General features: G+C 70.6%; 41 protein-coding genes and 4 pseudogenes (1 of these 45 cut by a window edge). 27 read left to right on the forward strand and 18 right to left on the reverse strand.

Annotated elements, in window-relative coordinates:
* On the forward strand, positions 1 to 274 hold the final stretch of the coding sequence (locus tag JHN63_RS01390) for an SDR family NAD(P)-dependent oxidoreductase (RefSeq protein WP_200676772.1). The gene continues 482 nt to the left of window position 1, outside the view; 274 of the gene's 756 nt are visible here — the last part of the coding sequence; the start codon falls outside the window, past its left edge; its stop codon occupies positions 272 to 274.
* Between the two features lie 5 nt (positions 275 to 279).
* Here the strand turns inward: JHN63_RS01390 and JHN63_RS01395 are convergent, their stop codons facing one another.
* Complete coding sequence (locus tag JHN63_RS01395) at positions 280 to 1,476, reverse strand: CaiB/BaiF CoA-transferase family protein (protein ID WP_200676773.1); 1,197 nt, start codon at positions 1,474 to 1,476, stop codon at positions 280 to 282.
* A 146-nt stretch (positions 1,477 to 1,622) separates the two neighbouring features.
* Here JHN63_RS01395 and JHN63_RS01400 point away from each other — a divergent pair, with 146 nt between their 5' ends.
* From JHN63_RS01400 to JHN63_RS01425, 6 genes are read left to right on the forward strand one after another with little or no spacing between them, the layout of a single operon-like run.
* Entirely contained in the window at positions 1,623 to 2,132 is a 510-nt protein-coding gene (locus tag JHN63_RS01400) for a PaaI family thioesterase (protein ID WP_200676774.1), read from the forward strand.
* 4 nt (positions 2,133 to 2,136) lie between these two features.
* Positions 2,137 to 2,982 carry an enoyl-CoA hydratase-related protein gene (locus tag JHN63_RS01405; RefSeq protein WP_200676775.1) on the forward strand — a complete coding sequence of 282 codons (846 nt, stop codon included), beginning with the start codon at positions 2,137 to 2,139 and terminating at the stop codon, positions 2,980 to 2,982.
* A gap of 15 nt (positions 2,983 to 2,997) precedes the next feature.
* On the forward strand, positions 2,998 to 3,450 hold the full coding sequence (locus JHN63_RS01410; protein ID WP_200676776.1) for a MaoC family dehydratase N-terminal domain-containing protein: 453 nt from the start codon (positions 2,998 to 3,000) through the stop codon (positions 3,448 to 3,450).
* Positions 3,447 to 3,869, forward strand: a complete 423-nt coding sequence (locus JHN63_RS01415) for a MaoC/PaaZ C-terminal domain-containing protein (protein WP_200676777.1) — start codon at positions 3,447 to 3,449, stop codon at positions 3,867 to 3,869. Before JHN63_RS01410 ends, JHN63_RS01415 begins: the two co-directional genes overlap by 4 nt.
* A gap of 4 nt (positions 3,870 to 3,873) precedes the next feature.
* Positions 3,874 to 5,325 (forward strand): class I adenylate-forming enzyme family protein, encoded by a 1,452-nt coding sequence (locus JHN63_RS01420; RefSeq protein ID WP_200676778.1) that lies wholly within the window; start codon positions 3,874 to 3,876, stop codon positions 5,323 to 5,325.
* Positions 5,318 to 6,439, forward strand: coding sequence for a serine hydrolase (locus tag JHN63_RS01425; protein WP_200676779.1), 1,122 nt, complete (start codon positions 5,318 to 5,320; stop codon positions 6,437 to 6,439). The genes JHN63_RS01420 and JHN63_RS01425 overlap by 8 nt, the downstream gene beginning before the upstream one ends.
* A gap of 72 nt (positions 6,440 to 6,511) precedes the next feature.
* Here the strand turns inward: JHN63_RS01425 and JHN63_RS01430 are convergent, their stop codons facing one another.
* The gene (locus JHN63_RS01430) at positions 6,512 to 7,693 is read right to left on the reverse strand and encodes an amidohydrolase family protein (protein ID WP_200676780.1); all 1,182 of its coding nucleotides are present in this window, start codon (positions 7,691 to 7,693) and stop codon (positions 6,512 to 6,514) included.
* 114 nt (positions 7,694 to 7,807) lie between these two features.
* Positions 7,808 to 8,608 (reverse strand): FadR/GntR family transcriptional regulator, encoded by an 801-nt coding sequence (locus JHN63_RS01435; protein ID WP_200676781.1) that lies wholly within the window; start codon positions 8,606 to 8,608, stop codon positions 7,808 to 7,810.
* A gap of 167 nt (positions 8,609 to 8,775) precedes the next feature.
* Between JHN63_RS01435 and JHN63_RS01440 the strand changes: the two genes are divergently transcribed.
* Positions 8,776 to 9,603: an enoyl-CoA hydratase-related protein gene (locus JHN63_RS01440; protein WP_200676782.1), complete on the forward strand. Its 828-nt coding sequence runs from the start codon at positions 8,776 to 8,778 to the stop codon at positions 9,601 to 9,603.
* The gene (locus JHN63_RS01445; protein ID WP_200676783.1) at positions 9,600 to 10,175 is read left to right on the forward strand and encodes a DUF2889 domain-containing protein; all 576 of its coding nucleotides are present in this window, start codon (positions 9,600 to 9,602) and stop codon (positions 10,173 to 10,175) included. Before JHN63_RS01440 ends, JHN63_RS01445 begins: the two co-directional genes overlap by 4 nt.
* A gap of 564 nt (positions 10,176 to 10,739) precedes the next feature.
* On the opposite strand, the gene JHN63_RS01450 is transcribed toward JHN63_RS01445, so the two are convergent.
* Positions 10,740 to 11,966 (reverse strand): acyl-CoA dehydrogenase family protein, encoded by a 1,227-nt coding sequence (locus JHN63_RS01450; protein WP_200676784.1) that lies wholly within the window; start codon positions 11,964 to 11,966, stop codon positions 10,740 to 10,742.
* A gap of 113 nt (positions 11,967 to 12,079) precedes the next feature.
* On the opposite strand from JHN63_RS01450, the gene fabG reads away from it, so the two are divergent.
* From fabG to JHN63_RS01475, 5 genes are read left to right on the forward strand one after another with little or no spacing between them, the layout of a single operon-like run.
* Positions 12,080 to 12,826, forward strand: coding sequence for a 3-oxoacyl-ACP reductase FabG (fabG, locus tag JHN63_RS01455; RefSeq protein ID WP_200676785.1), 747 nt, complete (start codon positions 12,080 to 12,082; stop codon positions 12,824 to 12,826).
* Between the two features lie 21 nt (positions 12,827 to 12,847).
* Positions 12,848 to 14,095 carry an acetyl-CoA C-acetyltransferase gene (locus JHN63_RS01460; RefSeq protein WP_200676786.1) on the forward strand — a complete coding sequence of 416 codons (1,248 nt, stop codon included), beginning with the start codon at positions 12,848 to 12,850 and terminating at the stop codon, positions 14,093 to 14,095.
* The gene (locus tag JHN63_RS01465; RefSeq protein WP_200676787.1) at positions 14,095 to 15,534 is read left to right on the forward strand and encodes an OB-fold domain-containing protein; all 1,440 of its coding nucleotides are present in this window, start codon (positions 14,095 to 14,097) and stop codon (positions 15,532 to 15,534) included. The genes JHN63_RS01460 and JHN63_RS01465 overlap by 1 nt, the downstream gene beginning before the upstream one ends.
* On the forward strand, positions 15,531 to 16,739 hold the full coding sequence (locus JHN63_RS01470; protein WP_200676788.1) for an acetyl-CoA acetyltransferase: 1,209 nt from the start codon (positions 15,531 to 15,533) through the stop codon (positions 16,737 to 16,739). Before JHN63_RS01465 ends, JHN63_RS01470 begins: the two co-directional genes overlap by 4 nt.
* 16 nt (positions 16,740 to 16,755) lie before the next feature.
* Complete coding sequence (locus JHN63_RS01475) at positions 16,756 to 17,550, forward strand: SDR family NAD(P)-dependent oxidoreductase (protein ID WP_200676789.1); 795 nt, start codon at positions 16,756 to 16,758, stop codon at positions 17,548 to 17,550.
* Between the two features lie 123 nt (positions 17,551 to 17,673).
* Here JHN63_RS01475 and JHN63_RS01480 read toward each other — a convergent pair whose 3' ends face one another.
* On the reverse strand, positions 17,674 to 20,370 hold the full coding sequence (locus JHN63_RS01480) for an ATP-binding cassette domain-containing protein (protein WP_200676790.1): 2,697 nt from the start codon (positions 20,368 to 20,370) through the stop codon (positions 17,674 to 17,676).
* 144 nt (positions 20,371 to 20,514) lie between these two features.
* Between JHN63_RS01480 and JHN63_RS01485 the strand changes: the two genes are divergently transcribed.
* The 3 genes from JHN63_RS01485 (at position 20,515) to JHN63_RS01495 (ending at position 23,892) form a co-directional block, all read left to right on the forward strand.
* The gene (locus tag JHN63_RS01485) at positions 20,515 to 21,750 is read left to right on the forward strand and encodes an ABC transporter substrate-binding protein (protein ID WP_200676791.1); all 1,236 of its coding nucleotides are present in this window, start codon (positions 20,515 to 20,517) and stop codon (positions 21,748 to 21,750) included.
* A 71-nt stretch (positions 21,751 to 21,821) separates the two neighbouring features.
* Complete coding sequence (locus tag JHN63_RS01490; RefSeq protein WP_200676792.1) at positions 21,822 to 22,526, forward strand: ABC transporter ATP-binding protein; 705 nt, start codon at positions 21,822 to 21,824, stop codon at positions 22,524 to 22,526.
* Positions 22,527 to 22,548: 22 nt separating this feature from the next.
* Positions 22,549 to 23,892, forward strand: coding sequence for a hypothetical protein (locus tag JHN63_RS01495; protein ID WP_200676793.1), 1,344 nt, complete (start codon positions 22,549 to 22,551; stop codon positions 23,890 to 23,892).
* Between the two features lie 29 nt (positions 23,893 to 23,921).
* Here JHN63_RS01495 and JHN63_RS01500 read toward each other — a convergent pair.
* Positions 23,922 to 25,115, reverse strand: a pseudogene (locus tag JHN63_RS01500) (RNA-guided endonuclease InsQ/TnpB family protein).
* A gap of 128 nt (positions 25,116 to 25,243) precedes the next feature.
* Between JHN63_RS01500 and JHN63_RS01505 the strand changes: the two are divergent.
* Complete coding sequence (locus JHN63_RS01505; RefSeq protein WP_200676794.1) at positions 25,244 to 26,644, forward strand: acyl-CoA reductase; 1,401 nt, start codon at positions 25,244 to 25,246, stop codon at positions 26,642 to 26,644.
* On the opposite strand, the gene JHN63_RS01510 is transcribed toward JHN63_RS01505, so the two are convergent.
* Both JHN63_RS01510 and JHN63_RS01515 read right to left on the reverse strand, forming a co-directional pair.
* Entirely contained in the window at positions 26,619 to 27,062 is a 444-nt protein-coding gene (locus tag JHN63_RS01510; RefSeq protein WP_200676795.1) for an SRPBCC family protein, read from the reverse strand. The two genes, JHN63_RS01505 and JHN63_RS01510, sit on opposite strands and share 26 nt — an antisense overlap.
* Positions 27,063 to 27,094: 32 nt before the next feature.
* A pseudogene (locus tag JHN63_RS01515) lies at positions 27,095 to 28,085 on the reverse strand (aldo/keto reductase).
* A gap of 143 nt (positions 28,086 to 28,228) precedes the next feature.
* Between JHN63_RS01515 and JHN63_RS01520 the strand changes: the two are divergent.
* Positions 28,229 to 28,336, forward strand: a pseudogene (locus JHN63_RS01520) (LysR family transcriptional regulator); the annotation flags it as partial.
* A 337-nt stretch (positions 28,337 to 28,673) separates the two neighbouring features.
* A complete protein-coding gene (locus JHN63_RS01525; RefSeq protein WP_307781783.1) occupies positions 28,674 to 29,132 on the forward strand; it encodes a DUF6479 family protein in 459 nt (152 codons plus the stop codon).
* Positions 29,133 to 29,198: 66 nt separating this feature from the next.
* On the opposite strand, the gene JHN63_RS01530 is transcribed toward JHN63_RS01525, so the two are convergent.
* The 9 genes and pseudogenes from JHN63_RS01530 to JHN63_RS01570 all read right to left on the reverse strand — a co-directional run bounded on the left by JHN63_RS01530 (position 29,199) and on the right by JHN63_RS01570 (position 35,315).
* Entirely contained in the window at positions 29,199 to 30,185 is a 987-nt protein-coding gene (locus JHN63_RS01530; RefSeq protein WP_234475762.1) for a YihY/virulence factor BrkB family protein, read from the reverse strand.
* 65 nt (positions 30,186 to 30,250) lie between these two features.
* A pseudogene (locus JHN63_RS01535) lies at positions 30,251 to 31,997 on the reverse strand (complex I subunit 5 family protein).
* Positions 31,997 to 32,347 (reverse strand): NADH-quinone oxidoreductase subunit K, encoded by a 351-nt coding sequence (locus tag JHN63_RS01540; RefSeq protein ID WP_200676797.1) that lies wholly within the window; start codon positions 32,345 to 32,347, stop codon positions 31,997 to 31,999. The pseudogene JHN63_RS01535 and the gene JHN63_RS01540 overlap by 1 nt, the downstream one beginning before the upstream one ends.
* Positions 32,347 to 33,084: an MnhB domain-containing protein gene (locus JHN63_RS01545; protein ID WP_200676798.1), complete on the reverse strand. Its 738-nt coding sequence runs from the start codon at positions 33,082 to 33,084 to the stop codon at positions 32,347 to 32,349. The genes JHN63_RS01540 and JHN63_RS01545 overlap by 1 nt, the downstream gene beginning before the upstream one ends.
* Positions 33,081 to 33,320 (reverse strand): Na(+)/H(+) antiporter subunit B, encoded by a 240-nt coding sequence (locus JHN63_RS01550; RefSeq protein ID WP_374222879.1) that lies wholly within the window; start codon positions 33,318 to 33,320, stop codon positions 33,081 to 33,083. Before JHN63_RS01550 ends, JHN63_RS01545 begins: the two co-directional genes overlap by 4 nt.
* Before the next feature lie 13 nt (positions 33,321 to 33,333).
* Positions 33,334 to 33,786: a monovalent cation/H+ antiporter complex subunit F gene (locus tag JHN63_RS01555; protein WP_200676800.1), complete on the reverse strand. Its 453-nt coding sequence runs from the start codon at positions 33,784 to 33,786 to the stop codon at positions 33,334 to 33,336.
* Positions 33,783 to 33,965 (reverse strand): hypothetical protein, encoded by a 183-nt coding sequence (locus tag JHN63_RS01560; protein WP_200676801.1) that lies wholly within the window; start codon positions 33,963 to 33,965, stop codon positions 33,783 to 33,785. Before JHN63_RS01560 ends, JHN63_RS01555 begins: the two co-directional genes overlap by 4 nt.
* Before the next feature lie 159 nt (positions 33,966 to 34,124).
* Complete coding sequence (locus JHN63_RS01565) at positions 34,125 to 34,919, reverse strand: RNA polymerase sigma factor SigF (protein WP_200676802.1); 795 nt, start codon at positions 34,917 to 34,919, stop codon at positions 34,125 to 34,127.
* A gap of 144 nt (positions 34,920 to 35,063) precedes the next feature.
* A complete protein-coding gene (locus JHN63_RS01570) occupies positions 35,064 to 35,315 on the reverse strand; it encodes a hypothetical protein (protein ID WP_200676815.1) in 252 nt (83 codons plus the stop codon).
* Between the two features lie 195 nt (positions 35,316 to 35,510).
* Here JHN63_RS01570 and JHN63_RS01575 point away from each other — a divergent pair, with 195 nt between their 5' ends.
* The 7 genes from JHN63_RS01575 (at position 35,511) to JHN63_RS01605 (ending at position 45,686) form a co-directional block, all read left to right on the forward strand.
* Positions 35,511 to 36,170 carry a diguanylate cyclase gene (locus tag JHN63_RS01575; protein ID WP_200676813.1) on the forward strand — a complete coding sequence of 220 codons (660 nt, stop codon included), beginning with the start codon at positions 35,511 to 35,513 and terminating at the stop codon, positions 36,168 to 36,170.
* A 2-nt stretch (positions 36,171 to 36,172) separates the two neighbouring features.
* Positions 36,173 to 36,721 carry a type 1 glutamine amidotransferase domain-containing protein gene (locus JHN63_RS01580; protein WP_200676814.1) on the forward strand — a complete coding sequence of 183 codons (549 nt, stop codon included), beginning with the start codon at positions 36,173 to 36,175 and terminating at the stop codon, positions 36,719 to 36,721.
* Between the two features lie 100 nt (positions 36,722 to 36,821).
* A complete protein-coding gene (locus JHN63_RS01585) occupies positions 36,822 to 39,896 on the forward strand; it encodes an FAD-binding and (Fe-S)-binding domain-containing protein (RefSeq protein WP_200676803.1) in 3,075 nt (1,024 codons plus the stop codon).
* Positions 39,897 to 39,907: 11 nt separating this feature from the next.
* Entirely contained in the window at positions 39,908 to 41,719 is a 1,812-nt protein-coding gene (locus JHN63_RS01590; RefSeq protein WP_374222880.1) for a thiamine pyrophosphate-requiring protein, read from the forward strand.
* Positions 41,719 to 42,846 carry an enolase C-terminal domain-like protein gene (locus tag JHN63_RS01595; protein ID WP_200676805.1) on the forward strand — a complete coding sequence of 376 codons (1,128 nt, stop codon included), beginning with the start codon at positions 41,719 to 41,721 and terminating at the stop codon, positions 42,844 to 42,846. Before JHN63_RS01590 ends, JHN63_RS01595 begins: the two co-directional genes overlap by 1 nt.
* Before the next feature lie 12 nt (positions 42,847 to 42,858).
* On the forward strand, positions 42,859 to 44,649 hold the full coding sequence (locus tag JHN63_RS01600) for a glycoside hydrolase family 15 protein (protein ID WP_200676806.1): 1,791 nt from the start codon (positions 42,859 to 42,861) through the stop codon (positions 44,647 to 44,649).
* 23 nt (positions 44,650 to 44,672) lie between these two features.
* Complete coding sequence (locus tag JHN63_RS01605; protein ID WP_200676807.1) at positions 44,673 to 45,686, forward strand: SDR family oxidoreductase; 1,014 nt, start codon at positions 44,673 to 44,675, stop codon at positions 45,684 to 45,686.
* Positions 45,687 to 45,690: 4 nt separating this feature from the next.
* Here the strand turns inward: JHN63_RS01605 and JHN63_RS01610 are convergent, their stop codons facing one another.
* Complete coding sequence (locus JHN63_RS01610; protein WP_200676808.1) at positions 45,691 to 46,179, reverse strand: flavin reductase family protein; 489 nt, start codon at positions 46,177 to 46,179, stop codon at positions 45,691 to 45,693.
* Positions 46,180 to 46,549: the final 370 nt, after the last annotated feature.

Below are 46,549 nucleotides of genomic sequence, written 5' to 3' on the forward strand. Positions count from 1 at the left end.
CCGCGGTCTGAGTCGGGTCGCCGCGCGGGAGTGGGGGCCGTACGGGATCCGGGTGAACGTCGTCTGCCCGGCCGCGCTCAGTCCGGCGGCGGAGGACTATCTGGCCGCGCATCCGCGGAAGGCGGAGGAACTGGCGCGGGAGATCCCGCTCGGCCGGCTCGGTGACCCGGAGGCGGACATCGGCCGGGCGGTGGCCGCGCTGGTCAGCGACGACATGGCGTATCTGACCGGCGCGACACTGATGTTGGAGGGCGGCCGCACCCTCATCGGGTGACGTCGCTACACGACGCCCCGCGCGCGCAGTCCAGCGAGCTGATCCTCCGTCACCTCCGCCAGCCTGCCCAGGACTTCGGCCGTGTGTTCGCCCAGCGCGGGCGGCGGGGCGTAACCCTCCACTGGGGTCGCCGACAGCCGTATCGGATTCGCGAGCAGCGGCAGTCGGCCCGACACCGGGTCGTCGATCTCGACCAGCATCTCCCGGTGTCGGATCTGGGGGTCGGCGAAGACCTCGGGCATTTCGTTGAACGGGCCCGCCGGCACGTCGTGTTCGTCCAGAAGGGCGAGCCACTCGTCCCGGGTCCGGGTCCGCATGATGCCTTCGAGCACCGGCAGGATCTCCTCCCGGTGGGTGATCCGGGCGGAGGTCGTGGCGAAGCGCGGGTCCTGGAGCAGGTCGGTGCGGTCGGCCGCCGCGCAGAACGCGGCGAACTGCTTGTCGTTGCCCGCGACGAGGAAGAGCGGCCTGTCCGCGCACTGGAAGGCCTGGGACGGGATCCCGCCGTAGCCGCCGTTGCCGCGGCGGCGCGGAACCTCCCCGGAGACCAGGTAGTTCATCGCGAAGTGCGACAGCGAGGCCAGCCCGCAGTCCAGCAGGGAGAGGTCGACGAACTGGCCCTCGCCGGTGGCGTCCCGGTGCCGCAGCGCCGCCAGGACGGCCGTCGAGGCGTACAGGCCGGTGAGGATGTCGACCATGCTGACGCCGACCTTCATCGGCTCGTCGGGGTGGCCGGAGACGCTCATCATCCCGGACATGGCCTGGAAGATGCCGTCGTAGCCGGGGCGCTGGGCGTACGGGCCGGTCTGGCCGAAGCCGGTGACCGACAGGTAGACCAGACGCGGGTTGAGCGCCAGCAGACTCTCGTGGTCGAGGCCGTACTTCGCCAGCGTCCCCGCGCGGAAGTTCTCCACCAGGACGTCCGAGCGGGCGGCGAGGGCGCGGATCAGCTCCTGCCCCTCGGCGGTCGCGTGGTTGACGGTCACGGACTGCTTGTTGCGGTTGCAGGAGAGGTAGAAGGCCGCGGCATCCGTTCCGGGGGCGAAGGGCGGACCGTACGTCCGTGAGTCGTCGCCGACGCCGGGCCGCTCGACCTTGATGACCTCCGCGCCGAGGTCGGCCAGCATCTGGGTGGCCAGCGGTGCCGCGAGGATGCGGGACAGGTCGAGGACGCGGATCCCGGCCAGGGCGGTCGACGGCATCGGGGTCTCCCTCTGTTCACAGGCATCGAATGAGTTATATAAATAATACATCTGGCGTGCCGGCTGCGCCTCGGATGATTGCTTCAACTATCCAATTCATGTAACTATATGGATCGGCTGACCGGCCGAGACCGGAGGGCGTGCGGATGACCGTCGCGGCGAGACCCCTCACCGACCAGGAACAGCGCGAACGCCGCGAGTGGTTCCGGGCCCGCTGGGAGCGCGGCGTCGCGTTCAACCGCCTCTGTCGGCTGCGAATGGTCCGCTGGGACCCCGACGGCGTCGAGGTCGTCCTTCCCTACGCCGAGCAACTCACCGCCCACGAAGGCGTCTTCCACGGCGGAGTGCTCTCCGCGCTGATCGACACCGCGGGCGCGGGAGCCGTGATCGCCGGGCACGACTTCCAGAAGGGGAGTCTGCTCAGCACCGTCTCGATGTCGGTGCAGTACCTCGCACCCGCCCGGGGCTCGGAGGCCGTCGCGTACGCGCGCTGCGTCCGCCGGGGTCGCAGGCTGCACTTCGCCGACGTCGACGTGATGACCGACGGGGTCGTCTGCGCCCGGGGACAGGTCGTGGTGACCATCTCCGGCGAGCGCCCGGGTGTCGGCGAACCCATCAACCCCATCGACGCCATCGAACCGCTGACCGAGGAGTGACGCGATGTCCGACGAACCCGACCGGGACCTGGTGCTGTACGAGGTCGACGAGGACGGCGTCGCCACCGTCACCCTCAACCGGCCCGAGCGCAAGAACGCGTGGAGCCTCCCCATGGAGCGCCGCTTCTTCGCCCTCCTGGACGAGGCCGCCGCCGACCCCGCCGTCCGCGTCGTGATCGTCACCGGTGCCGGCCGGGCGTTCTGCCCCGGCATGGACGTCCAGCGCCTGGAGCAGAACGCGCAGCCCGGCCAGTCCCTCAACCTCCAGGCCCGCGTGCCGATGTACAGCAGGCGAAGCATCCCGAAGCCGCTCATCGCGGCCGTCAACGGCGCGTGCGCGGGCATCGGACTGGTCCAGGCACTGATCTGCGACGTCCGCTTCGCCGCCCGCGGCGCGCGCTTCACCACCGCCTTCACCCGCCGCGGGCTCGCCGGCGAGTACAACCTCCCCTACGTGCTGCCGCGCGTCATCGGCCTGGAGAACGCCCTCGACCTCCTCCTGTCCGGCCGCGTCTTCGACGCCGACGAGGCGAAGCAACTCGGCCTCGTCAGCCGGGTCGTGGAGCCGGAGGACCTGCTCGACGAGGCCCGCGCCTACGCCCGCGACATCGCCCGCAACTGTTCACCGCGCGCCATGGCCGTCGTACGCCATCAGGTGTATGGCGACCTCGACCGGCCGTTCACCGAGGCGCTCGCCCGCTCGTACTCCGCGATGGAGTTCTTCGCGGGCTCGCCGGACTTCCGCGAAGGAGTGGCCAGCTTCGTGGAGAAACGGGAGCCCAAGTTCGAGGGGCTGCCCCCGGACTTCGACCCGGACGAGGCCACCCGCGACGCGTTCCTGCCGTACTGACCGAGGAGTTGGAAGATGACAGGGCAGCCCTTCCCGGTCGAGGCCGGGCACATCCTGATGTTCGCCCGGGCCATCGGCGACGAGAACCCGGCCTACGCCGGCGGGAGCGCGCTCGCGCCGCCCACCTTCACCATGGCGAGCGCCCAGCACGACCCCGACTACCGGCTGCGGCCCAAGCCGGGCGAGGAGTGGTTCGGGTCCGGTGCCGGGCCCGGCGTGATGCCCGAAGGCGGTGGCGGTCTGCACGCCGAGCAGCACTTCGAGTACCACCGGCCGGTGCGCGCGGGCGAGACCCTGTACGCGACCACCGTCACCGGCCGCAGCTGGGAGAAGGAGGGCCGTAGCGGCCGACTGCTCTTCAGCGAGCGGATCACCGAGTACCGGGACGCCGCCGGTGAACCCGTCGTCAGCGCCCGCACCGTGGCCGTCGTGCCCGAGGGCCCCGCAACCCGTAAGGACGCCCGATGAGCCTGAACGCGGACGACGTCAAGGTCGGCGAGACACGCGAGAGCGTGCTGGTCGACGACCTCAAGCGCACCCGGATCGTCCAGTACGCGGGCGCGTCCGGCGACTTCAACCCGCTGCACACCGACGAGCGGTTCGCCACCGAGGTCGCGGGCTACCCCGGCGTCTTCGCCCACGGCATGCTCACGATGGGCATGACCGGACGGGTCCTGACCGACTGGGTCGGCGTCGAGTCGCTGCTGACCTTCGGGGTGCGCTTCAAGGCCCAGGTGTGGCCCGGTGACACCCTGACCGCGACGGCGACCGTCGAGTCCGTCGAGGACACGCTGGACGGACCGGTCGCCCACTTCTCGCTGCGGACCGTCACCCAGGACGGCGCCGAGGTGGTCACCGGCACCGCTTCGGCCCTGCTGGAGCCCTGAACCGGTGGGCGCCGAGGCGGAGTTCACCTGGACGGCGACGGTGGTCGCCGCCTACGACCACTCCCGTCCCGCCGTCCGCTTCGGGGACCTCACCTGGACCGGACGCGAACTCCTCGACCGGGCGGCCGGCGCCGCCGACTGGCTCGACACCCTCGGCCTCGAACCCGGCGCCCCGGTACCCGCCCTGGCCGCCACCTCCGCCGACGCCCTCGCGCTGGTGATCGGCGGCGCCGGGTCCGGCCACCCGCTCGCCCCGCTCGGCGTCCGGATGACCCCGTACGAGACCGCTGCCGTGGTCGAGGCGACCGGGGCCCAACTCCTCGTCGTACAGCCGGAGTTCGCCCGACTCGGCGAAGAGGTCGCCCGGCTGTCCGGCCGCCGGGCCGTCGTCGTCCCCGAACTGCGCCCGAGCGAAAGGCAGTTGACCGCCGAACCGGACGACCTCGCCGCCGTCCTGCACACCTCCGGCACGACAGGCCTCCCCAAACCGGTCCGCATGACCCAACGCCGCCTGGCCGCCCGCGCCCGCGTCAACGGCCGTCTGTGCACGCTCGATCCCGACAGCTTCTACGGGGGCAGCGCCCCCTTCCACCACATCGCGGGCCTCGGCAACCTCGCCGTCGCCCTCGCCGCGGGCGCGCTGATCACCGGCCTGCCCCGCTTCACCGTCGAGGGCTGGGCCCAGTTGCGCGAACTCGGCGCCACCCACACCAGCATGGTCCCGGCGATGCTGGAGACCCTGCTGGCGGCCGGCCAGGCACACCACGGGACACTGCGGGTCCTCCAGTACGGTGGCGCCCCGATCCGCCCCGGCACCCTGCGGCGGACGTACGAGGCGATGCCCGGCGTCCGCATGCTCAACATGTTCGGGCAGACCGAGGGCTCGCCCATCAGCGTGCTCACCCCCGAGGAGCACCGGGAAGCGGTCGCCGGACGCTCCGAACTGCTGCGGTCCGTGGGACGGCCCGCCCCCGGGGTCGAACTGCGGGTGCGGGACGCGGGACCCGACGGCATCGGCGAGATCCACGCCCGCGCCGACCACTTCTTCCGGATCGACACCGAGGGCTGGCTGCACAGCGGCGACCTGGGCCGGGTGGCACCGGACGGCTATCTCTACCTGTACGGCCGCGGCAGCGACATGATCATCCGCGGTGGCGAGAACGTCCACCCGCTGGAGGTCGAGACCGTCCTGGCCGCACACCTCGGCGTCGCGGACGTGGCGGTCACGGGCGCCCCCGACGAACGGCTCGGCCAGACCGTGGTCGCCTTCGTCGTGCCGGCCGACCCCGACGCCCCACCGGATCCGGCCTCGCTCAGGGCACACGTGCGCGGCCGGCTGTCCGGATTCAAGGTCCCCGTCCGCTGGTGGGTCGTGGACGACCTGCCGCGCAACGCCAACGGCAAGGTCGTACGGCGTCTGCTGCGCGAGCCCGGCCAAGGAGGAGCACATGACTGACCACCCGGTCGTCGCCCCGGAGAGCGTGGGCGTGGACCCGCACCGGCTGGACGTCCTGCTGCGCCGGATCCGGCTGGAGGTCGAGCACGGGCCGCTGCCGTCCGCGCAGGTCGCCGTCGCCCGGGGCGGTCACCTGGTGGCGTTCGAGACCTGGGGGGACGCGGGCCCGGACACGCGATACGTCCTCCAGTCCGTCGGGCGGTCGATCGTCGCCGGCGTCGTGTGGAAGCTGCTCGGCGAGGGTCTGCTGCGTCTGGACGAGCAAGTCGCCGCGATCATCCCGGAGTTCGCACCGAACGGGAAGGAGACGGTGACGGTCGAGCAGGTGCTCACGCACACTGCCGGCTTCCCCTTCGCACCCCTCGGGTATCCGAAGATGCTGGACCGCGAGCAGCGGCTCGCCGCCTTCGGCCGCTGGCGGCTCGACACCCCGCCCGGCACCCGCTTCCAGTTCCATCTCACCGCCGCCGCCTGGCTGATCGCCGAGATCGTCGAGCGGCGCACGGGGCTGTCCTTCGCCGACCACCTCCACGAGCGGATCACCCGGCCGCTGGGCCTGTCCTCGATCGAACTCGGCGTCCCCGTCGAGCGCCAACAGGGCACCGTCGCACCGATGATCGCCACCGACCGCACCGACGACGCCCAGGAACCCGACCCCTGGGGACCCTGGTACCTCTCCGACCCCCGCGTCCTGGCGGCCGGCGAGCCCAGCCACGCCCTGGTCGCCACGGCCGCCGATGTCGCCCTGTACTTCCAGGCACTGGAGCACTCGGGCCTGTGGAAGCCGGAGGCGGTGGCGGAGGGCACGCGGATCCGCTTCACCCAACTCCCGTACGGGGAGCAGATCTACGGGGGCGGCGGCAGCCGACGTACCAGCATGGGCCTGTTCGTGACGGTGGCCGGTCCGGACGCCGGCAGCCAACTGCCGTCCACCGGCTCGCCGTCACTCTTCGGCAGCGCGGGAGCCGCCTACCAACTCGGCTTCATGGACCCGGAGTCCGGCCTGTCCTTCGCCTGCCTGAGCAACGGCTATCCGCTCTCCGGCTACGACCACTCCCGGCGGGGCACGGCGCTGCTCACGAATATCGCGAACCTGGCGGCGGACCTCGTCTGACCCACCGGCCGAAAGGGAACGGGCCCGGTACCGAAAACGGTACCGGGCCCGCCCTGTCGGAGCGTCACGCAGTCAACGGCTGATCAGCTGCTGCGCGTTGTTGTACATGATGTCGTCCTGGACCGACTCGTCGAGTTCCGCGAGGAGCTTGCGGTAGTCGGCGGGGTTCGCGATGCCCTCCGCGTGCGGGAAGTCCGAGCCCATCACGATCGACTCGTGATAGCCGAGACGCTTGACCAGGCTCGGGATGTCGTCCTCCGGATAGGGCACCACACGGATGTGCTTGCGGAACACCTGACTGGGGCGCTCCGCCAACTGCCCGCCGATCCAGGGGCCGTTGCGGCCCATGCCACGGCTCTTGTCCATGTGCCGGACGAAGTGCGGCACCCACTCGGCGCCGAACTCGGAGACCAGGACGTTGATGTCGGGGAAGCGCTCGAAGAGGTTGTCGAAGATCAGCGCGGACAGCGTCTCCTCGATGGGGCGCTGGCCGTAGGTGTTCATCCACTGCCACGCGGACATCCGGAAGTGGATCGGGCTCGCGTCGTGGCCCCAGGCCGGGGCGACATGCGAGTTGTAGTAGAACTCGCTGATGTGGTAACACACGCTGGCCTTGGCCTCGTTGACCAGTTTCCAGAACGGGTCGAAGTAGGGGTCGCCCGGTGAGCGGCCGTACTGAGGACCGGTCGGCAGCATGATGAACCGGGCGCCCCGCTCCAGGACGTACTCCAACTCCTTGACCGCGCTGTCCAGGTCGCGGAGGGACAGCAGCGCGGGGGAGTAGATGCGGTCCTGGTGGTTGAAGCCCCACACCTCGTTCATATAGCGGTTGAACGAGTGGTAGTTGGCGTAGAGCGGCTCGACGCCCTGTACGTACTCCTCGGCGACCAGTGCCCACCCGCCGGGGTAGATGATCGTCTGGTCCAGGCCCTGCTCGTCCATGACGCGCAGCCGGGCCTCGCGGTTCTGGTACGACTCGTGCATCGGCTCGAACTGGTACGTCTCGTCGGGGTTGCCCGAGGCCATCGCCTTGAGCATCTCCTTGAGCGAGCCGGGCCGGTAGACCTGCCCGAACTCCGGCTCCAGGCAGACCACGATCCGGTCGCCGGCGAGAATGACCTCGCGGCCGTCCGGGAGTGTCACCGGGGCGACCGCCTGGCCGAGGAACTCCTTCGGGAGGTAGCGGGTGAAGGAGTCCCGCTCCTCGTACATGTGCTGGTCGCAGTCGAAGATTCGCTTGCGCTGTTCGGCCATGGCCGTCGCCTCCGGACCCCAGATCTATTCAGTACGCCTCCTATAATTATCTAACTATTTCAGAGACGCAAGGGGTGAAGGTGAGAACGGCTCGGCGAACCGCCGGCGGTCCGGTCAGTCGATGAGTTCGAGCACCGTCTTCGGGCCGGCGCCGTTCACCACGTCGTCCGCGCCGCTGATGTGGCGCTGCCACAGCTTCTCGGCCTCGTCCGCCTTGCCGGACTCGATCAGACCGACCAGCCGCACATGGGCCCGGTGCCCCTTGAGAGCCTGCGCCTTCTGGGTCTCGGCGTCGGTGGCGGCCGCGGTGTACGAGGCGTTGGCCCGGTCGATGATGTTGCGCAGCATGCCGCACAGGAGGATCAGCGTCTGGTTGCCGGTGAGTTCGACGAGCAGGGCGTGGAAGGTGTCCTGGGCCTCGACCAGGCCCAGCGGGTCCTCCAGTACGGTCTTCTCGGCCGCCACCGCGTCGCGCAGCCGCTTGATGTCGTCCGCCGTGTGCTTGGCGGCCAGTTGGCGCACGCACGGCGGCTCGATGAGGGCCGCGGCGCGGTAGACGTCGCCCAGGGTGGCGCCGCGGTACTCCAGGATCAGACCGGCGAAGCGGGCGGCCACATCGGAGTCCGGGGCGCTCACGCGGGCGCCGCCGTGCGCACCGCGGCGCACCGTGATCAGCGACTCCGACTCCAGGACGCGGAACGCCTCGCGCAGCGTCGGCCGGGAGATGCCGAACTGCTCCATCAGCCCCGACTCCGGCGGCAGGGCGTCGTCGGGCTTCAGCTCGCCCCGTACGATCTGGCGGCGCAGATGGGCGGCGACCAGCTCGGCGGTCTTCGGGACGCGCACCTGGCGGCCCACGCGGGCGCGCGAGGGGACGGGCACGATCGGCGTTTCTGCGCGGGCTGCCTCGGCCACGGTGGGCTCCTCATATAGCAAAATGAATCGTCTTAGTGCATCGAGGGTACCAGGTCAAGGGTTGGGTGATCTTCTCCTGACGGGACCTGATCTGGCGCCCGGGATGCTGTTGGGTATATAGATGATTCGTCTAGCTATAAAGCCAACTGGCTCTGGGAGTGACCGCGATGACCGAGCAGGCGACCCCGGTGATCCTCAGCGAGCTGACCGACGACGGGGTCATGCTGCTCACCCTGAACCGGCCCGAGCGCCACAACGCCTGGACGCTGGAGATGGAGCTGCTCTACAACGAGCTGTTCGACCGTGCCGAGGCGGATCCGGCGGTACGCGCCGTGGTGCTCACCGGCGCGGGCCGCAGCTTCTGCCCGGGCATGGACATCGGTGTGCTGGACGACGCCTCCTCGGGCGCGCGCCCGTGGCCCACCGACCGGCTGCCGCCGCGCACCCGGCCCATGTCGTTCCCCAAGCCGCTGGTGGCGGCCGTCAACGGCGCCTGCGCCGGCATCGGCTTCAACCAGGCGCTCATGTGCGACGTGCGGTTCGCCGTGCCGGGCGCCAAGTTCGCCGCCGCCTTCAGCGCGCGCGGCCTGGTGGCCGAGGACGGTGTCTCGTGGCTCCTGCCCCGGCTCGTCGGCTACGGCAACGCGAGCGACCTGCTGCTGTCCTCCCGCCGGATCACCGGAACGGAGGCGCGGGCGATGGGCCTGGTCAACCGTCTGGCCGAGCCCGAGGAACTGCTCCCGGCGGCGCTCGCCTACGCCACGGAACTGGCCCGCTCGGCCAGCCCGTACGCGATGTCTCTCATCAAACGGCAGCTCGTTGACGACCAGGCGAGGAGCTTCACCGAGAGCCGTGACAGCGCGGCGGCGCTGCTGGCCACGGCGAAACGCGCGCCGGACTACCGCGAGGGTGTGCGCAGCTTCATCGAACGCCGGACGCCGGAGTTCGCCGGGCTGGGGGAGAACGCGCCGGAACCGGCGGAGGCCTCGTCGTGAGCCGCGCCCAACTCCCGCTGCACCGACGCACGATCACCGTGACGGCCTACCAGGAGCCGGGCGGCGACGAGATCTCGGTCGAGGCGGAGCTGCGCGACGAGCGGCCGTGGGCCGAGCCGACGGCGGCCGACGTCCACCGGATGGTGCTGGCGGTGCGCGTCCGCCTCGCGGACATGACCGTCGTGGCCGCCGGCGCGGACATGCTGACGTTCCCGCACGCCGAGTGCCCCTTCATCACCCCGGTCTTCGACGGCCTGATCGGCCTCGGCGTCGCCGCCGGATACAACCGGGCGATCCAGGAGCGCTTCCGCGGTGTCTCCGGCTGCTCCCACCTCTACGAACTGACCCGGGTCCTCGGCCCCGCGGTGGTTCAGGCGGCCATGTCGGCCAACGCACGACGCCGTGACGCGGGCGAACCCGCGAACGGCCCACGCGCCACGGCCGGCGTGCTGAACAGCTGCCACATCTGGGCACCGGACGGCGTGGGCCTGCGCAAACTCGACGCGGGCTGGAACCCTGGGACCGGACCGCGCCCGGTCCCCGAACTGGGGACGTTCGAGACACGCGAGTGAGTCGGAGGGGGTGAGGGTTGGGCGCGTGAGGGCGGGGCCGGGACGGACTGCGCGGATGCGGAATCCGCCCGGCCGGATCGTCTCGCTGTCCGGATTCTGGGCTTGGGATCTTCGAGATGCGGGAGTGGGCCCGCGGGGTTGAGGGTCGGGCACGTGAGGGCGGGGTCGGGGTGGACCGTGACGATGCGGACTCTGTCCGGCCTGGCCCGTCTCGCTGTCCGGTCCTCGGACTCGGGACGTTCGAGACAGGGGAGTGAGTCCACGGGGCTGAGCGTCGACTGCGGGGCCGGGGCAGTCGACGTCGACCGCGTGGATACGGAATCCGCCCGGCCGGGCTCGTCTCCCTCGGGGGGGGGGCCGGTCCACGGCACGTTCGGCTGCATCGGGTCGTCGCGAGAGCGTTGCCCTCGGCCAGTGGATGCCCGACCCGACGACAAGGTTCGCGGCGCGGACCGCTCCACGGCATCGGCGTCATCGATCTCGTGACGCGGCCCGCAGGGAGCGGAGTCGGCCGACACGGCGGCAGCCTGACGCACCGCGTCCCGGGCCGCCGCCGAACCGGCCCTACCCGGCCGTCGTCCTCGGCTCGCGTGGCAGTCCCAGTACCTTCTCCGCGAGGATGTTCCGCTGTACCTGGGAGGTGCCCGCGTAGATGGTGCCGGAGCGGGCGATCAGGTACGTCGTGGACCAGGACGCGGAGGAGTTCGCGGCGCCGGGGTCGTCCGTGCGGTAGGTGCGCAACGGCGGTCGGCCCACCGGCACTTGAGCGTGCAGGCCCATGATGTCCATCGCGAGGTCGGTGACCTTGGTGTGGTACTCGCTCCAGTAGAGCTTGGCGATCGACGACTCGGGGCCCGGCTCCGCGCCCTTGAGCCAGCCGGTGAGAACGCGGTAGCCGAGATAGCGCATGATCTCGACCTTGGACCAGCACCAGGCGATCCGCTGCCGGATGACCGGGTCCTGGTCCCTGCCGTACAGGCGGGCCAGTTCCACCAGGCGTTCCACCTCGGCCCGGAACAGGATGGGGTTGGTGGCCGCCTCCTCCCCGCGCTCCACGCCCAGCAGGCTCTGGGCGACCGTCCAGCCGTTGTCGACGCCGCCGACGACGAGATCGGCGCGGGTCCTGGCGCCGTTGAAGAAGACCTCGTTGAAGTGGAGTTGGCCGCTCATCATGCGGAACGGGCGGACCTCGACGCCGGGTTGGTCCAGCGGGACGAGGAGGAAGGAGATACCGCGGTGCTTGGAGGCCTCGCGGTTCGTCCGGGCCAGCACGAAGATCCAGTCGCTGTGGTGGGCGCCGGACGTCCACACCTTCTGGCCGTCGATCACCCACTCCTCGCCCTCACGGACCGCGCGCGTCGTCAGCGAGGCGAGGTCCGAGCCCGCGTCGGGCTCCGAGTAACCCTGGCACCAGGTGTCCTCGCCGCTGAGGATGCGCGGCAGGAAGTGACTCCGCTGCTCGTCCGTGCCCCAGCGCAGCAGCGTGTTCGCCAGCATCTTCACGCCGAAGGTGTCCTGCGGCAGCCCGAACGGGACGCCGGCCAGGGCCAGTTCCTCCATCAGGACCACCTGGTGGAGCTTGGACAGGCCCCGCCCGCCGTACTGCTCCGGCCAGGTGAGGGAGAGATAGCGGTGCTCGGCGAGCAGGCGCCGCCAGTCCCGGGCGAAGGCCCAGGCGGCCTCCTCGTCGAGGGCGCCGATGCCCTTCCAGTCCGCGGGCAGTGCCTCGGCGAGGAACCCCTTGACCTCGGTGCGGAACGTCTCGGTCTCCGCGGGATAGCTGATGTCCACCCGTGTGCTCTCCTCGCCCGGCCTCGCTCGCCCAGCCGATCGCTGTATTGATTGTTTCAGCATAATAGGTTATCTATTTGAGAGGAATAGCGTCGAGGCGGGAGCGTGCTGACATGGGACTGCTGGACGGCCGGAACGCCGTGATCACCGGCGGCGCACAGGGCATCGGCTTCGAGATCGCCGGTGTGCTCGGCGCCGCGGGCGCGTCCGTCGTCCTCGGTGACATCAACGAGGTCGCCGCCGCGGAAGCCGCCGAGCGCCTCGCCAAGAACGGGGTCGCCGCCACCTCGCTGCGCTGCGACGTCACCGACGAGGACGAGGTCGCCGCCCTGGTCGCCCACTGCACCACCACCTTCGGCCCGGTCGGCGTCATGGTCAACAACGCCGGGATCACCCGGGACGCGACCCTGCGCAAGATGGCCCTGTCCGACTTCCGCGCGGTCGTCGACGTCCACCTGACCGGCGCCTGGAACGGCACCCGGTACGCCGCCGAGGCGATGCGCGCGCACGGACTCGGCGGCAGCATCGTCAACATCTCCTCCATCGCCGGCAAGGTCGGCAACTTCGGCCAGACGAACTACAGCGCCGCCAAGGCCGGACTCGTCGGCCTCACCAAGGCCTCCTCCAAGGAACTCGCCAGGGCGGGCATCCGCGTCAACGCCGTACAGCCGGGCCTGATCCGCACCGCCATGACCGAGGCGATGCCGCCCGCCGCCTGGGACGCCAAGCTCGCCGAGATCCCCCTGGGCCGCGCGGGCGAGCCCGCCGAGGTCGCCCAGACCGTCCTCTTCCTCGCCTCCGACATGGCGAGCTACGTCACCGGAGCCGTCCTGGAAGTGACCGGCGGCCGGTACATGTGACCCTCGAGAAAGGCATGGCTGATGCCCGCCCTCCTGCGTGACGCGGTGATCTGCGAACCCGTGCGTACCCCCGTCGGCGGCTACGGAGGCGTCTTCCGCGACGTACCCGCGACCGAACTCGCCGCCGCCGTCGTACGCGCCGTACTGGACCGCACCGGCATCCCGCCCGCCGCCGTCGACGACGTCCTCCTCGGCCAGTGCTACCCCAACGGCGAGGCGCCGGCCATCGGCCGCGTCGCCGCGCTGGACGCCGGTCTGCCGGTGGAGGTGCCGGGACTGCAGATCGACCGCCGCTGCGGCTCGGGACTCCAGGCGATCATCACGGCCGCGATGCAGGTGCAGACCGGCGCGAGCGATCTCGTGCTGGCCGGGGGCGTCGAGTCCATGAGCCAGGCCGAGTTCTACACCACGGGCGTCCGCTTCGGCGTGCGCGGCGCGGGCACCACCCTGCACGACCGGCTGGCCCGCGGTCGGGTCACCTCCGGAGGCGTCAACCACCCTGTTCCCGGCGGCATGTTGGAGACCGCCGAGAACCTGCGACGCGAGTACGCGATCCCCCGCGAGGAGCAGGACCGACTCGCCCTGCGCTCCCACGAGAAGGCGATCGCCGCCCAACGGGAGGGCCGCTTCACCGACGAGATCGTGCCCGTCACCGTACGGACCCGGAAGGGCGAGACCGTCGTCGACATCGACGAACACCCGCGCCCCGACTCGACGTTGGAGAAACTCGCGAGCCTGCGTCCCGTACTCGGACGGCAGGATCCCGACGCGACCGTCACCGCGGGCAACGCCAGCGGACAGAACGACGGCGCCGCCCTGTGCGTCGTCACCCACCCCGAGCGCGCCGCCGAACTCGGCCTGCGCCCCCTGGCCCGCCTCGTCTCCTGGGCCGTCGTGGGCGTGCCCCCGGAGACGATGGGCATCGGCCCGGTACCCGCCACGGCCAAGGCACTTGACCGCGCGGGGCTCAAGCTCGCCGACATCGACCTGATCGAACTCAACGAGGCCTTCGCCGCGCAGGTGCTCGCCTGCACCCGCGAATGGGCCCTGACCGAGGCCGACTTCGAGCGGTTCAACGTCAACGGCTCCGGGATCTCGCTCGGCCACCCCGTCGGCGCCACCGGTGGTCGCATCCTCGCCACCCTGCTCCGCGAACTCGACCGCCGCCAGGCCCGGTTCGGCCTGGAGACCATGTGCCTCGGCGGCGGCCAGGGCCTCGCCGCCGTCTTCGAACGGACCCCCGCAACCGACGCCAATGGAGGACGCTGATGCCCGGACTGATCGCATACGGCGCCTACGTGCCGTACCACCGCCTCGCCCGGGCCGACATCGCCGCCACCCTCGGGACCGGCGCGGCCCGGGGCACGCGCTCGGTGGCCGGATACGACGAGGACACCACCTCGATGGCCGTCGAGGCGGCCCGGTCGGCCCTGGCCAGGGACGGACTGCGCACCCGCATCGGCCAGTTGTTCCTCGCCACCGCCGCGCCCGCCTACCTGGACAAGACGAACGCGACCGCCGTGCACGCCGCGCTCGGCCTCGACCCGCACGTCCTCGCCGCCGACATGGCGGGCTCCGTCCGCTCCGGCCTCGGCGCACTGGTCACCGCCGCCCGCTCCCCGGTCCCGACCCTCGCCGTCCTGTCCGACCTGCGCACCGGCCTGCCCGGCGGCGGCGAGGAGAGCGCGGGCGGCGACGGCGCGGCGGCGTTCGCCTTCGGCGGCCACCGCAACGGAGCGCCCGTGCTCGCGGAGCTGCTCGCCCACGACACGGTCAGCGACGAGATCCTCGACCGCTGGCGACTGCCCGGCGCGTCCGCCTCCCGCGTCTGGGAGGAGCGCTTCGCCGAGGAGATCTACGTGTCCCTCGCCGACAAGGCGCTGACCGCCGCCCTCGACCAGGCGGGCCTGGACCGCGGCGCCGTGGACCACCTCATCGTCTCCGGCCTGCACGCGCGCGCGTGCGCGACGGTCCGTCGTACCACGGGCGTACGTCCCGAGGCCGCGACCGCCGACCTCACCGCGCAGATCGGCAACGCCGGTACCGCCCAGCCCGGACTGCTCCTCGCCGACGTCCTCGACCGCGCCGAACCCGGCCGGATCATCGCCCTCGTCGTGCTCGGCGACGGTGCCGGAGTCCTGCTGCTGCGCACCACCGACGCGCTCCCCGCACACCGCGCCGCCCGTTCGGTCGCCGCGCAGATCGCCGCGGGCAGCGCCCCCATGCCGTATGCCACGTATCTCTCGTGGCGCGGTCTCCTCGACCGTGAACCGCCCCGCAGGCCGGACCCCGAGCCGCCCTACGCCCCGCCCGCGCACCGCCGCAACAGCTGGAAGTACGGCTTCGTCGCCTCCCGTTGCGAGAAGTGCGGGACCCGGCATCTGCCACCGGACCGGGTGTGCGTGTCCTGCCGGAGCGTCGACGCGATGACCGCCGAGCCGATGGAACACGTGCCGGGCACCGTCGCCACCTTCACGGTGGACCGGCTGGCCCACACACCGAGCCCGCCGATGCTCGTCGTGGTCGTCGACTACGACGGAGGCGGCCGTTTCCGCTGCCAGCTCACCGACGCCACCGAGGCCGACGCCGTCATCGGCGCCCGGGTCGAGATGACCTTCCGGCGCACGGTCACCGCCGCGGGCGTCCACAACTACTTCTGGAAGGCCCGGCCGCTGCGCACGGGCGAGACCGAGGGGACAGCCGTATGAGCTCGCACGGAATCCGGGACCGGGTCGCGATCGTCGGCATGGGCTGCACGCCCTTCGGTGAGCACTGGACACGCTCGGCCGACGACCTGCTGGTCGACGCCGTGGGCGAGGCGGTCACCTCGGCCGGCATCACCCTCGACGACATCGACGCGTTCTGGCTCGGCACCCAGGCGTCCGGAGTCTCCGGACTGACCCTCAGCCGCCCCCTGCACCTGCCGTACAAGCCGGTCACCCGCCTGGAGAACATGTGCGCGACCGGCTCGGAGGCGCTGCGCAACGCCTGTTACGCGGTGGCGTCCGGCGCGTACGACGTGGCGATGGCCGTCGGTGTGGAGAAGCTCAAGGACTCCGGCATGTCCGGGCTCTCGGGCACCTCGATGCCGGGTGCGGGCGACGACAGCCGAGGCGAGATCACCGCCCCGGCGAACTTCTCCCTGCTCGCCCCCGCCTACGCCGCCAAGTACGGCCTGGAACAGGACGAGTTGAAGGATGTCATCACCCGCATCGCCTGGAAGAACCACGTCAACGGCGCCCGCAACCCCCGCGCCCAGTTCCGCAAGGAGGTGCCGCTGGAGCGTATCCGGTCGGCGCCGATCGTCGCGGGCATGCTCGGCGTGTTCGACTGCTCGGGGGTCTCCGACGGATCGGCGGCGGCGATCGTCGTACGCGCCGAGGACGCCTACCGGTACACCGACAAGCCGATCTTCGTGAAGGCGCTGTCCTTCGTCGCGGGCCCGGCGGACGGACTCCTCGACCCGGACTACGACTTCACCACCTTCCCCGAAGTCGTCGTCTCCGCCCAGGAGGCCTACCGGCAGGCGGGCATCACCGACCCGCGCGCCGAACTCGCCCTCGCCGAGGTCCACGACTGCTTCACACCAACGGAGTTGGTGCTCATGGAGGACCTGGGCTTCTCCGCGCGCGGACAGGCTTGGAAGGACGTCACCAGCGGCGCGTTCGACCTCGACGGCGCGTTGCCGGTCAACCCGGACGGCGGCCTGAAGGCCTTCGGCCACCCCATCGGCGCCTCCGGGCTGCGGATGATGTTCGAGGCCTGGCTCCAACTGCGCGGTGAGGCACCGCCCGAGCGGACGGTCGGGTCCGTGGCCGAGGGCCGCACCCTCGCCCTGACCCACAACCTCGGCGGCGGACCCGGCGAGTGCGTCTCGTTCGTGTCGGTCGTAGGCAGCGAACTCACCGACTGAGAAAGGTGGTTGAGTCATGGGACGACTCGACGGCAAGATCGCGATCGTGACCGGGGCCGCGTCCGGCATCGGCGCCGCCACCGCCCGCCGCCTGGCGGCCGAGGGCGCCCACACGGTCGTGGCGGATCTGAACCTCGACGGCGCCAAGGCGGTCACGGAGGAGATCCGGGCCGCCGGCGGATCCGCCACGGCGGTCCCCGTCGACCTGGGCGACATCGACTCCGTACGGGCCATGGTGGCCACGGCAGTCGACACCTACGGCGGCCTCGACGTCCTGCACAACAACGCGGCGGCCACTCACCTGGCCGCCCGCAAGGACCTCGCCGTCCTGGAAGCGGACCCCGCGGTCTGGGACGACACCATGCGGATCAACCTGCGCGGCACCATGGTCGCGATCCAGGCCGCCGTGCCGCACATGATCGCGCGCGGCGCCGGCTCGATCATCAACACCTCGTCCGGCTCCGGCCTCGCGGGCGACCTGCGCAACCCCGCGTACGGCGCCTCCAAGGCCGCCCTCATCAACCTCACGCAGTACGTCGCCACGCAGTACGGCAAGCAGGGCGTGCGCTGCAACGCCATCGCCCCGGGGTTCATCGTCACATCGGCGAGCGCCGGTTCGGCGCACGGGGCGATCCGGGAGAAGATGCTCCGCCATCACCTCACCCCGCGCCTGGGGCAGCCGGAGGACGTCGCTTCGGCGGTCGTCTTCCTCGCCTCCGACGAGTCCGCCTTCATCACCGGACACACCCTGCGGGTGGACGGCGGACTCCTCTCCCACCAGCCGTACGTGGCGGACCTGCGCGAGGCGTGACGTAGTCAGGGTCGCGTTCGACCGGCCCGCGGCGTATCCCGCCGCGGGCCGGTCGTGTCGTGCCCGCCGTACTGTCGGAGCGCGCGACGCAGGTCAGCGCCCCGGCCCCGACGCCGTCCGCTCTCAGGCCGTCGTCTCCGGTTCCAGATCGCCCAGGTAGGCCGCCCGGACCGCCGGGTCGCGGCGCACCTCGTCCGGGGTGCCGGCGCAGATCCGGCGGCCGAAGTCCAGCACCACGACCTGGTCGCAGACGCTCATCACCATGTCGACGTCGTGCTCGACGAGCAGCACACCCATGCCCCAGTCCTCGGCGAGCCGCCGCACCAGGTGGGCCAACTCCCTTGTCTCCTCGTCCGACAGGCCCGCCGCCGGTTCGTCCAGCAGCAGCACGGACGGTGACGCGGCCACCGCGCGCGCGATCGCCAGCAGCCGCCGCTCGCCGTACGACAGATCGCCCACCGGCCGGTCCAGACTGTCCCGCAGCCCGAACTCCCGTACGGCGACGAGCACATGGGCGGGCAGCGGGCGGCTCCCGGGGCGGACCAGGTCGGTGAGCCAGGTCCAGCGGCCCGGTCGCTCGCAGGCGGCGTAGAGGTTGTCCAGGACCGTCATGTCCTCGAACAGCTCCAGTGACTGGAAGGACCGGCTCAGCCCGGCCCCGGCCCGGCGGTGCACCGGCACCCGGGTCACGTCCCGCTCACCCAGGCGCACGCTGCCGGACGCGGCCCGGGTGAAGCCGGTGACGGCATCGATCGCGGAGGTCTTGCCGGCGCCGTTGGGACCGATGAGGCCCACCACTTGGCCCGGTTCGACGTCCAGGGAGAGTCCGTCGACGGCGACGACACCGCCGTAGCGGACCGTGAGGTCCCGCACATGCAGGGGGAGCGGTGCGGCGCGCGGTACGTCCGGGAGGGGGCCCGGCTCCTCCTCGGGTGTGACGGTGGCGCGCTGCGGGCGGAGTTTTCGCTCAAGTCCCTTGGCCTGCTTGCCCAGTTCCTTGCCGATGCCGTCCTGGTTGCCCACCAGGGTCAGCACCAGGACGATCCCGCCGATCAGTGGCATCCACTCGCTCAGTCCGGGCAGCACCAGGTCCCCGAAGCGGGCGCCGACCGTGCCCGCGGCGAAGGTGGCGCCGAACAGCGGGCCGACGAGGAAGCCGACACCGCCGATGACGGCGAGCCCGAGCGCGGTGACGGAGTCGAAGCTCGCGAAGTCGGAGAACACCACCGAGGTCGAGCGGAAGCCGGTGAGCACTCCGGCGAGCGCGGCGATGGCCGAGGACAGACCGAAGGCGTAGAGCTTGGTGGCCCGGACGTCGATGCCCAGGGCGGCAGCGGCCCGCTCGTTGGCCCGTACGGCGATCAGCCGGCGCCCGGTCCTGCCGCGCCGGACGTTGGCGACGACGAGCGTGGCGGCGACGAACAGGACGAGGACCACGGCGGCGTAGCGCTGCGGATGGTCGACCCCGGAGATGCTGATGCCGAAGAGCGTCTGCTTGCCCACCGCGATGCCGTCGCTGCCGGGTGTCGTCGACAGGTCGGTGTTCTGGAAGACCATCGCCTCCAGGGTGGTGCCGAGGCCGAGCGTGATGATCGCGAGATTGACCCCGCGTGTGCGCACGGCCGGCAGCGCGAACAGCAGGCCGATCGGCACGGTCCCCAACACGCCTGCCAGCAGGGCGAGTTCGAAGGGCCAGCCCCAGTCCGCGGCGGCGTGCCCGGCGATGAAGGCGCCGGTCCCGGCGAGGGCGTAGGCCGCGAGCGACACCTGTCCCGCGTAGCCGGTGACCACGATGACGGACAGGATGATCAGGGAGAGCACCAGGGTGCTGGTGATCGCGTCCGCCCACAGCGGTGTCGACAGGCTCACCAGCACCAGCCCGAGGACGACGGCCAGCACGAGGGGGACGGGGTGGACCTTGCCGGTGCCCAGTGCCGGGAGCCGGTCGAGGAACGTGCCCCGCAGCGGCAGTGCCCGGCCGCGGGCGACCAGGACCAGGGCGATGAAGAGGAACGGCACCGAGGAGGCGAGTCCGGTGACGCCGGAGCCGAAGCGCGTCAGCTCGGACTGCGCGACACCGATGACCAGACCGCCCGCGAGAGTGACCGGGAACGACGAGAACCTGCCGACCAGGGCGGCGGCCAGCGCGCTCAGCAGCAGCGTGGTCAGCCCGGTCACCGACAGGCCGATCACCGGCACGATCAGGATGGCGGTGAGTCCCGCGAGCGCGGAGCCCAGGGCCCAGTTGCCGGCGGCGATCAGGTCGGGGGACCAGCCGAGCGCGGCGGCGGCCGCCTCGTTCTCGGCGACGGCGGTGGTGCCCAGGCCGAACAGGGCGCGCCGGTACAGGAGATGGAGCACCGCGGTCACGGCGATCGCGATCCCGAGCAGCCAGACGCGGTCCTCGGAGACCGTCGCCCCGGCGATCGTCAGCAGCCGGGTGGGCAGCTTGCCCGGCACCAGTTGCAGGCTGTCGCCGTAGCGCTTGACGGCGATCGCGGTGAGGACGATGAACACCGCGAGGGTGCCGACCAGCCGGGCGAGCGTGGACGCCCTGCGCAGCGGACGGATCACCAGCAGGTGGGTGAGCAGGCCCAGCAGCGCGGAGGTGAGCACGCCGCACGCGGTGGCCGGCCAGTACGGCACACCGTGGTTGACGGCGAGTTCCCACTGGACGTAGGCGCCGGCCATCCCGATCGCGCCGTGCGCGAAGTTCAGGACACCGGAGCCCCGGTAGACCAGCACGATGCCGTGCGCGGTGAGCGCGTAGAGGGCGCCGAGCCCCAGGCCGAGCAGCGCGAAGCGCAGGACGTCGTCCATCGGAGGAACCTCCCAGACGCGGGACGAGACAGTGCATTCATTTAAATAATTGTGCCGAGAGTACTTCACTAACCCAAAAATGCACCCCATGCTGTTCGGCATCTCGACGTCGCCCACTTTGGGCGCGAGCCCCGCGGAGGGACCATGAACGACTCACGCCGACGCAGAAGCGTCGCGGCCAGCTGTCTCGCGGTGACCGGAGCCCTGCTCGTGGCAGGGTGCGGGGGAGAGGCGGCAAGCAGCTCGGCCGAGACCTCCTCGCTGAAGGGCACCCCGGTGAAGGTGATGGTCTGGGCACCGGAGAACACCCAGGGCAGCGCCCAGCCCGGAATCCACCTCACCGCCACGGCCTACGAGAAGTGGATCAACGCCAACGGCGGGATCAAGGGCGGACCCCTCAAGGTCGAGTTCTGCAACGAGAAGGGCGACCCCGACGAGGCCGAGAAGTGCGCCCAGCAGGCCGTCGCCGACAAGGTGACCGCGGTCGTCGGCTCCTACAGCCTCTCCGGCGACCGCTACATGCCCATCCTCCAGAAGGCCGGCATCCCCTACATCGGCGGGACCGGCGTCTCCGCGGCGGAGTTCTCCAACCCGCTGTCCTTCCCGGTCAACGGCGGCACCCCGGTGGTGTTCGCCGCCCACGGCCGCCAACTGGTGGAACAGGGCTGCAAGAAGATCACCGGCGTGCGGTACGACGTGGCCGCCGCGGCCGTGGTCTCGCAGTTCCTCACCCTGGGCGCGGTCTCCGCCGGAGGGGCGGCGCCCAAGGACCTCAAGGTGCCGCTCACCGCCACCGACCTCGCCCCACAGGTCGCCGCGACCAAGGGCAGCGACTGTGTGAGCGTCATCCTGGGCACCGCCTCGGACCTGTTCGTCAAGTCGTACGTCCAGTCCGGCGACAAGACCAAGCTCGCCAGCGTCGTCGGCAACCTCACCCCCCAACTGGCCGCGAGCACCGGCGGAAGCAGCAGCCCGCTGGAGGGCGCCGCGATCACCGGCTACTACCCGCCGACCTCCGACGCCGTCTGGAAGGACTTCGTCACGGCGGCCAAGGGCAAGGACATCGACACCACCAACGGCGCCAACGCGACGACCTGGGTGGCCTTCAAGGTCTTCACCGAGGCCGCCAAGAAGCTGCCGACGATCTCGGCCGAGGCGCTGGTGAAGGAGCTGAACACCACCTCCGGCATCGACACCGGAGGCCTGACCCCGCCCCTGAACTGGAAGGCGTCGACCGCCCTGCCGATCAAGGGACTCGACCGCATCCACAACACGACCGCCACCGAACTCGTCATCCGCGACGGGAAGATCGAGTGGGCCAAGGCCGGGTCGACCTTCGTCGACGTCCGCAAGGTGCTGACGGCCGCGTCGCACGGCTGAGCCCGCTTCGGCGCGGCCACGTCCCCGTCGGTCCGCCTGACTCCGGCCGACTCCGGTTGAGGAGAGACCCCGTGCACGACACAGATGTGCCCCTGATAGCGACCCGCGCCCTGTCCGCCGGATACGGCACCCGGCCCGTCGTGAGCGAGCTCGACCTGGAGGTCCGGCCGGGCGAGGTCGTCGCCCTGCTCGGCCCCAACGGCGCGGGCAAGACCACCACCCTCAGGGCGCTGTCCGGCGACCTGACCCCGATGAGCGGCGAGGTCCGGTGGCTGGGCACCCCCGGCCACGCGCCGCTGCACCGGCGCGCCCGCGAGGGCCTCGCCTACGTCGGTGAACGGGCCGTCTTCACCCGCCTCGACACCACCGACAACCTACGGGTGGGACGGGTACCGCCCGACCGGGCCGTGGCGCTCTTCCCCGAACTGGAGAAACGCCTGAGGACCGGCGCGGGCATGCTGTCCGGCGGCGAGCAGCAGATGCTGTCGCTGGCGCGTGCCCTGTGCCGTACTCCCCGGCTCCTGCTGGCCGACGAACTCTCCCTGGGGCTCGCCCCGTTGGTCGTCGACCGTCTCCTGCGGGCCGTCCGTGAGGCGGCCGACCAGGGCCTCGGCGCACTGCTGGTCGAACAGCACGTACGCAAGGTCCTCGACATCGCCGACCGCGTCTACGTACTGCGCCGAGGCCGCGTCGTCATGACCGGCACCCCGAAGGAACTGCGCGGGGACCTCGACGCCATCGAATCCTCCTACCTCGCGAACAACCCGACGTCATGACTGACTGATTGAGGTGGTTGCCGTGCCCAGCGCACGTGAACAGATCCGGGCCCTCGTCCGGTCCGGCGAGACCTTCGACCAACCCGCCCGCTACATAAGGGAGTTGCAGTTCGAAGCGGCACGGGAGGCATTCGTCGCCCACCGTGAGCGCATCCCGCTGCTGCGTACTCGGGCACAGGAGAGCGGTGTCCACGGGATCGAGAGCGCGGACGACCTCGTACCCCTGCTGTTCTCCCACACCAGCTACAAGTCCTACCCGCTCTCCCTCATCACCGGCGGCCGATGGGACCGGCTGCTGCGCTGGTACACGACGGTCTCCGCGGTCGAGCCGGGTGACGTCGACGTCGAGGGCGTCCAGGACATCGACGAATGGACCGACCGCATCACCGCCGCCGGCCACCGCCCCTACATCACCAGCGGCACCTCGGGGAAGGTCTCCTTCCTCAACTGCGATACCAGCGACCTGAGTTTCCTCCACGACATCCTGGAGAACCTCACCTGCTGGCCCGACCCGCTGCCGCCCGAGCAGACCCGCCGCGGCTACCTCCTCGCACCGGCGAGCGGGCCGATGCGCTCCATCGACGGCTACCGCTGGCACGCGGACGTCTTCGTCCGGCCCGGTGAGACCCGGCTGCTGACCGAGGACCCGATGCGGGTGTCCGAGCTGATGAGCAGCGCCCTGCTGCGCCGCCGCATGGCGGAAGGCACCGCCACGCCGCAGGAGATCAGCTCCTTCGAGGCCGCGTCCGGGGCCCGCGAGGCGGAACTCGGCGCGGCTGTCGCCCAGATCGTCGACGACATCGCCGCACACCGGACCGAGCCCCTCCTGATCGCCGGGATGAACAACCAGCAGTTCACCCTGATCCAGGCTCTGCGGGCCCGGGGCGTACCCGACGGGAGCCTCCACCCGGACACGCTGGTCCTCAGCGGCGGCGGCAACAAGAACGGGGTCCTGCCCGACGACTACCAGGAGCAGTTCGCCGGCTTCTACGACGGCGTACGGCGGGTGCGCAGTTATGGCATGACGGAGCTTCAGGGCTCGTGCCTGGCCTGCGAGTCGGGCAACTACCACGTGCCGCCGTGGGTGATCCCGCTGGTCCTGGACGAGCCGGGCGAGAAGCTGCTGAACACCGAACAGGGCGTGGTGGAGGGCCGGTTCGCCTTCCTCGACGTATCGCTGGAGGGCCGGTGGGGCGGCCTGATCAGCGGCGACCGGGTCTTCGTCGACTTCTCCCCGTGCCCCTGCGGCAGATCGGGACCGGTCGTCCTGCCCGACATCCGCCGCTACGGCGACCTCGGCGGCGACGACAAGATCACCTGCGCCGCGACACTCGACTCCTATGTGCGGGGGATGATCCACGGTTGACTTCTCTCCCTCGTGAGCGAGGGGGATTCCTACGGCTCGCGCCGTGGGGTTTTCTGCTTCGTCGCCGACGGCCCGCCCGGAGAACTCCGTTGAGGTCTTACACCGGCTCCACAGACAGACACCGCCAGTCCGGCGGCCAAGAGATTGCATGCCGCGTTCACGTCCCGGTCGTGCGTGATGCCACAGTCGCAGGTCCAGGTGCGAACACCAAGCGGCATTGCATCCCGCAGAGTGCCGCAGTTCGAGCACAGTTCGGAGGAGGGAAAGAACCGGTGCACCGCGATGACTTCCCGCCCGCACCAGGCAGCCTTGTACTCCGGCATGGAACGGAACTCGCCCCAGCTTGCGTCGGTGATCGCCCGGGCCAGGCCCCGGTTCTTGACCATGCTGTGCACGGTCAGGTCCTCGATCACGAGCGTTTGGTTTTCGCGCACGAGTCGAGTGGTGGGCTTGTGGAGCAGGTCGCGGCGCCGGTCTGCAATCCGGGCATGGATCTCCGCGACCTTCCGCCGGGCCTTGGCCCGGTTGGTTCCCTCGCCTTTCGCCTTGCGGGACAGTTCCCGCCGGGCCCTGGCGAGACGGGTGCGGTCACGACGCTCGTGTTGCGGGTTGCTGACCTTCTCTCCTGTGGAGAAGGTCAGCAGGTGGGTAAGGCCGACATCGATCCCGATGGCCGCGCCTGTGGCGGGAAGCGGTTCGACGGCAGGGTCGTCGCACAGCATCGAGACGAACCAACGACCGGCCGCGTCCTGCGACACGCTCACAGTGGAGGGCTGGGCACCTTGGGGCAGCGGCCTCGACCACACGATGTCCAGCGGGTCCGTCATCTTCGCCAACGTCAGCAGCCCGTCCCGGAAGAGAGAACCACTGCGGGTCTACTCGGCGCACTTGTGCGACTTCTTCCGCGACTTGAAACGCGGATACCTGGCCCGCTTGGCGAAGAAGTGAGTGAACGCCATCTGCAAATGCCGCAGTGTTTGCTGCAACGGCACCGACGACACCTCATTGAGGAAGGCAAGTTCCTCGGTCTTCTTCCACACGGTCAACAGGGCAGAGGTCTGGTTGTAGGTGACCCGTTCCTGCCTCGTCCACGCCTCGCTGCGCGCAGCGAGCGCCAGGTTGTAGACCTTTCGCACACACCCGAACGTGCGCGACAGCTCCGCCGCCTGCGCATCGGTGGAATAGAAGCGGTACTTGAACGCCCGCTTCGTGTGGGTGGCCATGGCTCGCAAACCAACTCGGCCAAAGCCGGAGCATCCGCGAAAGGAAGCCGAGGAACCACACTCGGCCCCTCTGGTTTCCCGATGTCACGAGTACCCGAATCCAACCCACCTGCTACGAAAGGACATCGATGAGTGCTACCACGATGTATGGCGCGCCCGCTCCAGAGACGGAAGTCGTGCACGTGGTGCGCGGCGAGGTCGACCACGCCCCGCACGTCGGCCACGGCCGCGCCGGCTCGGCCTTCACCGCACCGGCGCTCGACCTGGACCGCCTGGTGTGGCCCCGCACCGAACCCGGCCCCGCCTTCCACGTGCCCGTCGCGGAGATCGTCGACCTGCTGGTGGAGACCGGCGAGGCCCTCAAAGCGGACCGCGAGGGGCTCCTGGCCGAGGCACTCGACCGCATGGTCGGAGTCAGCCCGCTGCCCGCCGAGATCCTCGAACGCGCCTACGCCGTGCTGTGGCGCAGCTTCCAACGCCCCGGTCTCTACGCCCAGATCGACCACGAACTCGGTGGGGCCGACGTGCTCGACGGCTGGCGCGAGGTGCGCCTGCCCGACAACCGGACCGCGGCCACCCGGGCGTTCCCACCACGACTGGTGCACATCATCGCGGGCAACGCACCCGGGGTCGCCGCGATGTCCGTCGTGCGCGGCGCCCTCACCAAGGGTGTCAACCTGCTCAAACTGCCCTCGAACGATCTGTTCACCGCGACAGCGATCCTGCGCACGATGGCCGCGGTGGCCCCCGACCACCCAGTGGTGCGCTCGTTCTCCGCGGTGTACTGGCGTGGCGGCGACGAGACGGTGGAGAGCGTGCTGTTCCGCCCGCAGTTCTTCGACAAACTGGTCGCCTGGGGCGGCGAGTCCACGATCCGCGGAGCACTGCGGTACGTCGGTCCGGGATTCGAACTCGTCTCCTTCGACCCCAAGACGTCCATCTCGTTGATCGGCCGGGAGGCGTTCGAGTCCCCCGAGAACCTCGCCCGTGCCGCTGACGCGGGTGCCGCCGACGCCACGTTCTTCAACCAGCAGGCCTGTGTGGCGAGCCGCTTCCAGTTCGTCGAGGGCTCCTGGGAGGACGCCGACCGCTACGCCGCCCTGCTCTGCGAACGCCTGGGCGTGGCAAGGGAGTTCAGCTCGGCGGACGGCCCGAGGGTCGCGGCCTCCCTGCGTGAGGAGATCGACGTCCTGCGGTCCATGGCTCCCGACTACCGGGTGTGGGGCGGCTACGACGGTCGTGGCCTGGTGATCCGCTCTCCCGAACCGGTGGATTTCCATCCGGACGGAAAGATCGTCGACGTGGTCCCCGTCACCGAACTGACGGAAGCGGTCACCCACGCCGGAGTCGCCACCCAGACGGTCGGCGTGTACCCGGACACCCGCAAGGCAGAACTGCGCGACGCCCTGGCCTGCGCCGGGGTGCAGCGCGTGGTCTCCCTCGGCAGGGCGGGCGGGATGCCGCCGGGCCTCTCCCACGACGGGTTCTATCCATTGCAACGCCTCATGCGCTGGGTGAACGACGAGTGACCGCGCTCAAGCTCTCCAGCAGCGCGGCGAGGCCGTCGGCGTAGTTGCCGTGGAAGAGCTCCTCGGCGTCGGTGTCGCTGACGCCGACGGGCGTGAACGTGCCGGACCATTCGACGCGCGAGACGCCGGGGCTGCCGGGGACGGCGTGCACGCGCGGCGTGGATAGGTAGCCGGTCACGGGGAACGGCGCCTCTTCGATGGCGTAGGAGTAGCCGCGCGCATCGTGGTCGAAGGCCTGGAGGCGTTCGACGATGACGCCGCCGTCCTGGTTGGTCGGGCGGCGTACCCGGCCGCCTTCGCTCAGCTCGCTCTCGGGGATGTACGGGAGCCAGTCGGGCAGGGACCCGAAGCCGCCGATGAGCCGCCGGACGCGGTCGGGGCTCTGCGGGATGTCGAGGGACGCGGTGGTGGTGGCCATGGTGGGTGCTTCCTGTGGTGTGCCGTGGGGTGTCAGGCGGTGGGGGCGTCGACGGCGATGAGCTTCTCGGCGCGCAGGGCGGTCCAGAAGACGGTCGGCACGCGCTCGGCGACGTCCTCCGCGATGCGGCCGGGACGGGTTGCGCCGGGTACGACGGCCGTCGAGGCGGGATGGGCGAGCGCGAACTGCAACGCGGCCGCCTTGACGCTCACACCGTGCTCGGCCGAGAGCGCCTTGACCCGTTCGACCTTGGCGAGGATCTCCGCCGGGGCCTCCTGGTACTCGAAGTGCCGTCCGCCGACGAGGACACCGGAGCTGTACGGACCGCCGACGATCATGTCGACGCCCTGCTCGGTGGCGGCGGGCAGCAGCCGCTGCAGGGACCGCTCGTGGTCGAGCAGGGTGTAGCGGCCGGCCAGGAGGAACGCGTCGGGGCGGGGCTCGTCCAGGTCGAGGGTCAGCTCGATCGGCCGACACGGTTGACGCCGAGGCCCCAGGCCTTGATGACGCCCTCGTCGCGGAGCCGCTGCGGGACGCGGAAAGCGCCGGTGCGCGCGGTCTCGTAGACGTGCAGCCAGTCGTCGCCGTGGAAGTCCTGGGCGATGTCGTGCACCCAGACGATGTCGACGCGGTCCGTCCGCAGGTGCGTGAGGTTGTCCTCGATGGAGCGCAGGGTGGCGTCCGCGGTGTAGTCGTCGATCATCCTGTTCGGGCGGCCCTGCTCGAACAGACCACCTTTCGCGCCCAGGTTCCGTGCGGTGGGGTCCTCCAACTCGTCGAGGACGACCCGGCCGACCTTGGTGCTGAGCACGAACTCGTCGCGCGGCCGGCCAGTACCTCGCCCAGCCGGATCTCGGCCCGGCCGGCGCCGTAGAACGGGGCGGTGTCGAAGTAGCGGATGTCCTGGTCCCAGGCGGCTTCGACGGTGGCCGCGGCCTCCTCGTCCGGGATGCCGCGGAACATGTTGCCGAGGGGGGCGGTGCCGAAGCCGAGGGCCCCCGGCAGGAGGGACTTGATGCCCATGACGAAGATCCTTCTTTCCATGACGTGACGCGTAGTTCGTGCTGTTTCATCCGATCCGCGGCTCTTGCTCTGTCGAGGTTGGGATCGAGGGATGAGACTGTCCAGGACTTACTTGGACACGCTTGAGTCCCGAGAGGTCTTACGTGCTTGACCTGCGTCAACTCCGCTATTTCGTGGCCGTCGCCGAAGAGGAACACGTCGGCCGGGCCGCCGAACGCCTGCACATCTCGCAGCCGCCGCTGAGCCGGCAGTCGACGACACGATCCGCTGGAGGGTCGCGTCGTGCGACTTCTCCCGCAGCAGATCGCGGGCCGTCGAGGCCATCTGTTGCGCACAGTCCTGCCAGTCCATCGCCAAGTGTTCTCCAGCTGAGGCGTCGCCGGGGAGGTCCGGGGACGCGTCCTTGCCGTTACCTCATAAGGGGCGAACTGCACCGCCCCACGAGGTACGGCCGAAGCTCGGCGCCGACGTCGTCAGTGCGCGGAGGGCGAGGCCCGCGGAACGGCCGGGCAAGGGCCCTGAACGGCAGTGTCACGCCGGTGGCGATCGCCGTCGGTGCTGCGGAGCACGTGTGCGATGGCACGGAACATGAAGACCTCCGGGGGGATACATGTGCGGGACTGTCGACATCGGCTGCCCCTGGAGACGGCGGCACGCCAGGTGGGCGAGATTCTCCTGGTCACCCCGGGGTACCCGGCGGTGATGAACACATCGAGCATGGACGTGGCCGCGTCGAGTGGAGCGGCCCTCGGAGTCTTTCCGGTTGTCGCCGGACTGATCCTCGTCGTCGGGTTGATCTGGGCCGTACGGTTCGGAATGAAGGCCCGCCGGCGGGAGTCCGCGCCGCCGCGCCCGGAGGAGCAGCCCCGGCTGCCCGAGTCCGGGCCGACCGGCGAGATCCAGGAGATGCGCGAGCCCGAGGAGGTGCCGCGCGCGAAGGACGAGAGCGAGCGGCTCACCCCGCACCAGTTGTCCGGCGGCGGAACGTCGGGCAGCAGGCGCAGCGAGGACCAGAAGCGTCGGCGTTGGGGCTCGGGTTCCGCGTGAACACGGTTGCGTCCGCAGCGAAGAAGGATTGTGCGTGCTCGGCCACTTCTTGCGTTACGAGCGGCGTCACTCCGTACGCCGGTGGTCCGCCTCGCTCCAGGCTCGGGTGTCACGGGGCGGGAGATACGGCTCCGCACCCTTCGGGTGTCCGCCGGCCACAGCGCGCTGGCGGGCCAGTTCCGCGTCGAATTCGAGGCCGAGCAGGACCGCGATGTTGCTGATCCACAGCCAGATCAGGAAGACGACCACGCCGGCGAGCGTGCCGTACGTCTTGTTGTACGACGCGAAGTGGGCGACGTAGAACGCGAAGCCCGCGGAGGCGATCATCCAGACCAGCAGGGCCAGCACGCTGCCCGGGGTGACCCAACGGAAGCCTCGGCCCTTCACGTTGGGAGCCGCCCAGTACAGGATCGCGATCATCGCCATGACCAGGATGATCAGCCCCGGCCACTTGGCGATCGACCACACCCTCAGGGTGGCGTGCCCGATGCCGAGCGCGGAGCCGGCCGCGCGGGCCAGGCCGCCGGTGAACACCACGATGAGCGCGCTGATCACCGTCAGGACCAGCAGCACCACCGTGACGCCGACCCGGATCGGCAGCACCTTCCACACGGGGCGGCCCTCGGGCATGTCGTAGACGACGTTGGCGCTGCGGATGAACGCGGCGATGTAGCCGGAGGCCGACCACACCGCGACGACGATGCCGACCACGGCCACGACGGAGCCGAGGCCGCCGGTGGTGTGGAGCTGGCGTACGGCGTCGCCGATGATGTTCCGGGCCGAACTCGGCGCCAGTTTCTCGATGTTGTCCAGCACCCGCTGGGTCGTCGACTTGCCGGCGATGCCGAGCAGGGAGACCAGGACCAGCAGCGCGGGGAAGAGTGAGAGAACCCCGTAGTACGTCAACGCGGCGGCCCGGTCGGCGAGTTCGTCGTTCTGGAACTCCTTGACCGTGCCCCTGAGCACCGCCCACCACGACCGCCTGGGCAGTTCGGTGGGTTTGTCCGGCGCCCGCCGCTCGACTTGGTCGTTTGGTCCTGGTGTGCGTGTCATACGGCTTGGGGTTACCCGACTCGGCCCGACCATGCGTCAACGGTGCCTCAATCGCCCTTTCCCGCTCAGCCGTTGAGGATTCCCGGCAGTGCCAGCGCCGCCAACAGAGTCGTGGCCATCAGCAGCCATGCCACGTAGTCGCCGATGTGCCCGGACTGAAGGCGTCGTATCGGATCGGTCCAGGACGGTTTGCCGAGCGCCCTCGGGCGGGTCACGGCGAGTGCGGCCAGGCCGACGGCCAGCAGGGTCGACGTGAGGCCGAGGAGCAGCCCGGCGGGAGTCCAGTGCGGTGTGGTGACGGCTCCGTCGGACACCGCCTGCCCGACCGCTGCCGCGAGGCCGGGTACCGCGCCCACGGCGAGGGACGCGACGAGCAGCGCGGCGGGGACCGCGGTCATGGTGTCCGGCACCCGGCTCAGCCGGTGTCGGGTCTCGGGTTCCTCGCCGATACCGGTGGTCTCGTACGACGACTCCTCGCCAGGCCGGCGGCCGAGGCCGAGGAACACCCGTGCGGCGACCCGGAGCACCGCGCCCGCGGTCACCGCCGACACGGCGACGAACAGCACGGTCAGCGGGCCGCCGACCGCCTCCTCCAGTACCGCCTTCCCGAGTGCGATACCGAAGGGCGGGAGCCCGGCGAGGCTCAGCGCGCCGACGACGAACAGGGCGGCGACTCCACGTAGTTCGCGGGCGCGTCCGTGCAGGGCGTGTTCGTCCGCCGAGCCGTACCGGTCGAGGTGGACGCCGGTGCAGGCGAACAGGGCGGCCTTCACCCCGGCGTGGCCCAGGATGTACAGGGCGACCCCGTCGTCGGCCTCGGGGCTCAGGACGCCGATGCCGTGAGGAACAGGCCCATGTGGGCGACCGTGGAGTACGCGAGCAGCCGTTTGATGTGCCGTTGGTACCAGCACATCACCGCGCCGAGGGCGGCGGTCAGTACACCGAGGACGACGAGGGCGCGTTCCAGGTCGGACGCCGGGATGCCGCCCGGGCCGGAGAAGATCGTCCGGTAGACCCGCCACACGCCGTAGGCGCCCAGCTCGACCATGACTCCGGACAGCAGCATGCACACCGGTGTCGGCGCGACCGCGTGCGCGTCCGGCAGCCGGAAGTGGAACGGCACGGCCGCGGCCTTCACCAGCAGTCCGGTCAGGACGAGTGCGAAGGCCGCGAGAGTGAGGGCGTCGGGGCCGCCGTGCCGGTCGAGGCCCTGGCCGATCTTCGTCATGGTGAGTTCGCCGGTGCGGGCGTACAGCAGGGCGATGCCCGTCAACACGGTGTACGCGCCAAGGGAGTTGAGGACTCTGAACGACAACGCGCCTTGCACGGCCTTCGGTTCCTCGACGCGATGACCGGTCAGCGCGTATGCCACGACGCTCATCAACTCGAAGAACACGAAGGCGTCGAAGAGGTCCCCGGCGATCGCGAAGCCGCAGATGCCGCCCTGGAAGAGCAGCATCAGGGCGGGGAAGGCGCCCGCGTGGCGGCGGGGCGGTTCGTCGAAGTAGTGCCAGGAGTACGCCAGCGCCGCGACCGTCAGGAGTGAGGCGTGGGCGGCCATGCCGAGTCCGGGGCCCTCCCGGACGAGGACGATCCCGACGCTCTCGCCGCCTTTCGGGGTCCAGCCGCCGACCCATTCGGTCAGCGGCGGTGAGGAGTTGAGGAGGAGCACGAACGCCAGGGCCGCCGTGCTGGCGGCGAAGGCACAGCCCACCGTCTCGGCGGCGACGCGGGAGAGGTGGTGTCCGCCGGCGACAAGGAGGGTGGCTCCCAGCAGGGGACGGTGACGAGGACCGGGAGCAGGTGGTGCATCAGCCGCGCAGCTCCGAGAGTTCGTCCGGGTCGACCGTGCCGTGGAGTTTGGAGACTTGGAGGACGACGAGTGCGAGCAGGACGGCGGTCACCGTGGCTCCCACGACCACGTCCGTGAGAGCGAGAGCCTGCACCACCGGGTCCACGACCGGGCGGGAGCCCGGCTTCAGGTCGGAGAAGACGGGGGCGGTGGCGCCGTCGCGGTAGCCGACGGCCAACAGCAGGACGTAGGTGGCGGATTGACAGACCGCCAGGCAGCCCACGGCGTGGATGAGGTTCCGGCTGGTCACCAGTCCGTAGCGGCCGACGAGGAACACCCAGACTGCGACGAGGTACGGGAACACCGACATCACTTCTCGCCGCCCTTCTCGATCTCCACGGCCTGGTCCAGGAAATGGGCCAGCAGGACGACGACCGCGCAGGCGACCTCCATGCCGATGGCCGCGTTCAGGAGGGGGACGGTGCCGCCCGAGGAGAGGGTGTTGAAGGTGCCGTAGGGAAGGAAGTTGGCGAGGAAGGCGCTGCCGGCCAGCAGTCCGGCGAGGCCCAGGACGAGGTAGGCGGAGGCGGCGAGGGCGTCGGCGATCTCGTAGGAGGCGACCGGCCGGATGCGCTCCAACGCGCGGTAGTCGGCGCCCAGATAGAGCAGGTGCAGGGCGGTCGCGACGACGACACCACCCTGGAAGCCGCCGCCTGGGCTGAGCTGGCCGTGCGCGATGACGTACAGGCCGGTGACGACGGCGACGGGGAGGACGAGGAGCGCGTAGCGGCGTACGGGGAGGCCGACTTGCTCGGGCTCGGGCGCGGCGCGGTGTTCGTCGCGGTTCTGGCGCAACAGGACGACGGTGCCGAGGACGGACGCGAAGAGGATGCTCATCTCGCCGAGGGTGTCGAAGGCGCGCTGGTCGAAGTTGACGGAGGCGATCGTGTTCGCGGTGCGGCGGGCGAGGGAGGCGCGTACCGCCCCTTCCCCATACGGGTGTTGGGCCCCGCCGAAGCCCGGCAGGTCGAAGCACGCGGCGACGAGGAGGGCCGCGAGACCGGTGGCGCCGACGGCCGCGACGAGCAGCCGCATCCGCCGGGTCATCGGTCGGTCTCCCGCTTCCGTTTCGCCCGTCGGACCTTGCGCGCGGACAGCATGATCAGCAGGGGAGTGAGGGCGGAGCCCACGGCCAGTTGGGAGAGCGCCACGTCGGGGGCTTGGAGCACGGTGAACAGGACGGCCAGGATGGTGCCGAGGACGGCGAGGACGAGTGCCTGCCGTGCGGGGTCGCGGGTGGCGACGGCGGTCGTCGCGGACACGGCGACCAGCAGCAGCGCCACGACGATCAGCGGATCATCCGCGTCGGCTCCCCGCGAAACCGCCGGACAGGGCACGGGAGGCGGTGAGGTTCCCGCCGATCAACAGGGCGCCGACGACCAGGAGTTTGGCCAGTGCGCGGCCCGGGCCCGTGGCCACGCACACGGCGATCACGACGGCACCGCCGAACACCGCGACCGCGTACGTGAGTCCCCATGCCCGCGGCGGATCGTCCGCCAGGTCCTCTGCGAGGAGGCGGGCGAAGACGAGGGTGCCGACCGGGCCCAACAGGGCCAGGAGCAGGGCGAGATCGACGTGGGACGGGCGGCCGTAGCCCCGGGCGAGGAGCAGCAGGGCGGGGCAGGCCAGTGAGGTGGACAGGTTCTGCGCGGCGACCCGGCGCCGCAGCGGGCCGGTGGCGACGCCCCAGACCGCGGCCCCGACCCCCGCGCCGAGCGCGGCCGTCGCGGCGACGGTCCAGCCGTTCACCACCCGCTCACCGCACGGTGCGTACCCCAGGCGGCGAACGCGCCGACCAGTGCGGCGGATACGCCCACGACGAGTTCCAGCGTGTTCACCGCGCTGATGAAGACCAGCCACAGCAGAGCGAGGACCGCCCACCAGGCCAGCACCTCGCCCACGCCGAGGAGTGTCGTACGCCGGTTCACATGGCACCTCCACCGACGAGGTCAACTCGCCCTGTTTGATTGGGTATTTTCGCTACGGCATCCAAGCATCGTCGCTCGTCCACCCGAGGGCGACGCGCGACGACCTGGCAACCGAAGGGCCCTGAGAAGGCGAAGGAAAACCGGTCACGCGCAGCGGACTCAGGCCGCGTCGTGCATGATCTGATCCCGCAGCCGGTCGCAGCAGAGGGCGATCAGGCGGGAAACGTGCATCTGTGAGATGCCGAGCCGGTCGGCGATGGCTGCCTGTGTCATGCCACGGAAGAAGCGCAGGTAGAGGATGGTCTGGTCGCGCTCCGAGAGCGCGTGGATACCGGGTTTGACGGCCTCGCGGTCGACGACGGTGTCCAGGGCCGGATCGGGTGCCCCGAGGGTGTCGCTGAGGGAGTACCCGCCCTCGCCGGTGGGCAGTTGCGCGTCCAAGGAGAGGGAGGTAAAGCTCTCCAGGGCGCCCAGTCCGATCAGGACGTCCTCCTCGCTGAGGCCGACCTCGGCGGCGATCTCGGCGGTGGTGGGGCGTCGGCCCTGGACGGTCTGTGACAGGTCCTGGATGGCGAACCGCACCTGGTTGCGCAGTTCCTGCACCCGGCGTGGCACGTGCACGGTCCACATGTAGTCGCGGAAGTGCCGTTTGATCTCGCCGGTGATGGTCGGCACGGCATAGCTCTCGAAGGCGTTGCCGCGCGCGGGGTCGTACCGGTCGACGGCCTTTACCAGACCCAGAGCCGCGACCTGGCGGAGGTCCTCGGAGCTTTCGCCCCGATTGCGGAACTGCCCGGCGAGCCGGTCGGCCATGGGCAGCCATGCCACCACGATCTGGTCGCGCACGGTGTCGTGCTGCGGCCCGGGGGCGAGCAGGACGAGCAGGCGGAAGGATTCCGCGGTGTCGGGGGCGTCGTCGTGCGGATGGTGTTTCGCGCTCGATCGGACAGACATGGTGCCTCACCGCTTCCCCTGCATTGGGGCGGACGATCACCATGGGAAGTGCACTCGCCGTAGGGACAGGCACACCCGGTGCGACGACTCGTCGCTCCCACGGACGTGCCTCCTGTCTGAAGCACTTTTCTTCGGGTACCCCCGTCAATCCGTGGCAAACATCCGGTCTGACTTGGGGAAGGGGGACGTCGAGGAGGCGCGGGGCCCGATCGACGGGGCGGGGATTCGGGGCGAAGTCGCGGGATTCCCTGCCGGAAGCCGGGCGGGCTCGGTCGGCGCGACGGCCGGCGCGGGTCGCTCGGTGTTCTTGTCGGGCAGAACCAGTTCCTCGTATCTGCCCAGGGCGAGCAGCAGGCCGAGCATGAAGGGCGGAACGAGCACCGCGAGCACTGCCATGACATGTCCTTCTTCGGGAAGCCGCGCGAGGGACGAGGCGCGGGTGTCCTCGGAGCGAGGGCACAAACCTCCACGTCGGTCCTCCGTGTCGGTGTCCGGTCTACGGGTACGCGGGTGCAACGGCCGAGGAACCAGGCGCTACGGCGCCGCCCGGCCTCCGCCCGCCGCGAACACCACGACACCGAGGAGAACCGTGTGACCTCGCTCCGCACCTTCACGCGACCGGCTGTCCGCCGGCAGGAGACCGATGTCGGGGACGCGACGACCCGCTACCTCCTGTACGGGCTGCTGCCCGGCTGGTTCGTGCCGGGCCTGGCCGACTGGGTGATGCACCGGCGGACCCGGATCGAGGACACCTCCGGCACGAAGGAGTCCCTGATCCACGCGCTGATGATGACCGAGGTCGGCATCCCCATCGCGCTGACCCTGCGCTACGAGGTCAACCCCCTGCTGATCGCTGTGCAGTTGGGCGGCGCCACGGTCCACGAGGCAACCGCGCTGTGGGACGTACGGACCGCCGTGCGCAGCGAGCGCGAGGTCAAGCCGATCGAGCAGCACATCCACAGCTTCCTCGAATCGCTGCCCTTCGCCGCCCTCACGTCCCTGATGTGCCTGCACAGCGATCAGGTCAAGTCCCTTCTGGACGGCGGGCGTTCGGACCCGAACGCCTGGCGGCTGGTGCCGCGCGAGCGACCGTTGTCGCGCGGCTATCTCGCGGGCATCGCCGCAGGGATCGGCGCGTGCGTCCTGCTGCCGTACGGAGAGGAACTGCTGCGCTGCCGACGAGCTGCCCGGACCCGGCGAAAGCCGGCCCGGGACGAAACCACCTGGCAAGCCACCCAAGGAGATGGATGACCATGCGTATCGCGTTCCTGATGGCACCTGAAGGCGTCGAGCAGATCGAACTGACGGAGCCGTGGCGGGCGGTCACCGACCAGGGCCACGAGACGGTTCTCGTGTCGACGGAGCCCGGACAGATCCAGGCGTTCGACCATCTGGACAAGGCCGACGTGTTCCCGGTGCAGATGGTGGCGCGCGAGGCGTCGGCCGAGGCGTTCGACGGTCTTGTCCTGCCCGGCGGGGTCGCCAATCCCGATCTGCTGCGCACCGACGAGGACGCCGTGTCGTTCGTCCGGGACTTCTTCGATCTGGGCCGGCCGGTCGCCGCGATCTGTCACGCGCCGTGGACGCTGGTGGAGGCGGGCGTGGTCCCGGGCCGCACGCTGACTTCGTGGCCGAGCCTGCGCACGGACATCGAGAACGCGGGCGGCACCTGGGTCGATGAACAGGTACGCGTCTGCGACGACGGGCCCAACACCCTGGTCACCAGCCGTAAGCCGGATGACCTGAAGGCGTTCTGCGAAGCGCTGCTCACGGAGTTCGCCAAGGCCCGGCACGAGGTCTGATGCGCGCCGGCCGGACGTTAGTCGCCTCGATCACCGGGCACTCGACCCACGGCAACCGAGCGGCCCTCCGCGTCGGGGCCCTCGCCGAGGAGAGTCGACGGTGACCGAGGCACGACGATCCGAAACGGCGCTGGACACCCGTGCCCTGGAGCAGGCGCTCCGCGCACGGGTCGACGGCGAGGTCCGGTTCGACGCGGGCAGCCGGGGCGCCTACGCCACGGACGGCTCGAACTACCGCCAGGTCCCGATCGGGGTCGTCGTCCCGCGCACGGTCGACGCCGGCGCCGATGCGGTCGCGGTCTGCGCCGAGTTCGGGGCGCCGGTGCTCTCGCGGGGCGGCGGGACGAGCCTGGGCGGCCAGTGCACCAGCACCGCCGTGGTCATCGACTGGACCAAGTACTGCCACAAGGTGCTCTCCATCGACCCCGACCGGCGCGTCTGCCTCGTCGAACCCGGCATCGTGCTCGACGAGCTCAACCGCCAACTCGCCGAGCACCGGCTCCAGTTCGGCCCCAAGCCGTCCACCCACAGCCACTGCTCGCTCGGCGGCATGATCGGCAACAACTCCTGCGGCGGCTCCGCCCAGGCGTACGGCAAGACCGTGGACAACGTCCGGCGCCTGGAGATCCTCACCTACGACGGCCTCCGCTGCTGGGTCGGCCCCACGACGGACGACGAGTACGAGGCGATCATCGCGGCCGGCGGCCGACGCGCCGAGATCCATCAGGGGCTGCGGCAGATCATCGACCGCACGATGGCGGACGTACGACGCGGCTTCCCCCGTATCCCGCGCCGCGTCTCCGGATACAACCTCGACTCGCTCCTCCCCGAGAACGGCTTCGACGTGGCCCGCGCGCTCGTCGGCAGCGAGGGCACCCTCGTCACCGTCCTGCGCGCCGAACTCGACCTCGTCCCCCTCCCGCCGTACGAAGCCCTCCTCGTCCTCGGCTACGACGACATCTGCGCGGCGGCCGACGATGTGCCTCGGCTGCTCAAGCACAGCAGCCCGACCCAACTGGAGGCCCTGGACGGGCGGATGGCCCAGTTGATGCGCGAAGAGGGCGCGTATCTCAACTCGTTGAGCGAGCTTCCGGAGGGTGAGAGCTGGCTCCTGCTCCAGTTCACCGGGGACAGTCAGGACGAAGTCGACGAGCAAGGACGGGAGTTGATCCGGGCGCTCGGACGCGACGAGAAGGATCCGTCGGTCGCGTTCTCCGACGACCCGGCGCGCGAACACAAGATGCTCAAGGCGCGCGAGGCCGGACTCGGCGTCACCGCACGCCCACCGGACGGCAGGGAGACCTGGGAGGGCTGGGAGGACTCCGCCGTCGCACCCGAAGTCCTTGGCGACTATCTGCGCGACCTGAAGAAGCACTTCGCCGACTTCGGCTACGACCACCCTTCCCTGTACGGGCACTTCGGCCAGGGCTGCGTGCACACCCGCATCCCCTTCGAACTCACCACCGCCGAAGGGGTCACGAACTTCCGGGAGTTTCTCTTCCAGGCCGCCGATCTGGTGGCCTCCTACGGCGGTTCGCTCTCCGGTGAGCACGGCGACGGGCAGGCGCGCGGCGAACTGCTGCCGCGCATGTACGGAGAGTCGGTCGTGGCCGCGTTCGGGCAGGTCAAGGCCCTCTTCGACCCGGACAACCGGATGAACCCCGGCAAGGTCGTCGCCCCGTACCGCGTCGACGAGAACCTGCGGCTGGGACCCCTGTGGCGGCCGGACAGCCACGACACCCACTTCAGCTACCCGGACGACGACCACTCCTTCGACCGGGCGGTGCTCCGCTGCGTCGGCATCGGCAACTGCCGTACGCACGAAGGCGGGGTGATGTGCCCCTCCTACCGGGCGACCGGCGAGGAGGAGCACTCCACGCGCGGGCGGGCCCGGCTGCTGTTCGAGATGCTCGGCGGGCACGCGGACTCCGCGATCACGGACGGCTGGCGCTCCACCGAGGTGCGTGACGCCCTGGACCTCTGCCTGGCCTGCAAGGGCTGCAAGTCCGACTGCCCGGTCGGCGTCGACATGGCCACCTACAAGGCCGAGTTCCTCTCCCACCACTACGAGGGACGCCTGCGGCCGGCCGCGCACTACTCCATGGGCTGGCTGCCGGTATGGGCGCGGCTGTCGCGACTGGCACCCCCGCTGGTGAACGCCGCGCTCGGCGCGCCGGGCATCGCCGGTCTCGGCAAGCGCCTCGCGGGCGTGGCCGTGGAGCGCGACGCGCCGGTCTTCGCCGAGGAGTCCTTCGTGCAGTGGTGGCGGGCTCGCGGGGCTCCCGACCCCGATCCGGCCGACCCGCGCACCGTCCTGCTCTGGCCGGACACCTTCAGCACCTACTTCCACCCGGGCGTGGCCAAGTCCGCGGTCCGGGTCCTGGAGGACGCCGGATTCAACGTCGCCGTCCCCACCCGTTCGGTGTGCTGCGGCCTCACCTGGATCTCCACCGGCCAACTCGCCACCGCCAAGCGGGTGTTGGGGCACACGCTCAACGTGCTGCGGCCCTGGTTGGAGGCGGGCACTCCCGTCATCGGCCTCGAACCGTCCTGTACGGCCGTCTTCCGCGCCGACGCCCCCGAGTTGCTGCCCGACGACCAGGACGTGCGGCGCCTGGCAGGGCAGTTCAGAACCTTCGCCGAACAACTCCTCAACCACGCCCCCGAAGGCTGGCAACCCCCGCACCTCACCAGGGCGGCGACCGTGCAGACCCACTGCCACCAGCACGCGGTGACGAAGGACGACGCCGACCGTGAACTGATGCGACGCGCCGGGATCGACGCCGATGTCCTGGACGCCGGTTGCTGCGGTCTGGCCGGCAACTTCGGCTTCGAGCAAGGCCACTACGACCTGTCGATGACCGTGGCGGAGCAAGGGGTACTGCCCGCCGTACGGGAGACCGCCCCTGACGCGCTCGTCCTCGCCGACGGCTTCAGCTGCCGTACGCAGATCGAACAGGGCGACACCGGCCGGCGTGCCCTGCACCTGGCCGAGGCCCTGGCGCTCGCCCTGGACGGACAGCACCTGCCCGCCGAACACCCCGAGAAGCTCGCCGACCGGCCCGAGGGTTCCGCCCGTGACGGCCGTCTGCTGGCAGCGGGCGCCGCGGTCTCCGTCCTTGGAGTGGCAGCGGCAGGAGCCCACTGGTTTCGCAACCGCCCATCAGCGCGATGAAAGGAACTCCCGTGTCCATCAAGGTGTCCGACTACGTACTCCAGCGGCTCCGCGAATGGGACGTCGACCATGTCTTCGCCTACGCGGGCGACGGCATCAACGGTCTCCTCGCCGCCTGGGGCCGCGCTGACAACAAGCCGAAGTTCGTGCAGTCGCGGCACGAGGAGATGTCCGCGTTCGAGGCGGTCGGCTACGCCAAGTTCTCCGGCAAGGTCGGTGTCTGCGCGGCGACTTCGGGCCCCGGGGCGATCCATCTCCTCAACGGGCTCTACGACGCGAAACTTGACCACGTCCCCGTCGTGGCGATCGTCGGACAGACCAACCGCAGTGCCATGGGCGGCAGTTACCAGCAGGAGGTCGACCTGCTGAGCCTCTACAAGGACGTCGCCTCCGAGTACTGCGAGATGGTCACCGTCCCCGAGCAACTGCCCAACGTCATCGACCGCGCGATGCGCACCGCGTACGCCAAGCGGACCGTGACGGCGGTCATCATTCCCGCCGACGTACAGGAGTTGACCTACTCGGAGCCCACTCACGCCTTCAAGATGGTGCCGTCCAGTCTCGGCCTGACGCACTCGGCGCCGGTGCCGCCGACGGCCGAACTCGCGCGCGCCGTCGAGGTGTTGGACGAGGGCGAGAAGGTCGCGATCCTGATCGGGCAGGGCGCGCGCGGCGCCCGCGCCGAGGTGGAGGAGATCGCCGAGGTACTCAGCGCCGGGGTCGCCAAGGCGCTGCTCGGCAAGGACGCGCTGCCGGACGACCTGCCGTACGTCACCGGTTCGATCGGCCTGCTCGGCACCCGTGCCTCCTACGAGATGATGCGCGACTGCGACACCCTGCTCGTGATCGGCTCCAGCTTCCCGTACACGCAGTTCCTGCCGGAGTTCGGGCAGACCCGGGCCGTGCAGATCGACATCGACCCGTTCATGATCGGGCTGCGCTACCCCTTCGAGGTCAACCTCGTCGGGGACGCGAAGGAGACACTCAGGGCCCTGCTGCCGCAGCTGAAACCGAAGAAGCACGGCTCGTGGCGCAAGAAGACCGAGATGGCCACGGCCCGTTGGTGGGACGTCATGGAGCGGCGCGCCGCCGTGGACGCCGACCCGATCAACCCCGAGCACGTCGTCCACACCCTCGACGCCCTCCTGCCCGACGACATCATCCTGGCCGCCGACTCCGGCTCCGCCGCCAACTGGTACGCACGGCACTTGCGGATGCGCGGGAACATGCGCGGCTCCCTGTCCGGCACCCTCGCCACCATGGGCCCGGGCGTGCCGTACGTCATCGGCGCGAAGTTCGCCCACCCGGACCGTCCGGCGCTGGCGATCGTCGGGGACGGGGCGATGCAGATGAACGGCATGGCCGAACTCATCACCGCCGCCAAGTACTGGCCCGAGTGGGAGGACCCGCGCCTGATCGTCGCTGTCCTCAACAACCAGGACCTGAACCAGGTCACCTGGGAGATGCGCGCCATGGCCGGCGCCCCGCAGTTCCTGCCCTCCCAGGCCCTCCCGGACGTGCCGTACGCCGACTTCGCGCGCTCGATCGGGCTCGACGGGGTACGGGTGGAGAAGCCCGGGGACGTCGAGGACGCCTGGCAGCGGGCGCTCGCCGCCGACCGGCCGTTCGTCATCGACTTCCGGACCGACCCCGCCGTACCGCCGATCCCGCCGCACGCGACCCTCGACCAGATCGAGGCCGCCGCCTCGGCCGTCCTCAAGGGCGACAGCGACCGGGCGGGCATGATCCGGCAGGGGTTGAAGGCGAAGGTGCAGGACATGCTGCCCGGCGGCAAGCGGCGCCAGGACAAACCGGGGGAGTGATGACCCCGCAGATCGTCGGGCGCGGTGAGCCGCTCGTGCACCGGGTCACGACCGCCGTGTACTCCGTTCCCACCGGCGCGCCGGAAGGCGACGGCACCCTGACCTGGGACTCGACCACCATGGTCGTGGTCCAGGTGCACGGGGGCGGGGCCACGGGACTCGGGTATACATACGGCGCGGCGGCGACCGCCCACGTCATCGAGCAGCAACTTGCCGACGTGGTAACGGGGTTGAGCGTCTGGGGCGTGCCCGCCGCCAACGAGGCGATGAACCGGGCCGTCCGCAACGCCGGCCGCCCCGGCCTGATCGCCGGCGCCGTCTCGGCCGTGGACATCGCCCTGTGGGACCTGAAGGCCCGCCTCCTCGACCTGCCGCTGATACGACTGCTCGGCGGGAGCCGCACCGACGTCCCCGTGTACGGCAGCGGCGGCTTCACGACGTACGACCAGCCCCAGCTGGACCGTCAACTGCACTACTGGACCGAGGAGTTGGGCATTCCCCGAGTGAAGATCAAGATCGGGGAGTCCTGGGGTCGGGCCGAGCGACGGGACCGCGAGCGGATCGCGCGGGCTCGCCGGAGCATCGGCGACGCGACGGAGTTCTACGTCGACGCCAATGGCGCGTACGGCCGCAAACAGGCAGTCCGCATGGCCCACCACCTCGACGAGCACGGCGTGACCTGGTTCGAGGAGCCCGTCTCCTCCGACGACCTGGCCGGCCTGACGGCGATCCGGGAAGCCATCACCCCCGAGGTGACCGCCGGTGAATACGGCTACACCCTCGCCTACTTCGGGCACCTGCTCGGCGCCGGAGCCGTGGACTGCCTCCAGGCCGACGCCACCCGCTGCGGCGGCATCACCGTCTGGCTGCGCGCGGCGGCCCTCGCGGAAGCGGCCGGCCTGGAACTCTCCGGGCACTGCGCCCCGCACGTCCACGCGCACGCGGCGGCCGCGATCCCCAACCTGCGCCATCTGGAGTGGTTCCACGACCACACCCGCATCGAGGACCTCTTCTTCGACGGCACCCTCGACCCGCACGGCGGCAGCATCCACCCGGGCGCCGACGGCGCACCCGGCCACGGCCTGACCCTCCGCGGCGAACAGGCCGAGAAGTACCGGACCGGATAGGAACGGAAAACGATGAGCACGCCGGAAACAGCCGAGCGCGACGCGTTCCCGCCGCAGGCGCTGCACGACTACGCCTTCCTCGCCGACGGCGAGCGCGGGGCACTGGTCGGCCCGCGCGGGGAGATCGCATGGCTGTGCGCACCCCGCTGGCACAGCGGCGCGGTCCTCTCCACTCTCATCGGCGGAAGCGGTCTGTACGCGGTCACGCCGAGGGGCCGCTTCGTACCTGGCGGACACTACGAAGAGGGTTCCCTGATCTGGCGCAGCCGCTGGGTCACCGAGGACGGGATCGTGGAATGCCGGGAAGCGCTGGTGTTTCCGGGCGAGCGGGGCCGACTCGTCCTGCTGCGGCGCGTGCGGGCGACGGAGGGACCGGCCCGCGTCCGGGTGCTGCTGCATCCCCTCGCCGAGTACGGCACCCAGCGCCTGCGCGACGCGCGACGCGACGACGACGGTGCTTGGACCGCACGGGTGGGCGACCTCCACCTGCGGTGGACCGGTGGCGGCGACGCCTCGCTCTCAGAAGTCGGCTCCACGGGTGGGCAGTTCACCCTCGACCTCACCCTGGACGCCGGACAGTGGCACGACCTGGTGCTCGAACTCAGTGAGTTCCCGCTGTGGGACGCCCCTCCGCCGATTCCATCCACGGAGTGGTCCCGGACCGAACGTGCTTGGAAGGAGGCCGTACCCGGGCTCGACGACACCGTCGCCGCCCGCGACGCACGGCAGGCGTACGCCGTACTGCGCGGCATGACCAGCGCAGACGGAGGCATGGTCGCCGCGGCCACGACGAGCCTCCCGGAGCGTTCCGAGGAGGGACGCAACTACGACTACCGCTACGCGTGGATCCGAGACCAGTGCTACGCGGGCCAGGCGGTCGCCGCGGCCGGTCAACACCCCATGCTGGACGAGGCGGTTCGGTTCGTCGGTGCCCGCCTGCATGAGGACGGGCCGAAACTGAAACCCGTGTACACGGTCGACGGAGGGCCCGTTCCCGACCAGCGCACGCTCGAACTGCTGGGCTATCCCGGTGGGTTCGACCGGATCGGGAACCACGTCAACCGTCAGTTCCAACTCGACGTGTTCGGCGAGGCGTTGCTGCTGTTCGCCGCCGCCGCGCGCCACGACCGGCTCGACCGGGACGGTCGGCGGGCCGCCGAGATCGCCGTGGCCGCCATCGCCGCCCGTTGGAACGAACCGGACGCGGGCATCTGGGAGTTGGGCGACCGGGCCTGGACGCACAGCCGGCTGATCTGCGCGGCGGGGCTGCGCCGGATCGCCGACGCGGCGCCCGACCCGGCCCGCAGGAGTGAGTGGACGGAGCTGGCCGACACGATCCTCGCGCACACCACGGCGCACGCGCTGCACCCCGACGGGCACTGGCAACGCGCCCCGGACGACGCTGGGTTGGACGCGGCCCTGCTGCTGCCCCCGGTACGCGGACTGCTCCCGGCCGACGACCCGCGCACCCGCGCCACCCTCCGCGCCCACACCGAATACCTCACCCGCGACCACTACGCCTACCGCTTCCGGCACGACGAACGCCCCCTGGAGGAGGCGGAAGGCGCCTTCCTGCTCTGCGGTTTCGTCACGGCACTGGCCGAACACCACCAGGGGCGGGAGGTGGAGGCCCACCGCTGGTTCGAACGCAACCGGGACGCGTGCGGAGCGGCGGGCCTGTACTCCGAGGAGTACGACATCGCCCAACGGCAGTTGCGCGGCAACCTACCGCAGGCATTCGTGCACGCCCTCATGCTCGACACCGCGGCCACCCTCGCCCGAACTCCTGGCATTCCCACCTGACTTCCGAGACGAACAGGACGAGCATGAACCAGCAGACCGTCGTCATCACCGGGGCCAGCGCCGGCATCGGCCGGGCCACCGCACGACTCTTCGCCGAGCGGGGCGCGAACGTCGTTCTCCTCGCGCGCGGCAAGGCGGGCCTCGACGCCACGGCCGCCGATGTCGAGGAACGCGGCGGCCGTGCCCTCGCCGTGCCCACCGACATGGCCGACCCCGCACAGGTCGAGGCCGCGGCCATGGCCGCCGAGGAAGCCTTCGGCCCGATCGACATCTGGGTCAACAACGCCTTCACGTCGGTGTTCGCACCGTTCATGGAGATCGAACCCGCCGAGTACAAACGGGTCACCGAGGTCAGCTATCTGGGCTTCGTGCACGGCACCCGGGCCGCGCTCCAGCGCATGATCCCCCGGGACGCGGGCGTGATCGTGCAGGTCGGCTCGGCCCTCGGTGACCGCTCCATCCCTCTCCAGTCCGCCTACTGCGGTGCCAAGCACGCCGTCAACGGCTTCACGTCGAGCGTCCGCACCGAACTCATGCACCAGCACAGCCACGTGAACATCACCGTGGTGCAGATGCCGGCCGTCAACACCCCCCAGTTCTCATGGGTGTTGTCCCGCCTGCCGAAGAGCCCCCAGCCCGTACCGCCCATCTATCAGCCGGAGGTGGCCGCCCGCGCCGTAGTGCACGCGGCGGACCATCCGCACCGCAAGCAGTACTACGTCGGCGCGTCCACCGCCGCGACCATCCTTGCCAACAAGCTGGCGCCCGCCCTGCTGGACCGCTACCTCGCCCGCACGGGCTACGCGTCGCAGCAGACCGACGACAGCGGATCCGGCACCCGCCCGGCTAACCTGTGGCATCCGGCGGACGAGGCCCCGGAACACGACTTCGGCGCACACGGCTCCTTCGACGGGAGGTCCCACTCCCACTCGGCCGAGGCGGCGCTCGCACGACGACCAGGGCTCGTGGTGGCCGCCGTGATGGGAGCGGCGGCGGTGGGTCTGGGAGCGGTGATCCGCCGCAGGCGGGCGCGTTAGCCGCTCAGTCCACGGGATGGCCCGGAGCGATGCCATGAGTGCCGCCGAGGGTCAGCAGCGCCGTGTGGTCGCCCGAGCGGTTCTCCGTAGCCTCCGGGACGAGCAGGAAGCCGACGTGGTCGCCGCCGTCGATCCGGTTCTCCACACGACCGACGAACCAGGCGGGGGCTTCGTCGAGGATCACTGATCCGTCCGGCCCCCGGTGCCAAGTGACCTCCGCGAACTTGTCGGTACGGTCGCCGGTCTCGCCGCCGAAGAGCCGGGCCAGCCGGTCCTGGTCGCGGCGGAGGAGATGGACCGCGAGGCGTTCGGCGCGCTCGGCGACGCGGTAGGTCCGGTTGGCTCTGGACAGCCAGACCATGAACCGGGCGGGCCGGATCGAGCACTGCGAGGCGAAGCCGACCAGACAGCCGGCTCGCTCCCCGTCGGCCTCTGCGGTCACGACGTACATCGGGTAGTCGAGCAGGTCGGTGAAGGGGTCGAGTTCGGTCACGGTGTTCGGCTCCCGCCTGAGAGGTCGGATGTCGGCCAAGCGTTCAACGGTTCCGTGTGCTGGTCGGTTCACGACGCGCGGGGCACTGACGCGGTACGACCGGAGTAGCAGGGGTACCCGGAACATCCGCGCCCATTCGAGGCTACGAGGCCATCTGGCCATCTACTCGAGGCCACGAGGCCGTCTAGGAGAGTCGTCGCGATGTCTGCCCAGTCCGAGTCCGAGTCCGCCCGGGACGAGCACGCCGCTCCTGAAGGGCCGGACGCGAACGGCTCCGACCCCGGCCCGGTGGACGCCGTAGAGGAGTCCCGGAAGGCGCCGCAGCGGCCCCCGCCCGGAGATTCAGGTGGCGGACGTGGACGGTCGTGGG

It is taken from the genome of Streptomyces sp. MBT65, assembly GCF_016612545.1.
Classification (GTDB): Bacteria; Actinomycetota; Actinomycetes; order Streptomycetales; family Streptomycetaceae; genus Streptomyces.

What these genes read in the sequence shown, in the direction of transcription:
- JHN63_RS01405 (WP_200676775.1), top strand. Translation starts at nt 2,137, where the DNA reads ATGTCCGACGAACCCGACCGGGACCTGGTGCTGTACGAGGTCGACGAG.
- JHN63_RS01440 (WP_200676782.1), top strand. Translation starts at nt 8,776, where the DNA reads ATGACCGAGCAGGCGACCCCGGTGATCCTCAGCGAGCTGACCGACGAC.
- JHN63_RS01545 (WP_200676798.1), bottom strand. Translation starts at nt 33,084, where the DNA reads ATGACCCGGCGGATGCGGCTGCTCGTCGCGGCCGTCGGCGCCACCGGT.
- JHN63_RS01415 (WP_200676777.1), top strand. Translation starts at nt 3,447, where the DNA reads ATGAGCCTGAACGCGGACGACGTCAAGGTCGGCGAGACACGCGAGAGC.
- JHN63_RS01480 (WP_200676790.1), bottom strand. Translation starts at nt 20,370, where the DNA reads ATGGACGACGTCCTGCGCTTCGCGCTGCTCGGCCTGGGGCTCGGCGCC.
- JHN63_RS01400 (WP_200676774.1), top strand. Translation starts at nt 1,623, where the DNA reads ATGACCGTCGCGGCGAGACCCCTCACCGACCAGGAACAGCGCGAACGC.
- JHN63_RS01600 (WP_200676806.1), top strand. Translation starts at nt 42,859, where the DNA reads ATGAGCACGCCGGAAACAGCCGAGCGCGACGCGTTCCCGCCGCAGGCG.
- JHN63_RS01540 (WP_200676797.1), bottom strand. Translation starts at nt 32,347, where the DNA reads ATGTCGGTGTTCCCGTACCTCGTCGCAGTCTGGGTGTTCCTCGTCGGC.
- JHN63_RS01510 (WP_200676795.1), bottom strand. Translation starts at nt 27,062, where the DNA reads ATGGCCACCACCACCGCGTCCCTCGACATCCCGCAGAGCCCCGACCGC.
- JHN63_RS01595 (WP_200676805.1), top strand. Translation starts at nt 41,719, where the DNA reads ATGACCCCGCAGATCGTCGGGCGCGGTGAGCCGCTCGTGCACCGGGTC.
- fabG (WP_200676785.1), top strand. Translation starts at nt 12,080, where the DNA reads ATGGGACTGCTGGACGGCCGGAACGCCGTGATCACCGGCGGCGCACAG.
- JHN63_RS01605 (WP_200676807.1), top strand. Translation starts at nt 44,673, where the DNA reads ATGAACCAGCAGACCGTCGTCATCACCGGGGCCAGCGCCGGCATCGGC.
- JHN63_RS01530 (WP_234475762.1), bottom strand. Translation starts at nt 30,185, where the DNA reads ATGACACGCACACCAGGACCAAACGACCAAGTCGAGCGGCGGGCGCCG.
- JHN63_RS01425 (WP_200676779.1), top strand. Translation starts at nt 5,318, where the DNA reads ATGACTGACCACCCGGTCGTCGCCCCGGAGAGCGTGGGCGTGGACCCG.
- JHN63_RS01460 (WP_200676786.1), top strand. Translation starts at nt 12,848, where the DNA reads ATGCCCGCCCTCCTGCGTGACGCGGTGATCTGCGAACCCGTGCGTACC.
- JHN63_RS01565 (WP_200676802.1), bottom strand. Translation starts at nt 34,919, where the DNA reads ATGTCTGTCCGATCGAGCGCGAAACACCATCCGCACGACGACGCCCCC.
- JHN63_RS01505 (WP_200676794.1), top strand. Translation starts at nt 25,244, where the DNA reads ATGAGTGCTACCACGATGTATGGCGCGCCCGCTCCAGAGACGGAAGTC.
- JHN63_RS01485 (WP_200676791.1), top strand. Translation starts at nt 20,515, where the DNA reads ATGAACGACTCACGCCGACGCAGAAGCGTCGCGGCCAGCTGTCTCGCG.
- JHN63_RS01475 (WP_200676789.1), top strand. Translation starts at nt 16,756, where the DNA reads ATGGGACGACTCGACGGCAAGATCGCGATCGTGACCGGGGCCGCGTCC.
- JHN63_RS01570 (WP_200676815.1), bottom strand. Translation starts at nt 35,315, where the DNA reads ATGGCAGTGCTCGCGGTGCTCGTTCCGCCCTTCATGCTCGGCCTGCTG.
- JHN63_RS01395 (WP_200676773.1), bottom strand. Translation starts at nt 1,476, where the DNA reads ATGCCGTCGACCGCCCTGGCCGGGATCCGCGTCCTCGACCTGTCCCGC.
- JHN63_RS01430 (WP_200676780.1), bottom strand. Translation starts at nt 7,693, where the DNA reads ATGGCCGAACAGCGCAAGCGAATCTTCGACTGCGACCAGCACATGTAC.
- JHN63_RS01470 (WP_200676788.1), top strand. Translation starts at nt 15,531, where the DNA reads ATGAGCTCGCACGGAATCCGGGACCGGGTCGCGATCGTCGGCATGGGC.
- JHN63_RS01410 (WP_200676776.1), top strand. Translation starts at nt 2,998, where the DNA reads ATGACAGGGCAGCCCTTCCCGGTCGAGGCCGGGCACATCCTGATGTTC.
- JHN63_RS01465 (WP_200676787.1), top strand. Translation starts at nt 14,095, where the DNA reads ATGCCCGGACTGATCGCATACGGCGCCTACGTGCCGTACCACCGCCTC.
- JHN63_RS01580 (WP_200676814.1), top strand. Translation starts at nt 36,173, where the DNA reads ATGCGTATCGCGTTCCTGATGGCACCTGAAGGCGTCGAGCAGATCGAA.
- JHN63_RS01525 (WP_307781783.1), top strand. Translation starts at nt 28,674, where the DNA reads ATGAAGACCTCCGGGGGGATACATGTGCGGGACTGTCGACATCGGCTG.